Genomic DNA, 56546 nt, shown 5'->3' on the forward strand with positions numbered 1-56546 from the left:
ATGATGAGCACAGTGGTCGAGGCGAAGAACGAGACGGAGCTCATGAGATTGCCCGACAGGATCGCATCCATGGGCGTTTCACGGTGCACCGCATTCTCCACCCAGCGGCGGCGGTGCCTGCTCATGATCATCGAAAGCGAAGGCCGCACGGTCTCCAGCAGTCCTGCGAGGACCGTGTAGAGAAACCAGCAGGCGATTGGGAAAAGCGATCCAGCCAGGGTCACGCCGTGTCCTCGGATTGTTCGGTTCTCCTTGTTACTCCGAGCGCAGTGCTTCTTTCAACGCATGCCACGAAGCTTTCGGCGTGCGCTGCAGCGTATCGAAATCAACATGGACGAGGCCGAAGCTCTTTTCGTAGCCCAGCGCCCATTCGTAATTGTCGAGCAGCGACCAGATGAAATAGCCTTTCAGCGGCACCCCGGCATCGATGGCCTGACGAACCCTGGCCAGATGCTGGTTGAGAAAGTCGATGCGGGCGGGATCGCCGACCGCGCCGCCGGCAAGCCGATCCGCCGAGGCCATGCCGTTTTCCGTCACATAAATGGGCAGGCCCTTGGCATAGTCCCGATGCACCCGGTCAATGAAGAATGCGAGCCCGTCCGGATAGATCTCCCAGTCCATCAGCGTCTTTGGAAGCGGTCCCTCGACCTCCTTCAGCGCGGGGAACTGGCCGCTCCCGTCCGGGGCGATGAGCTTGCGCGTGTAGTAGTTGATGCCTACCCAGTCGACCGGTTCGGCGATGATGTCGAAATCACGCTCGTATCCTTCCGGCATATGCGGCCTGAGCCCCGCCAGAACCTCCTCCGGATAGGATTTCTTGAAGACGCCATCCAGGAACCAGCGGTTATAGATTCCGTCGTAGAGCCTGGCGGCTTCTGCCGCCTCCCTGCTGTCGTCGGCGGGCGCCGCATATTCGAAATTCGTCACGAGGCCCAGATTCTCCATGCCCAGCGCCCGCATCGCCTGGATCGAGCGCCCGTGCGCCAGGAGCACATGGTGCATGGCCCGGGCCGCCGCCCGTATGTCCCGCAGCCCGGGGGCATGATGCCCCAAGAAATGGCTGAGCCAGGCAACGCACCAGGGCTCGTTGATGGGCGCCGCCGCATGGATGCGGTCGCCCACGCGGCGCATGACCACATCCGTGTAGTCGGCGAACCATGCCGCGATGTCGCGGTTGCGCCAACCGCCAAGATCAGCCAGCGGCACCGGCAGATCCCAATGATAGAGGGTGGCGAAAGGCTTGATGCCGCGCTCCAGCATGCCGTCGACAAGCCGGTCGTAGAAGTCGAGCCCTTCCGCGTTCGCCTTTCCCCTGCCCTCCGGCAGCACGCGCGCCCACGACATGGAGAAGCGGTAGGCGTCCAGCCCTGCGTTGCGTATCAGGTCGAGGTCTTCGGGCCAACGATGATAGTGATCGCACGCCACCGACCCATTCTCGCCGCGCGCCGTGTTGCCCGGCGTGGCGGCGAAGGTGTCCCAGTGGGAAACGCCGCAGCCGCCGAAGCGTGAGCCCTCCATCTGGTAGCTCGACGCGGCGACGCCGAAGAGAAAATCTTTCGGGTAATCCGCCCTCCTGCAATCGATTACATCAGGTCCGCTATTCATCTGAAATCCTTTTTGAATGCTTCTGCCGTGCTGGAGGTCGGTTTGTTGGGAGGTCGCCTATACCCGGAATGCGCGGCGCCCGCCAGCGCTCTGTCTCAGCGGGCCGGTTGTTGTTCCGATCACCAGTTCGGCCTCCCACAACTCCTGCCTGGGCGCCGCATCGGCGGGCGCGTCGATCCGCTCCAGCAGAATTTCTGCCGCGCGGCGTCCCGCCTCGCGGATGGAGGAGCGCATGGCGGTGAAGAACGGGATGCCTCTGCCCCCGCCCTCGCTCGGTGCCTGGAGAAAGGAAAGGTCGTCGTCGAAGGCGATGATCGACACGTCCGTCCCCGCCTTCAGCCCCAGTTCCCCCATCGCCCGGATCACGCCCATCGCCGGCAGCACGCTCGCCACCAGGAATGCCGACGGCGGGTCGGCGCTCTCAAGCAGCTTCCTGGCGACGCGGTAGCCGTAAGGCTCCACCATGTCCGCCCCGAACATCAGGCCGGCGTCGAGCGGCACGCCCCGCGCCTGATGGGCGTCTTCATAGCCGCGCCGGCGCCTGCCGGCGAAGTTCATCGCTTCGATACCGTTGACGAGGGCGATGCGCCGGTGTCCGAGATCGAACAGGAACTCGGCCGCCCGGCAGAAGGCCCGCCGGTTGTTGACGTCCAGCCAGGAATAGTCGCTCGCCAGATCGTCGCACCGGCCATGGACGACGAATGGCAATCCGAGCGAGTTGAGCAGTGGAATGCGCGGATCGTTGGTCACCGGGCCGTGGACCACGACTCCGTCGACGCGGCTTCGGCTGGCGAAGTCGCGATAAACGTCGGCTTCATCCTCGCGGGCCACCACCTTGATCAGCATTTCATAGCCGAATTGGGCATACACCTCGCCGGCCCCCGCCATGAAGTCGGAAAAGTGCGGGTTGATCATCATGTGCTCGGCCAGCGGCACGACATGGCCGATGGCGCGGGCCTTTCCCGTGGCCAGGCTGGCTGCGCTGGCGCTCGGCCGATAGTTGAGCCGGTTGGCCGCCTCGACCACCCGGGCGCGCGTTTTCTCGTTGACTTCCGGAAAGCCGTTGAGCGCGCGCGAAACGGTGGTCGGGGAGAGTCCCAACACCTGCGAAAGCCGTTTCAGATTGACCGCTCCACGAGCCACCGACGCAATTCCCTGCCTTCAAACCGCTTTGGAACTATTTCTTATCATCTGAAACAAATCAAGGCCAGCAGCAGGATGGTGCTGGGGCTTTCACCGGCCTATCGCGAAAACTGCTGACAAATCCGTGAGTTCACTGCTGATTGCATCGACACGTCTTGACTCAACTGGCCGGAAGGTCAATGCTAGGATATCCAAAGCGCTTTGAAAGCTTTGGCAATATTGTCGACGGTGTCTCGCCGGTAAACGGCGCGGCCAGATTCGGATTTCTGGCTCTTATGCAGGAGCCGATTGTGGAGGAAACCAATGATCAGACCGAGGATTTCGGGCACGGCCGCTTGCGCGCTGACGCTGGCGCTTGCCTGCGGCGCGGCGGGAGCCCAGGAACTCAAATTCGCGCCTGGCGAGGACAATCGCTTCAACTGGGACAGTTATGAAGAGTTCAAGGCCGAGAACGATCTATCAGGGCAGGAGCTGACCATATTCGGTCCCTGGCTATCCGCCGACGAGGAACTGTTCGAGTCGATTGTGGCCTATTTCGAGGATGCGACCGGCGCGACCGTCAACTATTCCGGCTCGGATTCTTTCGAGCAGCAGATCGTCATCGACACGCAGTCTGGCAGCGCGCCCAACATAGCCATTTTCCCGCAGCCGGGCCTTGCCGCCAATCTCGCCGAAATGGGCCACCTGGCCTCGCTTGGCAGCGAGACGGCGGATTGGGTCAAGGAGAACTACGCCGCCGGCCAGTCCTGGGTCGATCTCGGTACCTATGCCGGCCAGGACGGGACAGAGAACTTCTACGCCTTCCCGTACAAGGCCGACGTCAAATCGCTGGTCTGGTACGTCCCCGAGAATTTCGAGGACGCGGGCTACGAGATCCCGGAGACCATGGAGGAGTTGAAGGCCCTCACCGAGCAGATCGCGGCGGACGGCGAGACGCCGTGGTGCATCGGCCTTGGCTCTGGCGGTGCCACCGGTTGGCCGGCGACCGACTGGGTCGAGGACATGCTGCTGCGGACGCAGCCGCCGGAGGTCTATGACCAATGGGTCGCCAACGAGATTCCTTTCGATGACGAGCGTATCGTCGCCGCGATCGAGGAATTCGGCTGGTTCGCCCGCAATGAAGACTTCGTCGACGGCGGCACCGAGGGCGTCGTTTCCACGGATTTCCGCGACAGCCCCAAGGGCCTCTTCTCCTCGCCGCCCAAATGCTACATGCATCACCAGGCATCTTTCATTCCGAGCTTCTTTCCCGAGGGTACGGAACTCGGCCTCGACGCCGACTTCTTCTATATGCCGGCTTATGAGGGCAAGGATCTCGGCAAGCCCGTGCTCGGCGCGGGGACGGTGTTCGCCATCACCGAGGATTCCGATGCCGCGCGCGCTTTCATCGAATTCCTGAAGACGCCCGTGGCTCATGAGTTGTGGATGGCGCAGTCCGGCTTCCTGACCCCCTACACCGCGGTCAATGCCGATGCTTATGCGAACGAGCCACTCAAGAAGCAGGGCGACATCCTGGCCAGCGCCACCACCTTCCGCTTCGACGGCTCGGACCTGATGCCAGGCCGCATCGGCGCCGGCGCCTTCTGGACAGGGATGATCGACTATGTCGGCGGCAAGTCGGCCGAAGATGTCGCGTCGGACATCCAGAAGGAATGGGAAGCGATCAAGTAGCAAGAGCAGATCGAAGGGGGCGGTGCGCCGCCCCCTTCGCCTCTGTTTCCGGCAGAACAAGAAGAACGCGTGAGCCGAGGGGAGAAACGTGGCTATTTCAGGAACAATGGCGCCTTCGCCGCCTACCGCCCTGTCGCGGCTGATCTCGCATCTCGTCACGGCGCTTCTGACACTCGTCATCATGATCGCCGGCATCGTGATCAGTGTCGCGATAGCCGTCGCCGCCTTCGCCGCCATCAGCCTCCTGCTCCCCGATATCAAGCTGTTGACCGCCACCTTGGTGATGATCCTCGGCGTCGCCGCCTGCTTCGGCTATTTCTGGGGCTCAAACAAGCTTCTCGACACCCTCTATCCTGCCCGCGGCGAGAATGTCGGCGCCAATCTGACCAAGGCAAACGCCATCCGGCCATGGCTCTTCCTGGGCCCCGCGATCGTCATTCTGGGCCTCTATCTGGTCTACCCGGTCGTCAACACGGTGATCCTCAGTTTCCACGGGCCGAGCGGTGAACACTGGATCGGTCTTTCGAACTATCGCTGGCTGGCTGGCGACCCCGCATTCCGCGAAAGCATGCGCAACAATATACTCTGGCTGCTCGTCGTGCCTGCCGCCGCCACCTTCTTCGGCCTCATATCGGCGGCGCTCACCGACCGCATTTCCTGGGGCAACGTGGCCAAGAGCCTCATCTTCATGCCGATGGCCATTTCCTTCATCGGCGCCAGCGTCATCTGGAAATTCATCTACGATTATCGCGCAGCCGGCTCGGAACAGATTGGCCTCCTCAACGCCATCGTAACATCGCTCGGCTTCGAGCCGCAGGCATGGATCACGATTCCCTTCTGGAACAATTTCTTCCTCATGGTCGTGCTGATCTGGATCCAGACGGGCTTCGCCATGGTCATCCTCTCCGCCGCCCTGCGCGGCATTCCCGAAGAGACCATCGAAGCCGCGATCATCGACGGCGCATCACCGTTCCAGATCTTCTACAAGATCAAGGTGCCGCAGATATGGGGCACTATCGCCGTCGTCTGGACCACCATCACCATTCTGGTGCTCAAGGTTTTCGACATCGTGCTTGCCATGACCAACGGACAATGGGGCAGCCAGGTGCTGGCCAACTACATGTTCGACTGGATGTTCCGCGGCCTCGACTTCGGCCGGGCCTCGACCATCGCTCTGGTCATCATGGCCATGGTCATACCGATCATGGCCTGGAACATCCGCGAAGCCCGGAAGGACATCAAATGAGCACGGCCGTCGGCACCCGTCCCGCCCTTTCCTGGGCCGTTAACCTTACCGTCCTGTTGCTCGTCGCGATCTGGACTCTGCCGACCTTCGGCATCCTCGTCTCCTCGCTGCGCGACAAGGACCAGCTTGCCGTCAGCGGCTGGTGGACGGCGCTCACGACGTCCGAGCAGAACGTCATCGCGCGCGCCGCACCTCCCGAAGAGGCGGTTGAGCAGAACGGGCAATGGGTGATATCCGGCAATCTGTTCGAAAGCGGTTCGGGCCGCGTCAGCGCCTTTGGCACCTCGTCGCGGGAACCGGCCGCCTATGAACCCGGTGAACAGGTCGAAATGCGCGGCGGCGGCACCGCGGTCGTCGAGGAGAACGGCGACTACCGCCTCGTCTATTCCGAAAAGCCGGAAGGCCGGCGCGGCGAGCGCCTCTTCCTCACCATCAGCGAGCCGCCGCGATTCACGACCGAGAACTATGAGCGGGTCCTCTTCTCCGAGGGCATCGGCCAGAGCTTCATCAACACGCTGACCGTTACCATACCGGCCACGGTAATCCCCATCCTGATCGCCGCCTATGCCGCCTACGCGCTCTCCTGGATGCAGTTTCCGGGCCGGGCAATCCTGCTTGCCACCATAGTGGGCCTGCTGGTCGTCCCGTTGCAGATGTCACTCATTCCGCTGCTGCGATTGTACAATGAAGTGGGTATCGGCAAATCCTTCATCGGCATCTGGATCGCGCATACCGGCTTTGGTCTGCCGCTCGCCGTCTACCTCCTGCGCAACTACATCTCCGGTCTGCCGCGTGAGATCATCGAGAGCGCCAAGGTAGACGGAGCGTCCGACTTCGAGATTTTCCGCAAGATCGTGCTGCCCCTGTCCTTCCCGGCGCTCGCCTCCTTCGCCATCTTCCAGTTCCTCTGGGTCTGGAACGACCTGCTGGTCGCCACCGTCTTCCTCGGCAATAATGAGGAACAGCTCGTGTTGACGGGAAGGCTGCGGGAACTTCTGGGCTCGCGCGGCGGTAACTGGGAAATCCTCACCGCCTCGGCATTCGTCGCCATCATAGTCCCCATCATCGTCTTCTTCGCACTTCAACGCTATCTCGTCCGGGGCCTGCTTGCCGGCTCCGTCAAAGGGGGCTGATCACTTCATGAACGTCACTGCGAGCGCTCCGTCGATGAACGCGCACATCCAAGCCGACAATCGGCCCGACCTGGACTGGTGGCGCGGCGCGGTGATCTATCAGATCTATCCGCGCTCCTTTCAGGACTCGGACGGCGATGGCATCGGCGATCTCCAGGGCATCACCCGCCGGCTGCCCTACGTGGCTTCGCTCGGCGTCGATGCGGTGTGGATATCGCCTTTCTTCAAATCGCCGCAGAAGGATTTCGGGTACGATATTTCCGACTACCGCGACGTCGACCCGATGTTCGGCACCCTGGCAGATTTCGACGCGCTGATTGCCGAGGCGCATAGGCTGGGCATCAAGATCATCATCGACCAGGTCTACTCCCATACATCCGATAAGCACCCATGGTTCGCCGAGAGCCGGGCGAGCCGCGACAATTCCAAAGCGGACTGGTATGTCTGGGCCGATCCCAAACCGGACGGCACGCCGCCGAACAACTGGCTCTCCGTCTTCGGCGGGTCGTCCTGGCATTGGGACACGACGCGCCGGCAGTATTATCTGCACCATTTCCTGGTCAGCCAGCCGGACCTGAACTTCCACAATCCCGAAGTCCAGGATGCGGTTCTCGATACCGCCCGCTTCTGGCTGGACCGCGGCGTCGACGGATTCCGCCTCGACACGCTCAATTTCTTCTTCCACAGCGCCGGACTGGAGGACAACCCGGCCCTGCCGCCCGAAGAGCGCAACGCCGTAAGCACGCCGGCGGTCAATCCCTACAGCTATCAGCGCCACGTCTACGATAAGAATCGGCCGGAGAACCTGGATTTCCTGAAGCGGTTCCGCACCCTCCTCAACGAGTATCCGGGCGCGGTCGCCGTCGGCGAAGTCGGCGAGAGCCATCGCGGGCTGGAGCTCATCGGCGCTTACACCTCGGGCGGCGATAAGGTGCATATGTGCTATTCTTTCGACTTCCTTGCGCCGGACCCGCTGACGCCGGCCCACATCCGCAAGACGTTGACCGACTTCGATGACAGCGCACCGGACGGCTGGTCGTGCTGGAGCTTCTCCAATCACGATGTGGTGCGCCATGCCTCGCGCTGGGCCGACCGGACCGAAGATCGCGACGCCTATCTGCGCATGGCCGCCACCTTGCTCCTGACGATCAAAGGCTCCGCCTGCCTCTATCAGGGCGAGGAGTTGGGGCTGACCGAGGCCATCCTCGATTTCGACGACTTGCAGGATCCCTACGGCATTCAATTCTGGCCCGAGTTCAAGGGCCGGGACGGCTGCCGCACACCGATGGTGTGGGAAAGCGGCAGCCCCAATGGCGGCTTCAGCGCCGGCCGGCCCTGGCTCCCCGTCCCGGCGGAGCACCTGCATCTTGCCGTATCGGAACAGGAGCATGGCCAGAGCCTGCTGCAGCACTACCGGATGCTGATCGCGCTGCGCAGCAGGAATATTGAGCTGACCAAGGGAGCGCTGCGCTTCATCGGCGACAGCGATGCCGTGCTGGCCTTCGAGCGCCGCTTCGGCGACCGCGCCATCGTGGTCGCCATCAACATGTCCGGCGCTACGGTGCATATGGATCTGCCGGGCGCCGGCCTTGGGGCCATCGCCGGTTTCGGTGACAAGGGGCGGCTGGAGGATGGGCGCTTGACGCTCGAGCCGCATGGATACTGGCTGGCCAGACAGCGCCAGGGGAGTGAGGTCGCATGACGGGCGTACTGCTGAAAAACATCAAGAAGAGCTACGGCGTCACCGAAGTGATCCATGGCATCGATCTTGAGATAGAGCCGGGGGAATTCGTCGTGTTCGTAGGCCCCTCGGGCTGCGGAAAATCCACGCTCCTGCGCATGATCGCCGGGCTGGAATCCATCACGGACGGAGACATGTATATCGACGAGCAGCGTGTCAACGACATCCCGCCCTCCCAGCGCGGCATCGCCATGGTCTTCCAGTCCTATGCGCTCTACCCTCATATGAGCGTCTACGACAACATGGCCTTCGGCATGAAGATCGCCAAGGCTCCCAAGGCCGAGATCGAACGGCGTGTAAAGGCGGCCGCCGAGATCCTGCAGCTCGAGCCCTATCTCGACCGCTTGCCCAAGGCGCTTTCCGGCGGGCAGCGCCAGCGTGTCGCCATCGGCCGCGCCATCGTGCGCGATCCGAAGGTCTTCCTCTTCGACGAGCCGCTGTCGAACCTCGATGCAGCGCTTCGCGTGGCCACCCGCATCGAGATCGCCAAGCTCAAGGAGTCCATGCCCGATTCCACCATGGTCTATGTGACGCACGACCAGGTGGAGGCGATGACGCTGGCTGACCGCATCGTGGTCCTGTCAGCCGGCCGTATCGAGCAGGTCGGCAACCCGATCGACCTTTACGAGCGTCCGGCTAATCTTTTCGTGGCCCAGTTCATCGGCTCGCCCGCGATGAACATCCAGCCGGCGAAGATCGAGAAGGCCGGCGAGAAGACCACCGTCACGCTAGGCAATGGAACGGCCGAGCTGCCGATCCCCTCAGAAGCCGGATCCGAGGGCCGCACCGTGAAGTTCGGCGTGCGGCCGGAAGATCTGAGCATCGCGTCGAACGGCAACGGCCTGTTCGACGGTCGGGTCAATATCGTGGAATCGCTTGGCGAGGTGACGAATGTCTATCTCGACGTGGAGAATGCACCCGAACCCGTCATCCTGAAACTGCAGGGCGTGCAGAAGCTCGGCCGCGGCGAGACCATTTCGCTCGCCGCCGACCCCGCCAAGATGCACCTCTTCAACGAGCAGGGCCGCTCGCTGCTCTACCTGTAGCCGGCGGCATATCCGCCGCGCCGCACCTATCTGCGGGCCGGGAGGTGACGCCCGGGCAAAGTCGTGCTATGTGCCCGGCAACTGACGGTATGGGCGGCGATGATATTCCCGCCGCCGCATTGATCCATTGCGTGACACCATGGCCCTGACACTTGATATGACCACGCCGCAAGCGCGCGACCGGCTGCGCCCCAGTGGGCTTGCGGAAAAGAAATCGCTCATCGGGCTGACCCGTGACGAGCTGGGCGCGGCGCTGGCCGAGATCGGTGTGCCGGAGCGCCAGGTTCGCATGCGCGTGCGCCAGCTCTGGCACTGGCTCTATGTACGCGGCGTCTCCGAATTCTCGCAGATGTTCAACATCTCCAAGGAGCTCCGCGCGGCCCTCGACGCCCATTTCACCATCGCCCGTCCCGAGATCGTCGAAGAGCAGATCTCGCAGGACGGCACCCGCAAATGGCTGCTGCGCTTTCCGCCGCGCGGCGCCGGCCGGCCGGTCGACGTCGAGACCGTCTACATCCCCGAGGAAGGGCGCGGCACGCTTTGCATCTCCAGCCAGGTCGGCTGCACGCTCACCTGCACCTTCTGCCATACCGGCACCCAGAAGATGGTGCGCAACCTGACGGCGGGCGAAATCCTCGACCAGTTGCTCATCGCCCGCGACCGGCTCGGCGATTTCCCCGACCACGACACGCCCGATGGTGCGATCGTGCCCGCCGAGGGGCGCAAGGTCACGAACATCGTCATGATGGGCATGGGCGAGCCGCTCTACAATTTCGAGAATGTGAAGCAGGCGCTGCTTGTCGCCTCCGACGGCGATGGCCTGTCGCTTTCAAAGCGCCGCATCACGCTGTCGACCTCGGGGGTCGTGCCGGAGATATACCGCACGGGCGAGGAGATCGGGGTGATGCTGGCCATCTCGCTGCATGCCGTCCGCGACGAGCTGCGCAACGAGCTGGTGCCGATCAACAAGAAGTACCCGCTCGAAAAGCTCCTGCAGGCCTGCCGCGACTATCCGGGCCTGTCCAATGCCCGGCGCATCACCTTCGAATATGTGATGCTGAAGGGCGTCAACGATTCCATGGACGATGCCCGCGAGCTTGTGAACCTCCTGCGCGGCATCCCGGCCAAGATCAACCTGATCCCTTTCAATCCGTGGCCCGGCAGCAACTACGAATGCTCCGACTGGGACCAGATCGAAAAATTCGCCGACTACGTCAACCGCGCCGGCTATGCCTCCCCCATCCGCACCCCGCGCGGCCGCGACATCTTCGCCGCCTGCGGCCAGCTCAAATCCGCCTCGGAGCGCATGAAGAAATCGGATCGGCTGGCGCTTGAAGCGATGATGATCGCCGGGCACGGAGAGTAGGCGCCTTCACGGGACCGCTGTGATAGCCTGAGGACGACGATCTATCGCATGAGAGCGGCGTTGGGCACTCTGCGTCGTCATCCCGGCCGACCGCAGGGAGAGCCGGGATCTATTGAGAGGCGCGGCCGGTCTCCATAGCAAGGGCTGCCGGTGCTGAAGTGCGCCCGGTCGAGAACTGGGCCACGCTCCACGATGCTCTTCCAATAGGTCCCGGATAGCCCTGACGGGCTTCCGGGATGACGATGGTGGATACTTCGCTCTCTCCAAAACGCATCAACAAACTTCGTCAGAGCCGATAGCGGCAGGCGTCCCTTCTTACCGCGCCTGTGCAGTCAATATCTTCACCGCGAAGGCTGAAAACACCCCGGCAAAAAGATAGTCCACCACCCGCGTTACTTTGGGACTTTTCCTGAGAAGCTTGGAGAAGCCGTCCGCGGCCAACACCATGGGTGCGGTGATCGGCAGCGCCAGCGGGATGAAAAGCAGCCCGAGGAAGAAAAGCTGGCCGGGCGCATTGGGGTCGCCCGGCGAGACGAACTGCGGAAGGAAGGTCATGAAGAACAGGATGATCTTCGGGTTCAGGAGATTGATGCCGAGGCCGGTCGCCCAGTTCTTGAAGAGCGACCTTCCCGGTCCGCCTTTCCCCTCCGGGGCGAAGGCCGAGCCGTTACGGATTGCCTGATAGGCGAGCCAGACCAGATAGCCCGCGCCGAAGATCTTCAGCGCCCAGAATGCCCCCGGCGAGGCCACGATCAGCGCCGAAAGCCCGAGCGCAACCAGGCTCGTATGCAGCAGGATGCCGGTCATCGCGCCGAACATGCAGGCAAAGCCCGCCATTTTCCCCTGACTCAATGCCCGGCCCACGAAAAGGGTCATGTCCGGTCCCGGCGTTAACGCGATGATGAAGGTAGCGACGGCGAACTGGAATATGACCGCACTCTCCGGCACGAAATCCATTTGAACCACCCAAATCCGTTGTGTTCAGCCGATGCTAGCCCATCGTCGTCGAAATCGAAATTGATTTCCGAAGGCACGCGGCGGAGGAGATTTGCCGCTGCATTGCCATCGGCAACGGCCGAAGTCTTGTACGACTTTCGTCTTAGACGGGGCTTTCGTGGCTTCCGCTCCGGCCCGGTTTTCTTGCATGATTGGCCCGGTGGGGTAATTTCTGCTGGCTCGATAACAAAAGCAATGGGCACCAATGGGAGGAAATCAACATGACAGACAAGGCACTTTCACGCCGGAAGTTCCTCGGTAAGGCGACCACGGCTGCCGGCGCAGCCGCGGCCGGAACGTTGGCCGCGCCGGCCGTCCTGGCGCAATCTCCGATAACCTTGAAGATGCAATCGTCCTGGCCGTCATCGGACGTGTTCCAGGACATGGCGAAGGAGTATGTCGAGCGCGTCGAAGCCATGTCGGGCGGGCGGCTGAAGATCGACCTGCTGCCGGCGGGCGCGGTGGTGGGCGCTTTCCAGGTGCAGGATGCCTGCCACGACGGCATCCTCGATGCCGCGCATACCGTGCCGGTCTACTGGTACGGCAAGAACAAGGCCGCATCGCTATTCGGCACGGGACCGGTCTTCGGCGCCGACGCCACGCAGATGATCGCCTGGATGTACCATGGCGGCGGCAACGAGTTCTATCGCGAGCTGACCCAGGATATTCTCGGCCTCAACATCGTCGGCTTCTTCGCCTTCGGCATGCCGGCCCAGCCCTTCGGCTGGTTCAAGGAACCGATTGAGAGCGCGGATCAGGTGCAAGGCCTGAAATACCGCACGGTGGGTCTGGCCGCCGATCTGTTCCAGGCCATGGGCGCCAGCGTGGCGCAGCTCCCCGGCGGCGAAATCGTGCCGGCGATGGAGCGCGGCGTCATCGACGCCTTCGAGTTCAATAACCCGACCTCGGACATGCGTTTCGGCGCGCAGGACGTGGCCAAGAACTACATGCTTTCCTCGTACCATCAGGCGAGCGAATCCTTCGAGTTCATCTTCAATCGCGACCGTTTCGAAAGCCTCGATCCGGATCTTCAGGCAATCCTGAGATATGCGGTCGAGGCGGTGCATCTGTCCAACACGGCACTGGCCATGGATCAGTATTCCTCCGACCTGCAGAAGCTTCAGGAAGAGTCCGGCGTCAATGTCCAGCGCACGCCGGAAGAGGTCCTCAAGGTTCAGCTCGACGCCTGGGATCAGATCCTGCCCGATCTCATGCAGGACGAGTTCTTCGCCAAGGTGGTCGACAGCCAGAAGGCCTGGTGCGAGCGCGTCGTGTTCTACACGCTCATGAACTCGCCGGACTACAAGCTCGCCTATCAACATTATTTCCCGGGCAAGATCGAATTCTGATCGATCGAACCGATCTGCGGGGCGCGCGAGCGCCCCGCTTTTCTCCGGGAACAGAGAACTCAGATGCACAGATATATCCACTTCGCCGATACCGTCTCCGCGTGGTTCGGCAAGGCTTTCGCGTGGTGCGTCGTCCTGATGACGCTCGCGGTCAGCTACGAGGTCGTCGTGCGCTATGCGTTCCGGGCGCCCACCGTCTGGGCGTTCGACCTCACCTACATCATGTATGGAACGCTGTTCATGATGGCTGGCGCCTACACGCTTTCGCGCGACGGCCATGTGCGCGGCGACTTCATCTACAGGCTCTGGTCCGCAAGGACCCAGGCCAAGGTGGAACTGGTACTGTATTTCATCTTCTTCTTTCCCGGGGTGCTGGCGCTCGTCTTCTCCGGCTGGAAATACGCCGGGCGCTCCTGGCGCTATCTGGAAGTGTCGAACATGAGCCCGGCCAATGTGCCGATCTACCAGTTCAAATCGGTCATAATCGCCGCCGGCATCCTGCTGTTCATCCAGGGCATCGCCCAGGTCTTCCGCTGCATCATCACCATCCGCACCGGCGAGTGGCCGCCCTACGCCGAAGATGTCGAGGAGCTTGAAACCATCCTGCAGAAGAAGGGCGCCGAGGCACTGCGTCACGGCAGCGAATCCATCGACATCGTGGATCGAAGGGAGCCACGGTCATGACCGACCCGCAAGTCGCCGTGGCGATGCTCGGCATTTTCATCTTCATCATTCTTCTGGGTTTCCCCATCGCCTTTACCCTCATGGCCATGGGCATCGGCTTCGGCTACTACGCCTATTACGATGCCGGCCGCATGTGGATGTCCTACACGAGGGCCCTGCAAGAGGACGCCGGCGCTTTCACCCTCGTCCAGAACTATATCGGCGGTTTCCTCAACAACCGAGTCTTCGATCTTTTCGTCAACCAGACCTATTCGGTCATGGCCAACGACGTGCTGACGGCGGTGCCGCTGTTCCTGTTCATGGGCTACGTCGTCGAGCGCGCCAACATCGTGGACCGCTTGTTCCAGACGCTGAGCGTAACCACGCGCCGGCTGCCCGGGTCGATGGCGGTGGCCGCGCTCATCACCTGCACGCTTTTCGCGACCGCAACAGGCATCGTGGGAGCCGTGGTAACGCTGATGGGGCTGCTCGCGTTTCCGGCCATGCTGAAGGCCCGCTACGACACGCGCTTCGCCTCCGGCGTCATCTGTGCCGGCGGCACTCTGGGCATTCTCATCCCGCCCTCGATCATGCTCATCGTCTATGCGGCGACATCCGGCGTATCGATCGTCAGGCTCTATGCAGGCGCCTTGCTGCCGGGCTTCCTGCTTGCCGGCATGTACCTGATCTACATCGTCATCCGCGCCATCATCCAGCCCGGCTTGGCGCCAAAGGCGGAAAAGCTCGGCGAAGACATCGGCTTGTTCCAGGTGGTCTGGATGCTTTTGACATCCTTCTTCCCGCTTGCTTTCCTCATCACGGCCGTGCTGGGCGCGATCCTTTTCGGCTTTGCCACGCCGTCCGAAGCTGCAGCGATCGGTGCGCTGGGCGGCCTGCTTCTAGCCATGGCCTATAGGGCACTGACATGGCGGCGGCTGCAGGAATCGGTCTACTTGACGGTCAAGACCACGGCGATGGTCTGCTGGCTCTTCGTCGGCTCCTGGGTCTTCGCCTCGGTCTTTTCCTATCTGGGGGGAGAGCAGCTTGTCCGCGAATTCGTGGAAGGCCTCAGCCTGACGCCGCTCCAGTTCCTGCTTCTGGCGCAGCTCATCATCTTCCTGCTCGGCTGGCCTCTGGAATGGTCGGAGATCATCATCATCTTTGTCCCGATCTTCCTGCCATTGCTGCCGATGTTCGACATCGACCCGTTGTTCTTCGGTATCCTCATCGCGCTCAACCTTCAGACGTCGTTTCTGACCCCGCCCATGGCCATGTCGGCCTATTATCTGAAGGGCATCGCGCCACCCGGCGTGCAACTCACCCAGATATTCTCTGGGTCCCTGCCCTATGTCGCCATGGTCTTCCTGACGATGATCCTGCTCTACAACGTGCCGGCCATCATCTACTGGCTTCCGCAACTGGTTTACGGGCGTTGAGGAGGCGCGAGCAATGTTGGATCGCATAATCGCAGCGGCGGCCCTGGCGACCCTGACGGGTTATCTCGGCATTTTCGTCTTTTCGGTGCCGAGGCCGGCGCTTTTCGTCGTCACCGGCTTCGTGCTGGTGCTTGTCTTCTACGATTTCTGGGACCAGCTCTTCCGAAACGGCAAGCGATAAAGCAGGGTCTCAGCCTTCGCCGCCGACCCAGCTCTGCCTGACGCGGATATGGTCGTCGAGCCATACGATGTCGGCGCGCGAACCCGACTTCAGGTAGCCATGGTCGCGGCCGATGCCGAGATAATCGGCGGGATAGGCGCTCGCCATCCGGAGCGATTCCTCGAGCGGCAACTCGAGCACCTCGACGCCGAAACGTACGGCCGAAGCCATGTCGAGATCGGAACCTGCCAGCGTTCCGTCATCGAGCACCAGCCTGGAACAAACCGCGCCGGCTTCACGGCGCACAGCCCGCCTGTTGATCTGGAAGCTGTGAGCTTCACTGCCCACCAGTGCCATGGCGTCGGTGACGTGGAAAAGCCGGCCGGGGCCTCGCTTCGCCCGCAGCGCGATTCTCAGCGCGATCGGATCGACATGATGCCCATCCGCTATGATCCCGCCCCAGGCCGGGCCGTGGTCGAGTGCAGCCCCCACCAGACCGGGCGCGCGGTGCGACAGGCCGCTCATGGCGTTAAACAGATGGGTGACGCCCCGAGCGCCGGCTTGGAACAGGCCGATTGCCGTCTCGCTGGTACAGTCCGTGTGCCCAAGGCTGACGATGACGCCTGCCTCGGTAAGCCGTCTCACCCGGGCGGGCGATGCCTGCTCACAGGCAAGCGTGATGTGCAGGACCGGCATCTTTCCGGCCGCGTCGCAAATCGCGTCCACATCATCGTCCCCGAGCGGCCGCATGAGTTCCGGCAGATGCGCGCCCCGGCGCGCCGGTGCCAGGTGGGGTCCTTCAAGGTGCAGCCCGATCACGCCCGGCTCGGACCTTGCCGCCTCGCAGGCCGCCGCGATCGCCTGGACTGTCACCTCCCGCGTATCGGTTATCAGCGTGGGCAGCAGCGCAGTGGTGCCATAGGCCCGATGCCCGCGGGCGATCACCCCCATCGTCTCTGCCGTCGGATCATTGTTGAGCATGCGGCCGCCGCCGCCATTGACCTGTACGTCGATGAAGCCGGGGGCGAGCAGCCCTCCGTCAAGAAGCCGCACATCCGCCCGTCCCGCGGCTTCTGCTTCCGGCACGATGGCCCTGATGCGTCCCTCTTCGACGACAAGCGCATGACCTGCGAGCGTGCGCTCACCGTCGAAGATGCGCGCACCGGTCAGAACCATGCTCCTCATTAAAGCGTCTCCGTTACCTTGCTCAGCTTGTCGGGCGCATCCGGGTCATATCCCCGTTCCCGCGCCACGCGCTCGATCATCCGGTAATAGGCGATCAGCGCGGGAAGGGGATCGAGATGGCCATTGCCGGTCGAAGGCGCCGTGATGGTCTCGGCGACCACCTGGCGCGAGGATATGGCAAAGACGCGCGCACCCATCCCCGCCAGCCGGTCCAGCACCTGTCTGCTGGATGCCAGCGCCTCGTCCTCCGGGACGAAGGCCAGCACCGGAAAGCCCTCGTCGATCAGTTGCATGGGACCGTGTATGAGCTCAGCCAGCGAAAAAGCCTCGGCGTGCAGCTTGGCGGTCTCCTTTGCCTTGAGCGCTGCCTCCAGAGCGATGGCAAAGCCGGGTCCGCGCCCCGTCGCATAGACCGATCGGGCGAGCACCAGCGTCGGCAGGGCAGGCTCATAGTCGGCCGAACAGGCCTTATCGAGCGCACCCGGCAAGCGCTGCAGGCCGGCAGCCAGCCCATCGCTGCCGGTGGCCGACTGCGCAAGGGCGGCGAGGGCGGCGGCCGATGCGATGAAGCTCTTGGTGGCCGCCACGCTGCGCTCCTTCCCCGCGTGTATGGGAATCACGATATCGGCGGAGCGGGCGAGCGGACTGTCGGCGACATTGACGATGGCGACGGTGGTGGCCCCGCCGCTCTTGGCCGCCTCCTGGACGGCGATGATGTCGGGGCTCGCTCCCGACTGCGATACCGTCAGGTGCAGCGCGCCAGGCAGATGAAGCCGCGCATGGTAGACCGATGCGACCGAGGGGCCGATGGAAGCGACCGGGATGCCGGCGCTGATCTCGAACAGATATTTGAAGAAGCTCACTGCGTGATCCGAGGAGCCGCGGGCGGCCACCGTCACGACGGGCGGCCGTCTCGCCGAAAGGATACGCCCCAGCTCGGCGAAGGTCTTCGCCTCGCTCGACAGAAGGCGCTCCACGGCGGCGGCGGCCTCGGCCGTCTCGGCATACATCAAGGACGTCTTGCCGGCTTCCGCCATGTCGATCTCTCCCGCTTAACTTTCGCCGCAGCTGAAGCCGCCGCAATCTCTGGATACCAATGTAATACCAGATATGAGTATAGCGGCTTTGACAATGGTTTCCACGCCCGCCCACGACAATTTTTCCGGCTGCCGAGCGGCCGGGAGGAAGCCTGGAAGAACCGGCCGCCGTGTTGGATAGGGGAGCGCTCAGCTTTCGAGCAGCAGGCGCCGGCGCAGTGTGTCGAGATCGCTCACTTTTGTTCCGGTGAATATCTCGAACGCATCCACACCCTGATGAAAAAACAGTTCATAGCCGCTGATGAAATCGAGGCCAGCAGCCTCCGCCTGCCGCTTGAAGAGCGTTTCCGCCGGCGTATACACTGCATCGAAGGCCCAGGACTGGCCGGCGAAATCAGCGTCCTTGGCGGGCGAGCCGGGATAACCCGTCATGCCGAGCGGCGTGCCGTTCACCGCCCCGTCGGCGCCAGCCATGGCGGTCTGCACGTCGGCTTCCGCGACGGCCCTTGCCGCGCCGGCTGCGCTCAGCGCGCGTGCCAGCGCCTCGGCCTTGGGCAGGTCGCGGTCGACCACGCGGATTTCGTCGGCCCCGAGCACGACGAGAGCGAATGCGATGGCCTTCCCCACGCCGCCGCCGCCGATCAGCGCGACGATGCCGGGTTTCCGCTCTCCGAAGGCCGCCCGGAACGCCGAGATGAAGCCGGAATAGTCGGTGTTGAATCCGCGGGCGCCCTCGGCCGTCGGCTTGACTGCGTTGACGGCGCCGATACGGGCGATGTTCGGATCCGCAACCTCGACCAGCCGCATGACGCGCTCCTTGTAGGGCAACGTCACATTGAACCCGGCCAGCCCGTCCGCCAGGCAGCGGGAAAAGGTCTCCTCGAATGTCAGGCCGAGATGGGGCGGAATATAGAGATCGTAGCTGACCTCCAGACCCGAAAGCGCGCCGCAGATGCGATGCAGCGCAGGCGAGCGCGAGGCCCGGATATTGTCGCCAACGAGCCCCAGCTTCACCCGTCCCGGCCTGGCTTCCCCGGCAAGCATGGCCAAGCTCATCCCTGATAGCCGAAGACGCGGGGCAGCCACAGCACCATGTCGGGCGAGAAGATGAGAACCAGCAGCGCCCCCACCAGCACGACGAAGAACGGCAGCACGTTGCGGATGATCTCGCCGAGCGGAATGCCCGTCACCGCATTGATGACGAAAAGCAGAATGCCATAGGGCGGCGTGATCAGGCCGATCATCATATTGACCACCGCCACGACCCCGAAATGGATGAGGTCGATGCCCAGAAGCCGGCAGGTCGGAATGAAGAGCGGCACGATGACCAGGATGATCGTGGTGGCGTCCAGAAAGCAGCCAAGCAGCAGGAACAGGAAGTTGATCAAAAGCAGGAAGATGATGGGGTCCATCTCCAGCCCCACCAGCGCCCCGGCCATCCGCCCCGGAATATTCTCGTTGGCAACGATATAGTTGAAGATCAGCGCCCCGCCGATCACCAGTCCGACGGCAGCCGACGACCGCGCGCTCTCCGCCAGCACGGCATAGAGCGACCGCCAGCTCAGCGCGCGATAGAACACGCTTGCCAGGAGAAGCGCATAGAAGGCGGCGACAGCCGCCGCTTCCGTCGGCGTGGTGATGCCGCCATAGATGCCATAGAGCAGGATGACGGGCATGAGGAGCGCCGGAAATGCCCGAACCGTCAGCTTCGGCAGCTCGGCAAACGGCACCACCTCATCGGTCTCGAAGCCCCTGCGATAGGCGATGATGACGTTCATCGCCATCAGCACCGCGCCCATCACGAGGCCCGGAACGATGCCGGCCAGGAAGAGATAGCCAATCGAACTGTCGGAGATCAGCGCATAGAGCACCATCGGGATCGACGGCGGGATGATCGGCCCGATGGTCGCCGAGGCAGCCGTGATCGCCGCCGCATAGCCGCGCGTATAGTGGCCGGATTTCACCATCATTTCGATGATGATCTTGCCGATCCCGGCGGCGTCGGCCACGGCGGAGCCGGACATGCCGGAGAAGATCAGCGACGCGACGACGTTCACATGGCCGAGCCCACCTTTGAAGCGGCCGACGAGCGCCACGCAGAATTTCAGCAGGCGCTCGGAGATCGTGCCGGCATTCATGATGTTGGCGGCGACGATGAAGAGCGGCACGGCCAGCAAAATGAAACTGTCGTAAAGGCCCTGGATGATCTGCTCGCCCGCCAGCGCCAGGTCCTGCCCGCCCACGGCCAGATAGGCGGTCGCCGCAAGGATCAGCGCATAGGCGACGGGCATTCCGATGCCCGCCAGAAGGAAAAGCACGAGAAGACACGCGCCAAGCGCCAAGCTCATTATTCAGCCTCCTGGCCGGGCGATGGATCGCCGCCGCTCAAATCCTCGACGCCGCGCCATATGCGGACGACACGCAAAGCATAGGCTGCGGTGACGGCGACGGCGAAAACCGCATAGATCGAGAAGACATAGTCCAGCCGAATGCGCAGGATGGCGCTCTTTTTTATCTTGTAGAAGGTGATGTAGTCGATCGTGTCCGGGAGGGCCGCGGCAAAACCGACGATTATGGCCAGCGCTGAAACGATGGCGAAAAGCTTCCGCATCCGCTTGCCCACCGCCAGGTAGATCACGTCGAACTTGACGTGGTCCCGGTCGTCCAGAACGAACGCGCTACCCCAGAACACCAGCCACAGCCACAGCGTCAGGCTCAGCTCGACCGTCCAGCCGAGCGGGCTGCGAAACACGTAGCGTGCAGTGATCTGAAGGATGAATATGAGAAACATGGCGGCGAGCATGCCCACCGCCACGTTCTCGGCCCGCGCCCGGAAAAACCGGATGACGGAAGCCATCGATAGAGCCCGCTACTCGATCGCGTTGATCTTGTCGATCATTCCCTCGGGCCAGTCCTTGGCGAACTCCGATTCCAGGTAGGCCTTCTGCACATGGGTGCGGAAGGCCTCGATATCGGGCTCATAGACTTCCAGACCCTGCTCGCGCATGAACGCCACAAGTTCCTCCTCAAGCTCCAACTGGCGCTGGCGCCCGAGATCTGCCGCCGCGTCCGCACCCTTCTGCACCGCTTCCTGCTGCTCCGGCGTCAGGCTGTCCCAAAGCTCCTTGGAGAAGGCGATGTAATTGAGATCGACGAGATGGCTCGTCAGCACGATCTGGCTCGTCACCTCATAGAACTTGGAGTCTTTGACGGTCGGCAGCGGATTGTCCTGCCCGTCGATGGCGCCGGTCTGCAACGCCGTATAGACCTCGGTAAAGGCCAGCGGCACCGGGTCCGCGCCGAGTGCCGAGCCGAGGAACAGCCATGCCTCGGTTCCCGGCATGCGAAGCTGGATGCCCGCCAGGTCGGCCGGCGTGCTGATCTTCTTCTCCGGCTTCAGATTGACGTGTCGGCGGCCCAGATAGACGACCGAAAGCAGCTTCACACCGAGCTCTTCCTCGACCTTCTTCTTCATCGGCTCCATGAAGTCGGCATTGAAGACCTTCACCTGATGCTCGGCATCGCGGTGCAGATAGCCCGCGGTGAAAATCGAGAACTCGGGGAAGATCGTCGCCAGCTCCTGCGCCGAGGTGATCGACATTTCCAGATTGCCGCGCGCGATGGCTTCGAGCTCCGTGCCCTGCTTGAACATCGTCGCATTGTAGTTCGGCTGATACTCGGCGAATTCGGACACGGCCGGCCCGAACGCCTCTTCGAGCGCAACGGAGCGCTGGTCGGTGGCCGTAGCCGGCGTCGACATGCGGATGACGATCTTGTCCTGCGCCATCGCGGCGCCGGCGAGCATCGAGCCCGCCACCGAAAAGGCGGCCGTCGCCAAGAGAGCGCGGCGAGTGATGGAATATTTCATTTGTTCCTCCCGGGAATGCTTTTTGAGTTGGCCTTGCCGGCCCCAGCCACCTCAACGTCGCACAGGCGGGCAGTGTTTTCAATACACGATCTATGTTTTGTAGGATGATAGACTTTTCGTCAGGCAGACCGGCGTTCAGCCATACGCGCCTGAACCGAGTGCTCGACACCGCTCAAGATGTGCCGGCGCAAAATGGCCTTACCCGCCTCGGCATCGCGCGACAGTGCCGCCTGCATCAGATCGCGGTGGTCCCTGGCCGCCTCTTCGCCCCGAAAGGTCAGCGTAAGCATCTGATAGCGAAGGTATTTATCAAAAACCTCCCCGTGCGTGGCCAGCAGCAGCCGCAACCCGCATGCCTGGATAAGCGCCCTGTGGAATTCCCAGTCGTAGCGCTTCCATGTCTCGCGCACCGACAGGTCGCCGCTGATCATTTTGCGCTCCATCACGTTCAGCTTGTGATGGGCGGCCACCACGGATGCCTCCCAGTCCACGTCGCCGTCGGCGAAGGACTGCTCCAGCGCATGGCTTTCCAGCAGAATGCGCAGTTTCGCGATATCCGTCAGGTCCTCGTCGGACACGGGCGCGACGGCGAATCCCTTCTGGCCCTCGGCTCTCACAAAGCCGTCCGCGGCAAGGCGTGCAAGGATTTCGCGAAGCGTGGTGATGCTCACCTTGTAGCGGTCGCGCAGCTTTTCCAGCCGCAGCCGCGCACCGGGTGCAAGCCGCCCGAAAATGATGTCGTTGCGGATCAAACGATATGCCTGCTCGCCGACAGACGGGATGGATTCTTGGTCTAGCATGAAGTGAAACTAGCAGAGCTTGTCGCTTTTGCCATAGGGCCTTTCTTGTGATATTCGGAAAATAATTGATTATTTCTCCAAACAGCCTGAAAGACGACATGAGCGCGCGCGCCGACACTCGAAAGGAAACGCTGTCCAGCCGCATCGCGGCACAATTGCGGGCGTCCATCCTGCGGGGCGACATCGCGCCCGACGAGAAGATCAACCTCGATCGCGTTCGCGAGCAGTTCGCCACCAGCGTGACGCCGCTTCGCGAGGCGATGTCGCGGCTGGCCGCCGACGGGCTCGTCGTCTTTGAGGACCAGCGAGGCTATCGCGTCACCTCGATCTCCCTGCAGGACCTGGACGAAATCGTCCGCCTGCGCACCGACCTGGAAACGCTTGCCTTGGGCTATGCCATCCAGTCGGGGGATTTGAACTGGGAGGGCCGCGTCGCGGGCGCGCTCTACAAGCTCACGCGCGGCGAACGGAATGGTGAGGCGGCAAGCGACGTCGAGACATGGCAACGCGCCCATGCCGATTTCCACCTGGCCCTGATCGATGGCTGCGGCATGCCCCATCTGATAGGGTTCTGCCGCATGCTTCACAATCTCAACGACCGTTACCGCCGCATCTTCCTCGAGCCGAATGTCGGCAACGCCTATCCTGACGAAGAACACCGCAGGATCGCCGAAGCTGCGATGGCCCGGCGTGCCGACGAAGCCACAGAGTTGTTGCGCGCCCATATCGGCCGCACGGGCGCCAGCCTGCGGGCGGCCCTTCTGGCGCGCTCGCCGAGGGAATCGTCAAAGTGACGCCCGCACGCCTTCCAGCCCAACATGGCATCATCGCCATCGACCCATTGTCCAACCGGAAAAGCTGACAGAATTATCATGCCAAAGAAAATCTACATATTGAACGGGCCCAACCTCAACCTCCTCGGCAAGCGTCAGCCGGAAATCTACGGGCATGAGACACTGGCCGACGTGGAAAGCGCCTGCCGCCAGGTGGCGTCGGATGCAGGGCTCGAGATCGCCTTCCACCAGTCCAACCACGAAGGCGCGATCATCGACCTGATCCACGAAGCGCGCGACAGCGGGGCGGGCATCGTCATAAATCCGGGAGCGTTCACCCACACCTCGGTCGCCATCCTCGACGCACTCAACGCGTTTGAGGGGCCGGTTCTCGAAGTGCATATCTCCAATGTGCACAAGCGCGAGAGCTTCCGGCACCACTCCTACGTCTCGCTGCGGGCAGACGGCGTCATCGCCGGCTTCGGCACCCAGGGGTATCAGCTTGCCGTGCAGCGCATGGCCCGGCTTCTGGGAGGGCAGTAATGGCGGTGCGCATTGCGGTGGCCGGCGCCGGGGTCATGGGGGTGCGCCACATCGAGGCCATCAGGTCGTGCCGCGAGGCCGAACTGGCCGGCATCGTCGACCCCTCGGGCAGCGCGGCCGCCTTTGCCGAGCGGGAGAATATCCCTTGCTTCGCCAGCCTGAAGGATGCCTTCTCGGCTGGAAGCCCGGACGCCGTGATACTGGCAACGCCCAATCAGCACCATGTGGAAGGCGGACTTCAATGCGTCGAGGCCGGCGTCCCGCTGCTGGTGGAAAAGCCGCTGGCCACCGATCTTGCCGGCGCGCTCCAGCTCGTCGAGCGCGCCGAGGCGCTGAACGTTCCCCTTCTCACCGGTCACCACCGCCGCCATAACCCGCTGGTCCAGGCTGCCAAGGCCCGGATCGAGGCCGGCGATCTGGGCCGGATCGTTGGTGCGCATGGCATGTTTTGGGCAATGAAGCCTGACGAATATTTCGACGTCTCCTGGCGTCGTCAGAAGGGCGCCGGTCCCGTCTATCTCAATTTCATCCACGACATCGACCTCATGCGCCACCTCGTCGGTGAGGTCGCGTCCGTCCAGGCCATCGAGACCAACGCGATCCGCGGCAACGAGGTCGAAGACGCGGCCGGCATGCTGATGACCTTCGACAATGGCGCGATCGGCACCTTCACCGTCTCGGACAGCATCGTGTCGCCGTGGAGCTGGGAGCTCTCCTCGCGCGAGAACCCCGCCTATCCGCCGACCGAGGCGACCTGCTACTGGATCGGCGGCACGCAAAGCTCGCTGGAGTTGCCGAACGCGGCGCTCTGGTCGCATACCGGCAAGCCAAGCTGGTGGGAGCCCATCGGCCGAACCCCGCTGACGCGCCAATCCGCCGACCCGCTGGTGTTGCAGGTGCAGAACCTAGCCGACGTCGTGGCCGGGCGCGCCAGCCCGGTCGTCTCCGGCCGGGAGGGGCTGAAGACGCTGGCCGTCATCGACGCCATCAAGGAGGCGGCAGCCTCGGGAGGGACCGTAAAACCGAGCCGCTTCTGAGAATTCCCAGCCGAAAAGCACCCTTAAATGGCGCTATTGCCCTCCATTCTCCCGCTTTTTGCGGTCATAATCGTCGGTTTCGTCGCCATTCGAAGCGGCTATGTGGCCGCCAAGCAGATAAAGCCGGTTAGCGATTTCGTCGTGAAGATCGCCCTTCCGGCCCTCATCTTCAACGCGCTGACGACGGTCCCGCTTGCCGAAGCGGTAAGCTGGTCGTTCATCCTCGCCTATGCCGGCGGCTCCTTGCTCGTCTTCGTGATCGGCATGCTCGCCGCCCGCCGCTTCCTGGGCATGGAAACCGGGCATTCCGCCATTGCCGGCCTCGGCATGGCAAATTCCAACAGCGCCTTCATGGGCTATCCGATTGCGCTGACGGTTGTCGGCGCTCCTGCCGGCGCTCTCCTTGCCCAGTGCATGCTCATCGAGAATCTCACGCTCATCCCTCTGGCCATGGCGATTGCCGACTCGGCACGCGCCGGCGGCGGCGATGGCTGGCGGCCGGCACTGGCGCAGTCCGGCCGCAACGCCCTTCGCAACCCCATTGTCCTGGCGATGTTCGCGGCGGTTCTGGTCACCGTCGTCGGGGTGCCGGTGCCCGACGTCGCCTCCTCGGCGATCGAGATGCTAGCGCGCATCGCAGCGCCGATCGCGCTGTTCGTGATCGGCGGCACCATCGCCTCGCTGCCGCTCGCCGGCGTCTATCGCAGGGTGAGCCTGGTCGTCGCCGGCAAGCTGCTGCTGCATCCCCTGATCATCTTCGCCGCGCTCAGCCTCGCGCCCGGCATCAGCCAAACGACGCTCATCGGCGGCGTGATCTTCGCCTCTGTGCCCATGCTCAGCATCTATCCCCTTCTTGGCCAGAGAAGCGGCATGGCGCTTGTCACGGCCACCGCGCTTCTTGTGGCCACCATCCTCTCCTTCGCCTCGGTTCCGGCGGCAATCACCATAGTCCAGTATCTGCAGACGCCTTGAGTGCGCGGGGATCTCCAGCCATTGCGAGCTGACCTGGAAGCGCTCACGCTCTTCGATCGAACGGATGAACGCCAGGATGGCGTCAAGCAGATGAACTTGGACCGCTGGCCTGGCCGGACGGTCGAACCGCTGACTGCATTGTAAGGCATTGTGACGATCGCGCCCCGCCCAGCTTGCTGCAGGAAACCCTCCTGCGCGCAGGCGCGGTGGTGAAGGTCGCCACCGCTAGCGATGGCCGCGCCTAGATCAGTTCTGGCGGCGCCCGGGCGGCAAATCGAGCAGATCGCCTATTGCAGCGTTCTGGCTGCTGTAGAGGCTGTTGATCTCGTCGTGCTTGGCTCGGATCGCGGCAGGCCAGGTCGACTTGATGTAGGATAGAATGTCCAGGATCTCCCTATCGGTCAGCGCCTGCTCGAATCTTGGCATGGCGTTCTCGTCCAGGGTCAGGCAAGCGGCCGTGGACACCCCGTCTTTTGTGAGCTGGACAAGCGCGAAGTCGGGATGCTGCCAGGTGTGTCCGCTGCCGTCGTGCGGCGGCGCAAGCGGGGCGCCGCTTGCTGCGGTCTGACCTTCACCATTGGCGCCGTGGCACCCGGCACAGTTCGTGGCATAAAGCGTTTTCCCCTGCGCCACGACCGCAGCGTCGTCCCATTCGAGCAGCCGGCTATGCTGGGGCACATCCTCATGCATCCACCGATAGGTGTAGGCGGCCGCCACCACCGAACCGATCAGCACGCAAACGAACGCGCCCAGTACTGAAGCGCCCAACGCTGTTGACCAAAGCCGGCCCATGCTATCCTCAAAGTCGATCAAAGAAACTATAGGGTTGCGATCGGCTGCGATCAATCAAGTCAGGTCAGCCAGCTTGCGCCCATTCCCGATCTCACTTCCTGCTTCCTTTCATGGTTCGAACTCGATGCCGCCTCGCTCGTGTGGCTGGATCACGCTGATGCAGACAATCCCGGTCTGGGCCAACCTACCGGCGGTCCAGTCCCAGGTTGAGCGCCAAAGTGACGGCTGCGATCGCCAACCCGGGCCAGATCATCAGCATGGGATCGTCGAACATGAACATGCGGTATTCATAGAGCATCGAACCCCAGTCCGGTTTCGACGGGTCGGAGCCAAGGCCGATGAAGGCGAGCGATGCATACGCCACCACCGATTGCCCCGCCTGGCTGCCGGTATGGGCCAAGATGATCGGCAGCGTGTTGGGTAGGACGTGACGCAGCATGAGACGCGGCGTCGATACGCCGAGCGCCCTTGCGGCGTGCACGAAGGATTGCCCTAGCACCCGGTGCGCCAGCGAATTTGAAAAGAGCGCGTAGGGGCCGACGCCGGCGAGGCCGAGCGCGATGCCGGCCGTCGCGGGCGACAGACCGAAAATCGCCGCAGCGGTCAGCGCCCAGATCATCGTTGGCACGACGATGAATAGCTCGGCGGCGCGCAGCGTGACCTGCTCGCGCCAGCCTCCCAGGATCGCAGCCGCGGTGCCGATCAGCGAGCCGCCGATGAAGCCGATCGCGCCGACGGCGAGCACGACCGAGGCCGTACGCCAGCCGGCGATCAGCATGCGCGAAGCGAGATCGCGGCCGAGATGGTCGGTCCCGAGCGGGTGCGTGAACGAGGGCGCCGCGTGCCGCAGAGTCAGATCCACCGCATCCGGATCGTGCGGCTGCCAGAAACCGCCGGCGAGAACGACGAGGCCGCAAAAGGCGCAGATGGCGAGCTTGCCCTTCATCGGGCCGAGCGCGGGTCGAGCCGCCGCAAGGCTAGCTCCACGCCACCATTCATCGCCAGCATCCAGGTCGCGATGACCATGATGTAGGCGAGGAGCACATAGTAGTCGCGCGCGCCGATGCTCTGGACGAGAAACTGGCTGATGCCGGGCAGCCCGAACAGGACTTCGAGAGCGGCGGTCGCGCCAATCGCCCAGCCGGCCTCGGAGCGGATCGCTGACAGCAGCGCGTAGACCGCGCTGCGGTGGCCATGGCGCCAAAGCGCCTGGCGGCGCGTCAGACCCTTGGCGAGCGCCGTGCGGAAATAGGGCTGGCCGGCCTGGCCGACGAGATCGCGGCGATAGACGCGGGCAAGCATGCCGGTGGAATGCAGCGCTACCAGCGAGGCGGTAAGGATCAACACGTCCGGCCCCCCGGAGAACGGGCTGATCAGGCGCAATTTGACGCCGAGAACCCAGATCAGCACAAGGCCGATCCAGAATGCCGGCACCGCCTGCACGGTCACGGCGAGCAGCCGGCTAAGCCGGTCGGCCAGCCCATCTGGTCTGATTGCTGCCGCAAAGCCAAGCGGCACGGCCGCAAGGGCGGCCAATATCAGGCCGCCCAACCCGATGCCGAGCGACAGCGGCAGCCGCGCGAGAAACTCCTCCAGCACCGGACTGCCGGTGCGGAACGAGCGCCCCCAGTCGCCAGTGACGAAATCCGACAGCCATATCGCGTAACGGACCGGCAACGGCCGATCGAGGCCCCATTCCACGCGCAACGCGTTCACGGTGGCTCCGTCGACCGGCAGGTTCCAGGCCTGGATCGCGATCATGACCGGGTCGGACGGCATGAAGGCGACGACCAGAAAAGCCAGCGCCGAGACCGCCAGCAGGCTGGCGGCCGAACGCAAGCCGATCCGGATGATGATGGCGCTCAAGAAGCCCGTTACCGCGTCTCGCCCATGTCGGGCCGGATAACATGATAGTCCGAACCCCACGGCTCATAGTCCGCCAGCCGCTCCGACACGCCTACATGCCAGGAGGGCGAGACCAGAAAGGTGACCGGCACATCTTCAAACAGCTTCTGCTGCGCGTCGAGCGCGATCTCGGCGCGCCGCTTCGCCTCGCCCGAGGACGAGAAGCGGGCGATGATGGCGTCGAATTCCTCACTGTCATAGCGGGCGTGGTTGAGCGGCCCATCGCTCCTCAGCATCGAATTGAGGAAGAAGGCCGGGTCACCGCTGGGCGCGGTGTGCTGCGCCCATAGGAAGATGTCGAACTCGCCGGAAGCGGCGACCTCGTTGAGATTCTCCACCACCTGCGTGCCAATCTCGATGCCGACCTTGGCCAGTGCTGCTTTCACCACCGGCAGCATGGTGACAAGATCCGGCCGCTGCGGATAGGCGAAGACTTGCAGATGAAGCCGCTCGCCGTCCTTGACGCGGATGCCGTCGGCGCCCACGGTCCAGCCTGCTTCATCGAGCAGGGCCGAGGCCTTGTCCAGATCGGTCGAGCGCGGCTCTCGCGGCGCAAACGCGAAGTAGGGTGCGAAGGCCCCGGTCGCAGGCTGGCCGCCATTGATCGCGGCCACGAGCTGCGCGCGATCGATGGCGAGATCGACCGCCTGCCTGACGAGCGGGTCTGAGAGCGCCGGTCGCTCGGTGTTGAGGAAGCCGAAATACTGGTAGCCGACCGGGAAGCTCTTGACCGTCAGGCCGGGATTGGCTTTCAGCCGCGACAGCACCTCCGACGGCAGGCCGAAGGCGAGGTCAAGCTCGCCCGTCTCGAAGGCGAGCGCCATGGTCTGCGCGTCGCCGAACTTGCGCAGCGTGATCGGCGAGCGCTCGCCGGCGCCTTCGAAATGTTGGTTGGGCACCAGGTCGAGATGCGAATCCGGCCGCAACTCCGCGATTGCGTAGGGGCCGGTATAGACGGCATCGCCAGCATCGTTCAGCGTATAGGCGACCAGCGGCCATTCGGCGAACAGCGCCTGGATGAGCGGCACCGGCTTTTCCGTAGTCACTTTCAGAGTGAGTTCGCCGGTCGACTCGAAGCTGAGCTTGCCGCCGGTCGCAGCCGCCGTCTTGCTCTTTGCGAAGGTGTTGGCGAAGCCGGCGGCGAAGGCGGCGGCCGTCACCGGCGTGCCGTCCGAGAAGCGGCGGTCAGGCTGCAGCGTGATTATCCATTCGAGATCGCCGGTGCGTTCCGCAGTGGCGGCCAGCTCCGGCACCAGCTTGCCGTCCTTATCGACCATGAACAGCTTTTCGCCGACCCCGTGGCTGACCAGCGCCCAGCCGGCCGAACCGGCGGTCGGGTCCTCGCTGCCGAGCAGGAAGGTGGCGCCGATCTTCAGCGCCTCCTGCGCCAGAACCGGCGCGGGCATGGCAGAAATGGCGGTTGCCGATATGGTCGCAGCCGCAAGGACAAGGCGTGAGAAATATCGCATGGAAGCATCTTCCTAGGTTTCGGATTGTTCAAGTGACGGGGGTGGCGCAGAACGCAGCCGCTGTTTGCGGCCCGTGGGCGCGTAGGCGAAATCGGAAACGACCTTTCCGCCGAGCAGATGCTGCTCGACGATGCGGTCGATGACGGCCTCGCTGACGCCGCCATAATAGGTGCCTTCGGGAAACACCTGCAGCACCGGCGCCAGACTGCAGGGGCCGAGGCAAGTCGACTTTGCGGTCATGGTGCCATCGCCGGTGATGCGGAGTTTGCGCTCCTGCTGGCGGTTGCGTAGGTGGCCCCAGATCACGTCCGCGCCGGCCGCATTGCAGGCGCCGCCCTCGCAAACCAGCACACGGCGCTTCTGCGAAGGGACCAGCGAGCCTTCCGTCGCCTCCCGATCCGCCGGCGGGATCGGCATCTCCGCCGACGCACCACCCACCAGAGCGGCCAGGAGCGGCTCGAAGTGAAGGCTTTGCGCGATATCGCGGGATATGTGGATCGGCGGCCAGCCGCCCGGAAACTCCCTCTGCCACCGCTTCAGGGAGCGCGTCATCCAGTTGCGGAAGCTCGGCTCCATCGGCAGCATCAGTGGCACGATCACGATCGTGCCATGGCCGCTGTCGCGCAGTGACAACAGCGCATCGCGCAGAGAAGGCTGCCCCTGTTCGCAATAGCAGGAGACCGCCTCGGCAACGCCCGGCAACATGGAGGCAATGGCGGCCAGCCGCCTCATCTCCGCGTGCGGCGCGGCTGCGAAGGCAGACTTGGTGAGCAGCACCACCGCCTTGCCGGCCGGCTTGGCCGGCGCTTCCGAGTGGCGCGAAGAGGGTTCTTGCATGAAAAATCCCCGACCTGACGTGAACGGGGATCGGGAAACGTGGCCGTGCAGACACGAGGCGTCTGCGACAACGCGCGCTCCCATGGCAGTCCCCGGCCATGGAACACTATGCGGTCAGGCAGGTCTCCTGGCTTGCGGGTCGTCGCTGCCTTGCCTGTCTTCCCGGCCAAAAGGCCAGTGACGTCTAGGGCAAAGCGGCTCGCCGCTCACAGTTGCGGGTCAGCTCCGGATTTCCCTGGATCGGGGCACCGGATTCCCTCTTAGCTCCTGACCGGACGAATCCGGCCCGAAGAACCTTAACCAACCCGAACGTCCCCAACCGCGGCTTCCCTGTCAATCCTCTTCGGCGACATTTCCACCGCGCCGGCGACGCGAGCGGCCGCCCGCGGTCAGTGCGCCATCATCTCGTCAACGATGTCCTCCGCGCTCAGGGAGGAAGGATAGTAGGTCGGCCAGTTCGTCACTTCCTCCAGCAAAGCGGCGCGATCGTCGCCCCAGTAGAGGTGATAGTGGTCGGCGTCCGCCGGCGCGATCTTGTGGTCGCTGAACTGGATGTACTGGGGCGCGGCCTCGTCGCCCTCGGTCTTTTCGAAGATGAAGCGCACGCCGCGATTGCCCTTCTTGTAGGTCAGGATCTCATAGCCGTCGCTCGCATAGCGGGCTCTGAGCGGCTGCCCGTTGTTGAAGAACGTGACGGTATCGCCATCGATCACGATACGCTCGACGTCGGTTTTGTAGCCGACCTCGTAATAGGCCTCATATTCCGCCGCGGTCTTATCGCCCGTTTGCGCCTTATGCTCCATGACCGGGTCGAGCGTCCCGTCCTGCAGGTAGGGGTAGACCGACTGCCAGTCGCCTTCCCAGTCTGACAGGGCACGTTCCCTGATCTGGTCATCCTCGAAATAGCCCTTGTAGATCTGGTCGGCATCGTGATCGTGAGCATGATCATGGTCATCATGGGCTTCCTCGCCTTCGTGCGCCTCGCCCGAGCCGCCGACTGCGACGATATTGTAAGGCTTGCCCTCAACCGCGATCTCACCGGCCTTCTGGAAGGAGGCGGCCGCCACGGAATGCACAACGCCGTTCAGCGGGTCGGTGACATAGATATTGTCGCCGGCGACTGCAATGCGCGGCCGCGGATCGCTCCAGTGCCCGTCCATCGAGTAGGGACCGGTGAGCCCGAGCGAATTGGCAATCCCGCCCTTGATCACGTCGACCTGGTGAAGCTGTCCGTCCTCGGTGAAGACATAGGCGAACCTTGCCCGGATCGGATCCACCGCAAAATGCACGCGGCGCGTCGGCAGCTCGATCAGCCGAAAGGCATCGCTTTCCATGGGATCGATCAGCACCACCTCGTCGGCGCCGTAATTGCCGAGGAAATATTGCAGGCCTCTGCCGCCGGCGAGCGTGGTGGATTTGCCGTCCGGCAGACTGTCGGCATAGGGCAGATGACGGATCTGCGGCATCCCCCCTTCGTGCGTGACTACGAGCAGCCCCGTTGCGCAGGCGAAAGCCAGGATGTCGCCGGAAGAGGCCTCTCCATGGAGGTCGGGGCAGGCATGGACGTCTCCCACCTGCGCGCCGGCTTCATCGACCACCCGGATGCCGACCGGAAGTTCGTCCGGGTTTTCCCGGTTCGGTTCCGACAGCAGCACATGGGAGCCATAGGCGACTGCGACGCCGTGATGCGGAACATCGGTCTTCACCTCCCTGAACTGGGAGCCTCCTTCCAGAACCGCCTTCTCGGAGACGATCCGCGCGACGCCTTCGCCGTCGAAGAAGGCGGCGAACACCCCGTCATGCTCGACGAAATGGGACGGCTTGTCGCCGGCGATCTCGGTGCCCGTCAACTTCGGGGCCTCGACATCGATGTCGCCGTGATCGCCGTGGTCGTCGAACGATATGCCGCTGGAAATGGCCGTGACCAGGCCGGCCTCTCCCTGGCGGGCGAATACGACGCGACCGCTCTCGCTGCGATACAGCGCCGCCGGACTCTCGACCTCGAATGTCTCGACGGGTTCACCAGCGATTGCATCCAGGACAATCACCCTGGCGGACTCCTGATCGGCGATGAACAGGCGCCAGGCGGTCATTTCCTCTGCAGAGGCGTTCGCCGATAATGCCAAGGCCAACGCAGCGGCAGCAGCCGGCATCCACACTGGTTTCATGAAGGCTTCTCCTTGATGTTATTACGGTTTTCGCGTTGAGAAGGTTGGATCGTTCAGCTTCGGCCGTCCGGCACCCCGCCCGCGCAGCCGGCTGCCTCAGCCTCCGCTCTTGACGACGGATTACGTTACGTTATTACATTCGTCAATGATAAATGTTATACCGTGACGGCTTAACCCGTCGTGCTCCAGTCCGCCGCGATTGCCAGGGAAGGCCGGAAACCCGGACGCAACAGGCAGCCGCCCATCGACGTGCTGACGCTGGAAGATCTGGCCGAGGCGCCTGCGATGCGAATCGAACGTCCCGTACCGAAGAGGGGCATGATCCATGCAATACGACGTCATTGTCATCGGCGGCAGCTATTCGGGTATGGCTGCCGCCCTGCAATTGCTTCGCGCGCGGCGCCAGGTGCTGGTGATCGACGCCGGCCAACGGCGCAACCGCTACGCCAGTCACTCGCACGGCTTCCTGTCGCAGGACGGCGTCGATCCGGCCGAAATCGCGGAACGCGCGCACGCGCAACTCTCGCGCTACCAGACACTCGCCTGGCACGACGGAACGGCCAGCCGGGTGGAGGGAAGCCGCGACGCCTTCGGCGTCGCGCTCGCCGATGGACGATGCGCGGAGGGCCGCCGCGTCCTGTTCGCAACCGGTGTTTCCGATATGCTGCCGGAGATTGACGGGCTGGCGGAACGATGCGGCAAAAGCGTTTTCCATTGCCCTTACTGCCACGGCTACGAACTGGATCGCGGCAGGATCGGCGTGATTGCGGCAGGGCCAAGCTCGCTGCACCAGGCGCTTCTCCTGCCGGAATGGGGTGAAGTGACCCTGCTGACGAACGGCGTGCTGGAGCTCGATGGGGAGGCGCGCAGGCAGCTTGGCGCGCGTGGCGTCGGCATCGAGGAAGAAACGGTCGCAAGACTGGAAGGCGGGGCGGACATCCGCTTGACGGGCGGACGGCTTCTGCCTTTCGCCGGGCTCTTCACGGCGCCGCGCAACCGGCCGGCGACCCCACTTGCGGAATCGCTCGGCTGCGAGCTGGAGGAAACGCCCTTCGGATCGCAGATCAAGACCGATGCGGCGAAAGAGACAAGCGTCTCCGGCGCCTTCGCCTGCGGCGATGTCGCGCGCGTGCCGCATTCCGTCTCGCTCGCGGTTGGCGATGGCGCCTGGGCCGGCGCCCAAATTCACCGCTCGCTGGTGTTCTGAAAGCCACAGGGCTCAGCGTTCCCGAGGCTATCCCCGTCCACCCATCAGCCGGTCTGGTTCATCGCGCACCCGCGACCGCCGCGAAACGATGGGCAGAACGTGCCGGCAATCGTGGCGCGCTGTTCCTATGCTATCGCGCTCAGTCCCGCGTCGAGCGCTTCGCCAATTTCGCGCACTTCGCCGGAAGTCAGTATCAGCGGAGGCGAAAGGATGATGTTGGAGCCGGAAACGCGCAGCATGACGCCCGCCTCGTAGGCAGCATCCGAGACGCGCTTCATTGTGCCCTTGTCGGCGGCCTTCTTGGTGCCGCGGTCCGAGACGAGCTCGATGGCGGCCATCAGGCCCTTGCAGCGTATGTCGCCGACGACCTCGTGCCGGGCCTTCAGTTCCTCCAGCACGGCGGCGAGTTCAAGCCCCCTGGCGGCGGCGTTTTCGTTCACCTTCAGCCGGCGGGTCTCGGCGAGCGCGGCGATGCCCGCAGCACAGCCGACCGGATGGCCGGAATAGGTGTAGCCGTGGCCGATGGCGCCGAAGCTGGTCTTGTCGGCCTCGAACACCTCGGCCACCGCGCCGCCGATCAGCGTCGCCCCGAGCGGGAAATAGCCCGACGTGATCGCCTTGGCGATGGTCATCATGTCGGGTTTGACGCCGACCGCCCGCGAGCCCGACCAGGCACCCGTGCGACCGAACCCGGTGACCACTTCGTCGGCGATCAGGAGGATCTCGTGTCGGTCGCAGATCGCGCGCACCAGCGGCATGAAGCTTTCATGCGGCACGATCACCCCGCCCGCGCCCAGCACCGGCTCCATGATGAAGGCGGCGATGGTGTCGGCGCCCTGGAAGGCGATCTCGTCCTCGAGCGCGCGGGCGCACAGACGGGCGAGCTTTTCGGGATCGGTCTCGTCGAATGGGTTGCGGTAGGTGCAGGGTGCGGGAATGTGGAAGACACCCGGCATGAGCGGCTCGTAATTGCGGCGGAAATTGGCGTTGCCATTGACCGAGGCGCCGCCGAAATGGGTGCCGTGATAGCCCTTCTTGAGCGCCAGGAACTTGGTGCGGTCCCCCTGCCCCCTGATCTTCCAGTATTGCCGCGCCAGCCTGAGCGCCGTCTCGACCGAATCCGATCCGCCGGAGGTGAAGAAGGCACGCGCCATGACCTCCGGCTCGAACCACTGGGTAAGCTCCCAGGCGAGTTCGATGGAGGGGCCCGTCGAGGTGCCGCGAAAGCCGGAATAATAGGGCAGCTCGTCGAGCTGCTCGGCGATGGCGCGCTTGATCGGCTCGCAGCTATAGCCGAGATTAACGTTCCACAGGCCGCCGACGGCATCGAGCACCGTGCGGCCTTCGAGATCGGTGACATGGGCGCCCTCGCCCTTCATGACGACGCGCGGCGGGTTGGCCTGCATGTCGGCCGGATGCGCCATGGGGTGCCAGATCTGCTTGGCGTTGTTGGCGGCGAGGAAGTTGGTGTCGCGCATGTCTGCTCCTGTCTGTCATGCCTGCAAGACGAGGCCGAAACGGTCCAGCGCCTCGGCATAGGATTTTTCCGGCTCACGGACGTCGAAACGGACGGCGCACATTCCTGCGGCAGCCGCGCCGTCGATATTGCGCTGCTGGTCGTCGACGAAGACGCAGGCCGCGGCCGGAAGACCCAGCGTCTCCGTCACGGCCGCATAGGCGCGCGGGTCGGGCTTCAATATGCCGGTGTAGGTGGCGTCGACGATGACCTCGAAGAGCGACAGCAGCGGCAGGCGTTTGCGGAAATCCGCGCCGTAGAAGAGGTCGAGCTCGTTGGACAGAACGGCCAGCCTTATGCCCGCCGAATGCGCGATGCGGATGGCGCGTTCCGCCTCCGGCCGCACCACGGCTTCCGGCTCGGCACCGCGGGCGCGCTGGACGAAGGTCTCCATGCGCTCCCAGTCCTCGCCCACGAGCTTTCCCACTTCGCGCGTGCGCGCGTGCCAGTAATCGCGCTCGCTGATCGCGTCGGCCTGCATGGATTGCCACAGCGGGTCCGTCTCCGGCGCGAAGGGCCCGCGCCAGGTCAGCGTGCCGGCGGGCAGGCCGAGGGCAGCTTCGGTCAATTCATGCGTTTCGAACAGGGTGCGCGTGACCACGCCGCCGAAATCGAGAACGAGGGCCTGAGGGCGGCTCATGCCGTGGCGCGCTCCTCTGTGGCGCCGAGCGGAACCACGCCTTGGGCAACCCATTCGTCGAAGATCGAAAGCGCCTTTTCGACAAAGGCCGGGCTGTTGATGTGGTCCGGAATCTCGTGGAATTCAACGTTGGCGGGCACGGCCCGCCGCATTTCGTCGACGAAGGCCGAAAGCGCCTCCGGCTCATGGAGCGGCTCGCCTTCCTGGTCCCACTCCTGGATGCCGCCCGCCGGCAGAATGAAGGCAGCCGCCGCCTCGGCCTTTTCCAGCTTGGCGCCGATGGCCCGCGCGATGCCGCGCCGCGCTTCTCCGTCGCTGGTGACGGAGGCAAGCAAGCGGTTGTGAGCGTGATAGGGCCGGTCGGAAAAACGCTCCGGCACCGGCTGCCAGGTGGGGAAATCCACCATATCGATGGCGCCGGGCGCCACGATCTGCGGCACGCCGGCGCGGCCGGCATTCTCCAGCCGGTCGGCGCCAGAGGTGACAACCGAATCGGCCAGGTGGTTCGCCAGCTCCTGCAGGCTGAAATCCATCACCGCGGCGAAGCCGCGCTGCGCGGCGATCGCCTCCAGCGCCCGGCCGCCCATGCCCGTGGTGTGGAAGATGACGACCTCGTAGCCGCGCCTTTCCAGTTCGGGTTTCAGCGCCACCATGTAATTGAGGCAGCTCTTGCCCAGCGAGCTGATGGCCACCACCGGCCGCTCCCGGCTTGGCCGGACGCCGACACGCGCGGCGCCCACCACCGCGCCGCAGGCCTGCGACAGCACCGCCTTACAGGTGGAGTTGAGTCCATAAAGCCCGCCGGCCCACAGGATCATCATCAAATCGGTGGCGATGCGCTCCGGCGGGATGAGATGCGAATAGGCGATGGTAGAGACCACGAACTTCGGCACGCCGAGCGGCAAGGCCAGCGCGACGTCGAGCGCCAGGTCAGTCCCCATCGTGCCGCCCAAAGCGATGACGCCGTCGATCTCATCCCGCTCGTAAAGCTCCTTCGCCAGGTGCGAAGCGCCCCTGGCCATCAGCGTCATGGCGCTGTTTTCATCGCCTGAATCGATGATCGCCTGGATCGTCGTGTCGGCGGCGGCAGCGACCGCGTGCTTGTCATGTTCCGGAGCATAGGGCGGATCTCCCAGCACGCTGACGTCAAGCATGATCGGCGCGCCGCCGGCCTCCCGCACCTTCTGGCGCATGAAAACGAGCTCGTCCGCCTTGGTGTCTCCGGTCCCGATGATCAGGATCCGTGGCTGCATGTCTCCCCTCTCCCTCGTCACGCTGATGCCCTGCTTTTGAGGGCGTTGAAAGCTTCGCCGTTGAGCCGTTCGGAAATTTCACGCGCGGCCGCCGCCACCGCCTTGCCGCGCTGCGCCGCCATCGCCTTGGAGGTACGGACAAGCGGTGCCGCGATCGCCAAGGTGCCGATGGCATAGCCGTCGGTGCCGAGAATGGCGGCGGCGACACTGAGGACGCCCTCCTCGTAGCCCTGGTCGCTGAGGGAAAACCCCTGGCGGCGGGCAACCCCGATCGACTGCTCTATAGCTTCCGGATCGGTCACGGTATGCCGGGTAAAGGCGGTGAGCGGCTCGGCCAGCGCCGCCTTCAGAACCGATTCTCGCACATGTGCGAGGTAGGCGATGCCCGAAGCGGTCGAATGCAGAGGAAGATATTCGCCCACATTGACATTGACCCGGTTCGCACGCGCCGGATGCTCGACATGGACCGTCAGCAGCGCGCCGTTGCTGGCCTCCGACAGATGCACGGTTTCCACCGTGGCGGCCGCGAGCTCGCGAATGAAGGGCAGTGCCGTCTGCAGGAACGGAAACCGTGCCTCGCGTATGCGCGCCAGCCGCGTAAGCCCTGCGCCCAGCCGGTAAAAACGCGATTCCATGTCCTGCTCGACAAAGCCGCTCTGCGCCAGCGAGACGAGGAGGCGCCGCGTGGTTGCCTTGTCGAATCCGGACCTGCGCGCGATCTCGGTGAGTCCGAATTCCGGCTCGTCCACGCTGAACAACTCAAGCAGCGATATCGCCTTGCCGACCGTGCTCATGAAACCTTCCGGCTGTTTAACATGAGAATTACGTTGACAGAGGGAAGGGTCATTTGCAAGTCTATAAACAAAATAGAGGTTCAAATAATGAACCCGAACGCCACATGCGCACGGCCGCAAGGTCGAAGACGCAGACAGAGAGGGAACTGTTATGAAGAAGTCAGCGCTACTTGCACTTGCCGCAACCGTCCTCACGGTAACGGCGCCCCTTCCGGCTTATGCAGAATACCCGGAAAAGCCGGTCAGTTTCGTGGTGCCGTTCCCGCCCGGCGATCTGGAGGACGTATTGACCCGCATGATCGCCGATAATTTCCAGCAGAAATACGGTGTGGCCGCGGCGGTCGTGAACAAGCCTAGCGACGGCGGCCCCTTCCCCGGCGCCGTTTCCGTGGCCACCGCGCCTGCCGATGGCTACACGATCGGCTCATTCGTGTTGGACATTCCCGTGGTCGGCCCCGATGTGGGCATTCCGGCGCTTCAGGCGGACACGTTCGAGCCCCTCGGCATCTTCCTGACCTATCCGTTCGTCATCGCCACGAAGAAGGACGCGCCCTATTCGACGATGCAGGAACTGGCCGAGTACGCCAAAGATCACGATGTTGCCCTCGGCCATTTCGGCTCCTTCCTGGTGCCGACCCAGGCCACCTTCGCGGCCGCCAAATCGCTTGGATTCGAGTGGGGCTCGGAAGCATCGAGCGACGCGCTCGACTGCAACACGCTGGCCTCCGGAGACTTCGACGTCATCAACACGACGATCCAGCAGATTTTCCCCTGTCTCGATCAGGTGAAGATCATTGCTTCCATTACCCAGGAACCGCTGACGGTCGTACCCGATGTGCCGATGCTGGCTACGGCGGCGCCGGACCTCGCGCTCGCCCTGTGGAACGGGCTGTTCGTGCGCAAGGAAACGCCGCAGGACGTACGCGAGAAAATAATTGCCGTCGCCCGGGAGACCATGGCGTCCGAGCGTGCGCAGAAGCTCGCCGCGGATACAGGGGCCCTGATCTATTGGAAGGACGCGGAAGCGGCCGCCGAGCAGATCAAAACCGATAAGGCGACGCTTGCCGAGATCAACAGGCTGATCGAAGCCAATTAGAGGGCCGTGCGTGCAGCCTCCAGGAGGCTGCACCCCTTCCCGACCCGGCCGACCCGCAACTGCCAGACTGACGCTGCAATGGAACACGAAGACGCCAAGCCGCACGTTTTCCCCAACGCCCGCAAGCCTGGCGAGCTTCTCTTCGCCATGCTCGTTCTGGCTTTGGCTCTGCTGCTCATAAGCCAGATCGGCCACCAGACAACCTGGCTTCCGGGAAAGGGCTTCGCAGCGCAGCCGCGCTTGTGGCCCCTGATCGGGCTGGGAACCATGACGATCTTCGGTGCGCTGCACCTTTGGTCGACAAGCCGCAACAACCGCACGCCGGGGCGATGGCGCGAGGCGCTGGTCTGGGTCTCCTCGCTCGAATATGTCTTCTGGTATCTGCTTTACGTCGCCTCGGTGCCCTATGCCGGCTATCTGTTGGCGACACTGGTCTTTTGTCTGTTCCTGACCTGGCGCGCTGGCTATCGCTCTGCGCGTCCCTTCCTCGTTGCCGCTCTGTTCGGGCTTGCGGTGGTCTTGTTCTTCAAGACGACGCTGAACGTGAAGATCCCGGGTGGCGCTGTCTACGAACACCTGCCCTCCGGCGCCCGCAATTTCATGCTTCGCTATTTCTGAGACGACGCGATGGATCTGCTTCTATCAAGCCTTCAAATCCTCGCCCGCTGGGACGTCATGCTGGCGCTGCTCATCGGCTCGGTGGGCGGCGTCATGGTCGGCTCGCTGCCCGGCGTCGGTGCCGCGGTTGCGATCGCCATCCTCCTGCCGGCGACTTTTTCCCTGGAGCCGATCGTCGGCATCACCGCGCTATTAGGCATCTATGGCTCCTCGATGTTCGGCGGCGCCATTCCGGCCATTCTCATCAACACGCCCGGCACGCCCGTCAACGCGCTGACGACCTATGACGGCTACCCGATGACGAAGCGCGGCGAGGGCCGGCGCGCGCTGAGCCTTGCCTATTCCTCCTCGTTTTTTGGTGGCGTTTTCTCCATCCTGTGCCTGATCCTTCTGGCGCCGATGCTCGCCTCGATCGCCCCCATGTTCGGCGCACGCGAGATATTCCTCGCCGCGCTGCTGGGCATCGTGCTGGTCGTCCTGACCCATCGCGGCCAGATCCTGCCGGCAGCGATGCTCGCGGGCTTCGGCATATTCCTGAGCACTGTGGGGCTGGAAGGCTCGGCCCTGACCCAGCGTTACACCTTCGGCCTCACCTTTCTCACCTCGGGCATCGATCTCATCGTGGTGGTGATCGGGCTTTTCGCGCTCAGCCAGGGCTTCCTGCTCCTGATCCAGAGCGATAGAGCCTACGAACTCCCCGCCGTCGGCGGGCGGTTTTTTCAGGGCCTGGCGGAGCTGTTCCATTTCAAGCGGATCGCGACCGTCGGCTCTTCCTTCGGCGTCGTCTGCGGCATGATCCCCGGCGTCGGCGAATTCATGTCGCAGTTTCTCTCCTATTCCTATGCACAGCGCACGTCGAAGACGCCGGAGAAGTTCGGCAAGGGCAATCCCGAAGGCATTGTTGCCTCCGAGGCGGCAAACAATTCGGTGCCTGCCGCCGCGATGATCCCGCTTCTGGCCCTCGGTATTCCAGGCGAGGAACTGACGGCGATGATGCTCGCCGTATTCTATGTCCACAACGTCATTCCGGGGCCTCAGCTCTTCCAGGGGCAGATGGATTTTGTCCTGGCGCTGTATATCGCTCTGCTGCTGCTTAACGTCATGGTCATCATCTTTTTGATGTTCTCGACCGACCTGCTCATGCAGGTGATGCGCATTCCAAGCCGCTTTCTGGGAATGATGGTCCTCACTTTCAGCCTGATCGGAGTCTACAGCCTGCGCAACTCGCTGACGGACTGCGCGGTCGCCGCCGCCTTCGGCGTGTTCGGCTTCATCCTCAAGCGCATGGACCTTCCGACCTCGCCGATCATTCTCGGCATCGTGCTGGGCGCATTGATGGAAGACAAGCTGCGTACGGCCATGGCACGGGTGAAGACACCCTGGGATTTCATCGACCGTCCCATCGCCTTCATCCTCTTCTCCTTGATCGTGCTGGTGATCGGCCTGCATTTCTGGACGGAGATAAGGGTGCGGCGGGCGGCGGAGAACGAGAGCGGGAGAGCCCCGCCGATACCTGAGCAGACGGGGGGATCGTAATGAGATTTGCGGAAGAAATCACCATCGAGGCGCTGGAACGGGACCTACCCGCGGCCTGACCGAAAGAGACAGCAATGGACCAGTCAGCGATCGACAGCCTGCGCCATGCAGCTGTGCCACCACAGGCACTATTCATCAACGGCCAACGACAGGCGGCACAAGCCGGCGGCACGCTCGACGTCGTCTCCCCCATCGACGGCAGCCGGCTCACCACCATCGCCGACGCCGATGCTGCCGACGTGGACCGCGCGGTCGGAGCCGCACGCAAGGCCTTCGACAAGGGCGCCTGGTCGCGCGCGGCCCCCGCCGAGCGCAAGAAGGTGCTGCTCCGCATCGCCGATCTTATCGAGAAGCACGCGCTGGAACTCGCCGTTCTGGGCGTGCGCGACAACGGCACCGAGATCGCCATGGCGCTGAAGGCGGAGCCGGGAAGCTGCGCCGGTACCTTCCGCTATTACGCCGAGGCGGTAGACAAGGTTTACGGAGAAATCGCGCCGACGGCGCAGAACGTGCTCGGTCTCGTCCATCGCGAGCCGGTGGGCGTGGTGGGCGCCATCGTGCCGTGGAATTTCCCGCTGATGATCGGCGCCTGGAAGGTCGCCCCCGCCCTTGCGGCCGGCAATTCGGTGGTGCTGAAACCGGCGGAGACCGCCTCGCTGACGCTTTTGCGCCTTGCCGAGCTCTGCACCGAGGCGGGACTGCCCGACGGCGTCTTCAACGTTGTCACCGGCCGCGGCGCGGTCGCCGGCGAGGCGCTGGGGCTTTCCATGGATGTCGACGTGCTCGCCTTCACCGGTTCCGGCGGCGTCGGACGCCGGCTGCTCGAATATTCGGCCAGATCGAACCTGAAGCGCGTCTATCTGGAGCTCGGCGGCAAGTCGCCCAACATCGTCTTCGCCGACGCGCCGGACCTGGACCAGGCGGCCAAGACCGCCGCCTACGGCATCTTCCGCAATTCAGGCCAGGTCTGCGTGGCCGGCTCGCGCCTGCTGGTGGAGTGCTCCATCCACGAGGCCTTCGCCGAGAAGGTGGCCGCCATCGCCGCGAAGATGAAAGTCGGCGATCCCCTCGACACGGCCACCGAGGCGGGTGCGATCAACAGTGCCGATCAACTGTCGAAGAATCTCTCGCACATCGAGAAAGCCGCATCGGAAGGCGCCGTCCTGAAAACAGGAGGCCGGCGCATCCTTCAAGAGACCGGTGGTTTCTACATGGCGCCTGCCGTGTTCGACGCGGTAAAACCCGAGATGACGCTGGCGCGCGAGGAGGTGTTTGGCCCGGTGCTGGCGGTCATGCCGTTCGACGACGAGGCCGACGCCGTATGCATCGCCAACGCCACGCCCTACGGCCTGGCCTCCGCCGTGTGGACGGCCGACCTTTCCCGTGCCCACCGCATGGTGCGAGCCGTCAAGGCGGGCCTGGTGCACGTCAACACCTATGGCGGCGCCGACGTCACCGTGCCGCTCGGCGGCGTCAGGCAGTCCGGCAACGGCCACGACAAGTCGCTGCACGCGCTCGACAAATACACGGATCTCAAGACCGCGTGGATATCGCTGACATGAATGCGCCCGCCGGCACCGTTTCACAGACAATCGACAAGCTCATCGACGCCGAGCAGGCGCGCTTTGCCGAAACCCATCCGCGCTCGGCAAGAGCCTGGGCGCAGGGCCGCCGGCATTTCCTCTATGGCGGGCCGTCGCACTGGATGCGGCGCTGGGCCGGCGGTTTCCCCGTCTATGTCGAGGAGGCGCGCGGCTGCCATGTCCGCGACATCGACGGCAACGATTACGTCGATTTCTGCCTCGGCGACACGGGCGGCATGTGCGGCCATGCGTCCGAGGCGGTGACGCGCGCCGCGATCCGTCAGCTTGAACGCGGCACCACGCATATGATGCCCACCGAAGACGGCCTGTGGGTCGGCGAGGAACTTACCCGGCGCTTCGGACTGCCCTACTGGACGCTGACCACTTCCGCCACCGACGCCAATCGCGGCGCCATCCGCATCGCGCGCATGATCACCGGACGCGACAAGGTGCTGGTGTTTTCGGGCTGCTATCATGGCGGTGTCGAGGAAGCGCATGTCGAGCTGCGGGACGGGCGCATGCAGATGCGCAACATGATCCACCCGAACGGCGTCGATCATGCGCGCGTGTCGAAGGTCGTCGAGTTCAACGATGCAGCGGCGCTGGAAGCCGCGCTGGCCCCGCGAGACGTCGCCTGCGTCCTGATGGAACCGCTGATGACCAATTTCGGCATGATTCCGGCGGCCGACGGCTTCCATGAGGCGGTGCGGGAGGCGGCGCGGCGCACCGGTACCGTGCTCATCATCGACGAGACGCATACGCTGTCCTGCGGGCCGGGCGGCTACACCAGGCTTCATGGGCTCGAGCCCGATGTCTTCGTCGCCGGCAAGGCGATCGCCGGCGGCATTCCGGCAGGCATCTTCGGCGTCAGCGAGGAGATCGCGACCCGGCTGTGGGATAAGATCCCGCACCTCAATCCGCGCCGGCGCCAATCCGCCCATTTCGGCATCGGCGGGACGCTGGCCGGCAACGCCCTCACCGTCGCCACGATGCGCGCGGTCCTGGCGGACGTGCTGACGCCGGCCAATTACGAGAAAATGATAGGACGCGCCGACCGCCTGTTGGCTGGCGCGCGCGATATCATTGCAAGCCGGGGCCTGCCCTGGCACGTCACCCAGATCGGCGCCCGGGTGGAGATCATGTTTTCGCCGACGCCGCCGCGCAACGGTGCCGACGTGATCGCCACGCGGCGCGGCGACCTTGAGACGCTGCTGCGCACCTTTTACATGAACGAGGGCATTCTCGTTACACCCTTCCACACCATGCTTTTGATGTGTCCGGCCACGGAGGATGCCGACGTGGACAAGCACGGCGCCGTCTTCGAGCGCTTCACCGATATGGTGCTGAAATCGGGAGTGGCCTGAGACGATGGCTTTCGACCTTTCGGGCTGGATCGCGCTCGTCACGGGCGGCGGACGCGGCATAGGCGCGGCGATCGCCACATGCTTCGCCGAGGCCGGCGCGCGTGTCGTCATCGCCAACCGCACGCCCGAGCCGGCGGAGGAACTGGCGGACGCGCTGCGCGAGCGCGGCCTTTCGGCGCGAACGGCCGCATGGCCCGGCACGGCGCGTTCCGCCGTCCGCGAGATGGTCGACGGCATCGCGGTCGAAGAAGGCGGGCTCAACATCCTCGTCCACAATGCCGGCGGCTGTCCGTGGGCTTCCGTCGAGGAACTCGACGAGGCGAAGCTTGCCGAGGCGCTGGACATCAATCTCCAGGCCTTCGTCTGGCTCACCCAGGCCGCGATCCCGCACATGAAGCACAATGGCTTCGGCCGCCTTCTGGTCACCTCCTCCGTCTCCTCGCGCGTGGCGATGGGCGGCGGGGCGCACTATTCGGCGGCCAAGGCCGGCGTGAACGCCTTCGTGCGCGGTGCCGCCTTCGAGCTTGCCCGCGACGGCATCACCGTCAACGGCGTCGAGCCCGGCTTCATCGCCAAGCCGGGCCGCGGCACGCTTTCGACACCCGAGAAGCAGGCGGCCATCAGCCGTTACATCCCCATGGGCCATATGGGCGAAGCCGACGACATCGCCCACGCCATGCTCTATCTGGCCTCGCCCGAAGCCAAGTATATTACGGGCCAGACCATCGTGGTCGACGGCGGCTCGACGCTGCCCGAGACCGGCTATGCAATCGAAGATATCTGGGGGCTTTCATGAGCGGACGGCTAGCCGGCCGGACGGCGCTGATCACGGGCGCCGCCAGCGGCATAGGCCGGGCGACGGCGGAGCGTTTTGCCAGGGAAGGCGCCAGTCTCGTGCTGTTCGGCTTGGGCGGCGGGGCGCTGGATGAGGCTGCCGTCGCAACAGGTGGCATTGCCGTTCATGGCGATGTTACCGACGGTGGCGATGTCGCCCGCGCCATCGATGCCTGCGGCGGCAGGCTCGATATCCTCGTCAACGCCGCCGGCATCATCATGCTGGACGAGCCCGAGACGCTTACCGACCAGATCTGGGAAAAGAGCTTCGCCGTCAATGTCACCGGCGCCATGAAGGTCTGCCGCGCATCCCTGCCCCTGCTCAGGGAGCGCGGCGGGGCCGTTGTCAACATCGCCTCGGTCGGCGCCTTCAATGCCAGCCCGGTCAATGCCGCCTATTCGGCCAGCAAGGCGGCGCTCGTCTCCTACACGCGCTCGCTCGCCTCCGCTCATGGCCCGGACGGCATAAGGGCAAACGCCGTCGCGCCGGGCTGGGTGCGCACGCCGATGAGCCAGTACGAGATGGAGGTGGCCGCCCGGCAGAACGGCACCACGGCCGAAGACGAATTCGTGGCGCTGACCGGCCGCATTGCCCTGCGCCGCGTTGCTGATCCGGACGAGATCGCCTCCTGCTGCCTCTTCCTCGCCTCCGACGAAGCCTCCTTCGTCACCGGCGCCGTGCTCGTCGCCGACGGCGGCGGCCGCGCGCCGACGCATAATCGGGCAGTTTAAGCAGGCTTCCACTTCTTCCCGAATTGCTCGGTGAACCCTTCATCCTGTTCGAGGTGGCGCCGCAACACGTTCGAGGTGTTTGCGCAGGCAGGCTTCCAGCCGAACATCGCCTATCGCACATCCAATTTCGAGCTCGCGCACACGCTGGCCACGCGCGGCTTTGGCTGCACAACGCTCGTCCAGAAACCATCGCTGGAGGTCAGCTACGACGGCAGCCGGGGTCGTGACGCGGTAGCGGACGTGGGAAGCCGCTACCCGGTCGTGCTGGCCTGGAACCGATCGACCCGCTTCACCCGCCGCGCAGATCTTCCGCGCCTTCTGCCGGAAGGCCCTGGCGAAGGCCAAGCCCGAAGAAAACAGTTAACAGGTGACCTATCACCGTGTCATGAAGTATGGCACCGCAATCCGGAGAGAGTCCATGGAGCAGAGCAATAGCAAGGAAGAGCGCAAGGGTCCGGGCGTTGCGACGCCGAAGGGAGGATCGCGCGCGCGGCTGCGCGACTTCTCGCGCTCCCTGCCGATGTCGCTGCTGAAGGCACGGGAGGCGGTGATGCGCCATTTCCGCCCGCACCTGCAAGCTTACGGGATTACCGAGCAGCAATGGCGCGTTCTGCGCGCCCTGATGAGCGTGGAGAGCATTGAGGTGATGGCCCTTGCGGAAGCGACCTTCCTGCTGCCGCCGTCCCTGTCGCGCATCCTGAAAGACCTTGAGGAACGGGGACTTATCCACCGCCGCACCTCGGAGCAGGACATGCGTCGCGGCATCATCTCCATCAGCGGGGAAGGCCGCCGGGTCATAGAGATGGCCGGAAGCCACTCGGAAGCGGTCTACGCCGAAATCACCCGCCGCTACGGCGCGCAGAAGCTGGCAGATCTGCAAAAGATGCTGCGCGAGCTCGAAGCGGTTCTCGCCGAGCCGATCGAAGTGGGCGCGTTGCCGAAACCTGCCGAGCGCAAGGCCCCGTCCGATTGACAATCCGTACGATGGCTGAGTTCCGGTCGGCGTCGTTGCGAAACTAAAATGAACATGTTAATTACTATGCTCCGTGGAATGCCCGCTCCCCAAGCCTTTCGAAAGCGTCAAAGCCTCTGGTCGGGGACGCGAGGGATCGCGCTACGCCATCGAGGAATTCATTGAAACCAAACATTATCTGCCTCCGGGAATTGCCTGATGACCGAAATTGACTGGGGATGACTCCGCCCGCTGGGGAAGCCGGATCGCCGAATGGCGCGCGGACTATCACCGGGCGCTGAAGATCTGGTTCCTCATCCGCTCCTATTGTCTGGAGAGGCTGCGCGCACGTCTGCGCAACCATGTGCGATGGGCCCGGGAATTGGCTGAACGGCTGCGGGCCGGCCCGGGCTTCGAGATCGTTACGAAACCGGTGCTCTCGCTCTTTACCTTCCGGCTGAAGGACGCGGACGACTCAGCGCAGATCGAGTTCGTGAACCGCATCAACGATGACGGGCGCATCTACCTCACCCAGACCCGCGTCGCCTCGGGCATCGCGATCCGCTTTCAGGTGGGTCAGTTCGACACGACCGAGGAGGACGTGAATTGCGCGTTCGACGTGATTACCGAACTCGCGAGAGATCCGGCATAAGGCCGGCAACCTACACCGTTGGAAGAGACCAACACTGGGGCTTGGCCGCGCCACGGCAGCCGATCACCGGCTGTCGTGGCGATCGGCTCGGACCTCCACCCGTTGCCTTCCGGTCATCGAGATAAAGCGCCTCACTGACATCACGATCCGCAGCGCCTGTCAGTTGTACCAGACGCTATTTGGAACCATTCCGGCCGCTCCAACCGTTTCCGGTCTCCAGGCAATGCGCATTTCCATCGCCATCTCCGCGCCTGGCTCCAATATGCGCAGCCCCGGCATGCCCTGCTGGTTGAACGCATCCACGGCGTGCGTGACAGGCTCGAAGCAGAAGAAGTCCGCGTCCCCATCAGGCGAGAAGACGATGGCAACGCCCATGTCCGGCGCGGTGATCTTAACGGACAGGCCCAGATCCGGCTGGAGGACGGTCGCACTGCCCCGCCAGCCGGTATAGGCGTTGTTGATCCAGCGTCGCGGAAGCGCGCGCAGGCGCCGGAAGTCGAAATCCGCCGCCACCTCGATCGGCCGTTGTTCGGTGGGCAAATGACGCGCGTCCTCCAGCCACACATGCGTCGCGTCGAATGCAAGACCCGTCCCCTCGCGGCGCGGAAACCACGGGTGAAATCCACCGCCGAAGGGCAGGCGCGGGCCGGTGTTGATCACCCTTGCCCGTGCCAGCAAAGTTCCATTCTCGAGAGCGTAGGTCAGCTCGGCGGCGTAGCGAAAGGGACCGATACCGCCATCGGGCAAGGAAAGCGTGGCGGAGGTGCGTGTGGCGGCCAGAACTTTCCATTCGCGCAGGAACGCGTCGCCGTGAATGGGGAACTCCTGCCCGTCGATATTGCAAGGAACGGCGTGAAACGCCTGGTCGAAGATAAACCCGCCCCCGGATATGCGGTTCGAGAACGGAACGAGAATGTTGCTGGCAAGCCCGAAGACCTCTGCGCCCGGCTTTGCATTCCGCAGCACCGGAACGAGGCAAACCGAAAGCTTCGCGTCGAAACTGGTCAGGCCACCGCCCAGAGCCGGCGCAACCGTCACTCGGCTGTGCGTATCACTCAGTTCCAGGAGCCTTGCCACCCTGCCGTCCCCACCGATGCCCATGCTCTGCCGCGTCGACCAGAGTCATGCAGGCATCTCACCGCCCCTTTCCGCGCCGCGCAATGACCTTCGACAGGTCGTCGCTGGCAACAGCGATCAGCCCCGTCATCAGCCGCCGCGCCTCCTCGGGCCGGCGCATGCGGATCGCCTCCAGAACCTCGCCATGCATGTCGAGCGTTGCGGCATAGTTTTCCGACGCCGAGGTGGTAAGGCGAAAGGCGTGGCGTAGCGCAGAGCCTATGACCGACCCGAAATTCATGAAAACCGCGTTGCGGCTGGCTGTCAGCACCGCAAGGTGGAAAGCCTCGTCCGCCTTGACGCTGGCATCGATGTCGCTGGGTGACGCACGCCGCATCTCGTCATAGGCGGCTTCGATCCTGCCGAGATCTTGGCCCGTGGCCCGCTCTGCCGCCAGGCCCGCCGCCGCCGGTTCGATCACCTGCCGCGCCTCGTTGAGGCCGCGGATGAAGTCGAAATCCGGCTCCAGCTCCTCGCGCCACGCCAGTAGCTCCGGGTCAAGCTGGTTCCAGTGCTCGGCCGGCAGGACGACGGTTCCCGTGCGCGTGCGGCTTTCGATCAGCCCCTTGCCCGCCAGCGTGCGGATGGACTCCCTCAACGCGGTGCGGCTGACGGCCAGGGATTCGCCCAGTAGGGACTCGGCCGGCAATTTCTGGCCCGGCTGTAGCTCGCCCGACAGTATCCGCTTGGCCAGCGTACTGGTGACATGGTTGCGCGGGCGCGCCCGATCCTGCCCATTGCCCGAAAGCCTCGTCATCGCTCAGCTCCGGTTCAAACGGTATTCGGCCAGAAGAACGGCCAGGATCAGCAGGCTGCCCTTGGCAAGCATCTGGTAGAAGGTGGGAACGCCGGTCAGAATCATGCCGTTGTTTAGAATCCCGATAATGGCGACGCCCAAAAGCGCCCCGATAACCGTGCCCTTGCCCCCTGCATCGCGCAACCGCCCAGGAAGGCCGCGGTGATCGCCTCCAGTTCCAGCCCCTCCGAACCCGAGATCGGCTGACCTGAGCCGGTGCGCGCCGCAAGCAGTATGCCGCCGATGCCGGCGACCATGCCGCTGAGGACGTACATGCCGACACGATAGCGCTTAATATCCATTCCCGACAGGCGCGCAACCACCGGATTGCCGCCGATGGCGTAGATGTTGCGCCCGACGATGCTCTTGTGAAGGAACACATAGAACAGGACCGCGACCCCGATCAGCACCCAGATGGGCGCCGGAAGGCCGAGAAAGCGGCCTACGCCGAGAAGGCGGAAGGTGTCATTGAAGATCGAGATGGATTGCCCGTTGGAAATGATGAAGGCAATGCCGCGGAAGATCGCCATGGTGCCGAGCGTGACGATGATCGCGTTCACCCTGCCGTAGGTGATCACCAGCCCATTGAACAGACCGGCCGCCGCCCCTATCGCCACGCCGGCCAGCGGGCCGGCAGCCGCCAGGCCCGTCGCGTCGATCGCCATGGCGGTGGAAACGGTCGTCAGGCCGACGATGGCACCAACCGAGATATCGAGCCCGCCCGACACGATCACCGCCGTCTGCGAGATTGCCAGCACGCCAAGAATGGCCACGCCCATGCCGATGTTGAGAATGTTGCGACTGGAGAAGAAGACGTCGCCGCGCAGGATGCCGAACAGGATCAATAGCGCAATCAGCGCCAGGATGAGGCTCGCATTGTGGATACCAATCCGCTCGACCAGATCCGCCAGACGGGCTCCTGCTCTTGTCCGGGGCGTTTCCGCGTGTGCACTCATGCCGTTCTTACCTCTTCGTCGTGGGCGCCGCGCTCGGCGCTCATGGCTGCTTTCAGGATGGCGCTCTCGTTCATTTCGGCGCCCTTCAGTTCGGCGGTAATGCGCCCACCCGCCATCACGAGGATGCGGTCCGACAAGCCCAGAAGCTCCGGCATTTCGGACGATATGACGATGACGCCCAGGCCGTTGCGCGCAAGGTCGGCTATGAGGCGGTAGATCTCGCTCTTGGTGCCGACGTCGATGCCGCGCGTGGGCTCATCGAGGATGAGCGCTTTCGGCGCGCGCGCCAGCCAACGGGCGAGGACGACCTTCTGCTGGTTGCCGCCCGAAAGATGGGAGACGGGCGTGTTGAGGCTGGGCGCCTTGATCGACAGCCGCTCGGCGATACCGTCAACGATCTCGGTGGCCTTGCGCCGGTCGAAGAGACCGAAGCGCGATACCCGGTCAGGAATGCACAACGTCGCATTGTCGAGGATCGAGCGCAGCAGAAGCAGCGCCTCCTCCTTGCGGTCCTCCGGCGCGAAGCCGAGACCGGCAAGAATGGCATCGCCCGGACGGCCGGAGGGGATGGCTTTGCCGTCCACCTCCACCGTGCCCGCAAACCTCGCGTGGAATCCGAAGACGCCCTTGGCAAGCTCCGAGCGCCCGGCGCCCACCAGCCCGCCGATTCCCAGAACCTCGCCCGCGTGAAGCTCGAACGAGATATCGCTGACATGCTCGGTCGACATGCCCCGCACGGACAGGACGCACCGTTCCGTCGGCGGCGTCCGTTCGGGAAACATCTCCGTCAGGTCGCGGCCGACCATCTTGCGCGCGATGCTTTCCTCGCTCGCTTCGGCCGCGGGCACGACATCGATCATCCACCCATCGCGCAAGACGGCGATCCTGTCTGCCAGATCGATGATCTCGCGCAGGCGATGCGAGATGTAGATGATCGACACGCCCTCGCCGCGCAGCCGGTGGATCACCTCGAACAGCCGCTGGCTCTCCTCGCCGGTGAGCGAGGAGGTCGGCTCGTCGAACGCGATGATGCGGCCGCCGGCGTGCACCGCACGCATCACCTCGATCATCTGCCGTTGGGCGGGACCCAACCCGGCGCAGTGCTGCTGGGGGGAGAGTTCGCGCTCCATGCCGAAGAGCTTCAGCATCTCGCCGGCACGGGCGTAGAGTGTCTTCCTGTCCAGAAATATGCCGTTCCGGTGCGGCAGCGCGCCGGGATAGATGTTTTCGGCGACGCTGACGTGGGGGATGATCTCCGGTTCCTGGTGGATCACGCGCACGCCGGCGGCATGGCCGTCGCGCGGGCCGGAGAAGGCGACTGGCTGGCCGTCGAGCAAAAGGCTGCCGCTATCCGGCGGAAACACACCTTCGATGATGCGCGTCAGTGTTGACTTGCCGGCACCGTTCTCGCCGACCAGCGCCAGCACCTCGCCCGCCCGCAGCGTCAGCGATACGTTCGACAGCGCCTGCACGCTGCCGAAGTGCTTGCTGACATTGTCCAGTTGCATGATGTCTTTGTCAGGCATGGCGTTCTCTATGCTGGTGCGGGGCAGGACATTGCATTCCTGCCCCGATCCCGAAGTCAGCCGCACAGACGCTCTTCATAGAGGTCGAAATTATCGGCGGAGATATATTCAGGTTGCGTGTAGGTGGTGGTCGGCAGTTCCTCGCCGTCGCGGATGTTCTTGACCAGCAGCTCCACCGCCTGGGCGCCATGGTTCTCCGAGTTCAGCCACATGGTGCCGCGGAAAGCCGTCGGTTTTCCCGAGCCGAAAGCATCGCAGGCGCGGCTTCCGTCGATGCCGACGCCGATGCCCTGCTCCGGCCCGTAGCCCGCATTCTCCAGCGCACGCGCCGCGCCCAAAACGCCGTCATCGTTGCAGGAATAGAAGATCCAGTGCGTGACCTGGGGGTTGGCCGTCAGCGTCGTGGTCATCGCGTCGATGGAGCTGACCATCGTGTTGTCGTAGGGCACGCGGACGATGTTGTCGGGATCGAAATCCGGGACCGCCTCGAGGAAGGCTTCCTCGGCGCCGCGATTGCGCTGCATGCAGGTGTCGGCCTTGCGGTCCTCGATGGAGGCGATGCGAACCTCGCCCTCCTCGGCCCAGTTCTCCTGCTTGTAGAGCTCGGCCAGTTTCTCACCGACGCTGAGCCCGATATTGTGGGCGTTCATGCCCACATAGGGCACCTGCGTCTCGTCCTCGAAATAGATGTCGTCGTCGACGGCGACCAGCGGCACGCCGGCCTCCTTCGCCCTTGCGGCGACGACCGGCCCGAGCGCGCGGTCGGGAACCACGATGGCGATGCCGTCCACACCGTCACCGATCATCGTGTCGAGCGTGGTGATCGTCAGGTCGGCGTTGAACTGGACGTCCTGGGCGACGAAGTCGGCGCCCATCTCGGCCGCCTTCTGGCGGGCGCCGTCCACCTCCGCGACGAACCACGGATGGTCGCCCATCTTGTTGATGTAGCCGATCTTGATGTCCTCGGCCTGCGCGGGAACCGCGATGGCGGCGCCCATCATGGCGATGCCGGTCAAGACTTTAAGCGATTTCATGTCTTCCTCCCTGGTTGCTTTTCAGTCATGGTAGAGCGCGGAGCGGCCTCCATCGATGACAATGGTCTCCGCGTTGATGAAGGGGGCCTCGTCGGAGGCGAGGAACACGCAGGTCATGGCCACCTCCTCCGGCTTTCCGATCCTGCGCGGGGGATGCAGTGCCTCGGCCTTCGCGCGTTCGGCATCCGGGTCGGCAAAACCGGCCCAGTAGTCGCGCGCGATCTGGGTATCGATGTAGCCGGGCGCTATCGCGTTCACCCGGATGCCCTCGTCCGCGTATTCGATCGCGAGCGCCCGCGTCAGGCCCACCAGCCCGTGCTTGGCGACCGGATAGGGAAAGGTGTGGGGAATGATCCTGAAGGAGTGTGAGCTGGCGATGTTGACGATGGCGCCGTTCCGCCGCGCGCGCATGCCCGGCAGCACGGCCTCCGCCATGGCCCAGCAGGCCTCGAGGTCGAGCGCCATGCAGCGCGCCCACTCGCTGCGCGGCATCTCATGTGGGCGATGAAAGACATTGGCGCCGGCGTTGTTCACCAGCACGTCGACCCGCCCGTAGCGCTCTTCCGCGGCCTTCACGGCAGCTTCCACCTGCGCCTGGACCGTCACGTCCGCCTCTACGAACAGCCCGCCGATCTCCTGCGCCACGCGCGCGCCGGTGGCCGCGTCGCGCTCGGCCACGACGATTGACGCGCCCTCCCGCGCAAAGGCGCGCGCGATCGCTTCGCCAATGCCGCGGCCGGCGCCCGTCACCAGTGCGATTTTGCCTGCAAGACGATCCACCATGGCGCTCACCAGTCCACGACCGTGCCGTCGGCCAGCACGGCATTGGCGGCATGCAGGATCTCAGGAGCGAAGGGATGGCGCTCGATCTCGGCCTCGTCGACCTCGATGCCCAGCCCCGGCTTCTCCGGCAGATCCCAGCGGCCGGGGCGGCGTTCGATGGGCCATTCAACGACGCTGTCGTACCAGGGTACGGCGCCGGACATTTCCTCCTGGATGATGAAATTGGGCGTGGAGATACCGAAGTGCAGCGCAGCAACACCGGCGATCGGCCCCAGCGGGTTGTGCGGCGCCATGCCGATGCCGGCGCTTTCACACAGGGCGGCGATCTTCTTGGCTTCCGAAAGCCCGCCCACATGGCAGATATCCGGCTGCGCAATGTGGAAGGCCCGGCGCTCGACCGCATCAATGAAATTCTGACGACCGATAAGGCGTTCGCCGGCGGCGATATGAACCGGCATCGATGCCGTCAACTGCGCGATACCGGCCATATTCTCCGGCGGCAGCGGCTCCTCGATGAAAAGCGGACGGCACGGCGCGACGGCCTGGATAAAATCGCGCGCCAGCGCGACCGATGCCGGACGCCCGTGGAAATCGATCATGATATCCACATCGGGACCGACCGCCTCACGCAGCGCCATCGCCATCCTACCGGTAGAGTCCAGCGCACGGTTCGAGGCGGTGTAGTGGGAATAGGGAATGGAGACGACCTTCACCGCATCGTAGCCCGCGTCAACCACGGCGCGCCCACGCTCGACCAAGCGCGCTTCCTCAGTCGTCTCGTAGACGGAGCTCATGTCGCCCATGCCCAGATGCGTGTAGGTGCGGATGTGATCGCGGCATTTGCCGCCCAGAAGACGCCACACCGGCACGTTCAGCGACTTTCCGAGGATGTCCCACAGCGCGATCTCGATGCCGCTGACGGCGGACATGCCGATGACGCCGAGACGCCAGAAGCCGTGGCGGGTGAGCACCTGATAGCACTGTTCGATATCTCGCGGATCGCGCCCGATGATCAGCGGCGCCAGGTCCTCGATGGCGCCGACGACGGCGCGCGTCTTCCACTCGAGCGTCGCCTCGCCCCAGCCGACAAGCCCCGGCACGTCGGTCTCGACCCGCACAAAGACCCAGTTCCGCATCTCCGCGTTGCAGATCTGAGCCTTAATTCCGGTAATTCGCACTATGTTTCTCCCCAATAAATAGTATTTAAATGAGGATTGATCATCCTGTCAACATAGCGAGAGACCAGCCTTGACCGAATGGTCCGATCCAGGCCGTCCAACCGATGAACAATAGGTGCGGCTCGCGCCGTTGATGCAGCGCGACTGCGGATTCCACCTGGCGCGCCAGCGCGCGATCAAACGCGGCCCGATCGGTCACCTCATTTGCCGACGTCAAGCGGAGCAAGTTCGGCTGATGTTTCCGCCATGCGCGAGCATGCGATGGAAGCGGACTATGGGCCTTCTGCCTTTGGGTGGATGCGGGAAGCCGATACCTTCGGCGCTTTCCAGCCGGATCAGTTTAGCGCCGCCCTCAGGCGCGGAACGTTTCGCCGCTGTGCCCACAACGCAAACGATAAATACACCACCACAGACCGATCGCGCCGCCCAGAAAACGCCGGCGAACCAGCGCGATGCCAATGGAGTTCATCTATGAGAATTCGCGATCTCCAGTGTGAGTTCACGCGTCTTTCGCCGGAGCTCGGGCGGAGCGACGACTTCAAAATTGGTGCCGAACCACAGGAAGAGTTCGGCGGCGTTGTCGATGCTTTCGATCGGCACCTCGGCGGTCCGCCAGCCATCACAATCGGGTTCGGCCGCGCGCACGGCATCCTCAATGGCGCTACCGAGCATGTCGAGGCGACGTATTCCCGCCGGCGCCACACGGATCGTGGCCGAGAGCCTGTTCAAACTGCGCTCGAACGCCTCGCGGTTGGCATTCCAGAAATCGGCCAGCACGAAGCCGGCTGGCCTTCGCGCCGGCTCTTCGAGGGCCGTAGCCTCCGAAATGCCCGAAACACGATAGGTGCGCGGATGGCCGTTTGCCCCGGCCACCAGATACCAGACGCCGGCCTTGAGCACGAGGCCAAGCGGATCGACGATGCGCGTCACCGCATTCTTCCAGCTTTCGTAGCGGATATGCAGCGTTTGCCCTTCGAGCGTAGCCCTCGCAACAGTGTCTAGGTGACGAGGCCGCGGCGGCTGCCGATACCAGACGGTCGGGTCCAGATGAATCCGATCGGCCAGACCGTCCGCCGGGCCCCGCGACATGGTGGCAGCCTGCAGCTTCAGCTTGGCCATGGCCGCCACCTCGCCCAGGCCCGCAAGATCGGTCGCCTGCGGAAAGCCGGCCAGAAAGAGCGCCTGGGCCTCCTCGGACGTCAGCCCCGTCAGTCCAGCCCGATAGCCTTCCAGAAGCGAGAAACCGCCGCCCGGTCCGCTGTCGCCGTAAATCGGAATGCCGGCTGCACTCAACTCATCCACGTCGCGATAAATCGTGCGGACCGAAACCTCGAGCTCGTCGGCCAGCGCCTGTGCGCTCAGGCGTCCGCGCACCTGCAGCAGGAGGAGAATGGAGAGGAGACGATGGGCTCGCATGAAAAGAACGCTAGCAGAAAATC

The 56546-nt window shown here is 64.0% G+C and carries 53 protein-coding genes and 1 riboswitch (1 of these 54 running past the window's edge); of the genes, 24 read left to right on the plus strand and 29 right to left on the minus strand.

Annotated elements, in window-relative coordinates:
• The 3 genes in view from NTH_RS07045 to NTH_RS07055 are tightly spaced (at most 57 nt apart) and all read right to left on the minus strand, a layout consistent with a single transcriptional unit that may run on beyond the window.
• Window positions 1-224: the 5' portion of a DUF599 domain-containing protein gene (locus tag NTH_RS07045; protein ID WP_338529356.1), read on the minus strand. It extends 469 nt beyond the left edge of the window; 224 of the gene's 693 nt are visible here — the first part of the coding sequence; it begins with the start codon at window positions 222-224; its stop codon lies off the left edge, out of view.
• 31 nt (window positions 225-255) lie between these two features.
• Window positions 256-1605 carry a GH1 family beta-glucosidase gene (locus NTH_RS07050; RefSeq protein ID WP_338529357.1) on the minus strand — a complete coding sequence of 450 codons (1350 nt, stop codon included), beginning with the start codon at window positions 1603-1605 and terminating at the stop codon, window positions 256-258.
• Window positions 1606-1662: 57 nt separating this feature from the next.
• Window positions 1663-2748, minus strand: coding sequence for a substrate-binding domain-containing protein (locus NTH_RS07055; protein ID WP_338529358.1), 1086 nt, complete (start codon window positions 2746-2748; stop codon window positions 1663-1665).
• Window positions 2749-3051: 303 nt separating this feature from the next.
• Between NTH_RS07055 and NTH_RS07060 the strand changes: the two genes are divergently transcribed.
• The 6 genes from NTH_RS07060 (at window position 3052) to rlmN (ending at window position 10951) form a co-directional block, all read left to right on the plus strand.
• Window positions 3052-4419, plus strand: coding sequence for an ABC transporter substrate-binding protein (locus NTH_RS07060; RefSeq protein WP_338529359.1), 1368 nt, complete (start codon window positions 3052-3054; stop codon window positions 4417-4419).
• A 283-nt stretch (window positions 4420-4702) separates the two neighbouring features.
• Complete coding sequence (locus NTH_RS07065) at window positions 4703-5665, plus strand: sugar ABC transporter permease (RefSeq protein ID WP_338531829.1); 963 nt, start codon at window positions 4703-4705, stop codon at window positions 5663-5665.
• Window positions 5662-6798, plus strand: coding sequence for a carbohydrate ABC transporter permease (locus tag NTH_RS07070; protein ID WP_338529360.1), 1137 nt, complete (start codon window positions 5662-5664; stop codon window positions 6796-6798). Before NTH_RS07065 ends, NTH_RS07070 begins: the two co-directional genes overlap by 4 nt.
• Window positions 6799-6832: 34 nt before the next feature.
• A complete protein-coding gene (locus NTH_RS07075; protein WP_338529361.1) occupies window positions 6833-8500 on the plus strand; it encodes an alpha-glucosidase in 1668 nt (555 codons plus the stop codon).
• On the plus strand, window positions 8497-9585 hold the full coding sequence (locus NTH_RS07080) for an ABC transporter ATP-binding protein (RefSeq protein WP_338529362.1): 1089 nt from the start codon (window positions 8497-8499) through the stop codon (window positions 9583-9585). The genes NTH_RS07075 and NTH_RS07080 overlap by 4 nt, the downstream gene beginning before the upstream one ends.
• A 139-nt stretch (window positions 9586-9724) precedes the next feature.
• A complete protein-coding gene (gene rlmN / locus NTH_RS07085; RefSeq protein WP_338529363.1) occupies window positions 9725-10951 on the plus strand; it encodes a 23S rRNA (adenine(2503)-C(2))-methyltransferase RlmN in 1227 nt (408 codons plus the stop codon).
• 315 nt (window positions 10952-11266) lie between these two features.
• On the opposite strand, the gene NTH_RS07090 is transcribed toward rlmN, so the two are convergent.
• Window positions 11267-11908, minus strand: a complete 642-nt coding sequence (locus NTH_RS07090; protein ID WP_338529364.1) for a LysE family translocator — start codon at window positions 11906-11908, stop codon at window positions 11267-11269.
• Between the two features lie 260 nt (window positions 11909-12168).
• Here NTH_RS07090 and NTH_RS07095 point away from each other — a divergent pair, with 260 nt between their 5' ends.
• The 4 genes from NTH_RS07095 (at window position 12169) to NTH_RS07110 (ending at window position 15576) form a co-directional block, all read left to right on the plus strand.
• Entirely contained in the window at window positions 12169-13296 is a 1128-nt protein-coding gene (locus NTH_RS07095) for a TRAP transporter substrate-binding protein (RefSeq protein WP_338529365.1), read from the plus strand.
• Window positions 13297-13359: 63 nt separating this feature from the next.
• Window positions 13360-13980, plus strand: a complete 621-nt coding sequence (locus NTH_RS07100) for a TRAP transporter small permease subunit (protein ID WP_338529366.1) — start codon at window positions 13360-13362, stop codon at window positions 13978-13980.
• The gene (locus NTH_RS07105; protein ID WP_338529367.1) at window positions 13977-15395 is read left to right on the plus strand and encodes a TRAP transporter large permease; all 1419 of its coding nucleotides are present in this window, start codon (window positions 13977-13979) and stop codon (window positions 15393-15395) included. Before NTH_RS07100 ends, NTH_RS07105 begins: the two co-directional genes overlap by 4 nt.
• A 13-nt stretch (window positions 15396-15408) precedes the next feature.
• Entirely contained in the window at window positions 15409-15576 is a 168-nt protein-coding gene (locus tag NTH_RS07110; RefSeq protein WP_338529368.1) for a hypothetical protein, read from the plus strand.
• 9 nt (window positions 15577-15585) lie between these two features.
• On the opposite strand, the gene nagA is transcribed toward NTH_RS07110, so the two are convergent.
• The 7 genes from nagA to NTH_RS07145 all read right to left on the minus strand — a co-directional run bounded on the left by nagA (window position 15586) and on the right by NTH_RS07145 (window position 22445).
• Complete coding sequence (gene nagA, locus NTH_RS07115) at window positions 15586-16740, minus strand: N-acetylglucosamine-6-phosphate deacetylase (RefSeq protein ID WP_338529369.1); 1155 nt, start codon at window positions 16738-16740, stop codon at window positions 15586-15588.
• The gene (locus NTH_RS07120) at window positions 16740-17777 is read right to left on the minus strand and encodes an SIS domain-containing protein (RefSeq protein ID WP_338529370.1); all 1038 of its coding nucleotides are present in this window, start codon (window positions 17775-17777) and stop codon (window positions 16740-16742) included. The genes nagA and NTH_RS07120 overlap by 1 nt, the downstream gene beginning before the upstream one ends.
• 189 nt (window positions 17778-17966) lie before the next feature.
• A complete protein-coding gene (locus tag NTH_RS07125; protein ID WP_338529371.1) occupies window positions 17967-18833 on the minus strand; it encodes a shikimate dehydrogenase in 867 nt (288 codons plus the stop codon).
• Entirely contained in the window at window positions 18830-20125 is a 1296-nt protein-coding gene (locus tag NTH_RS07130) for a TRAP transporter large permease (protein WP_338529372.1), read from the minus strand. Before NTH_RS07130 ends, NTH_RS07125 begins: the two co-directional genes overlap by 4 nt.
• Window positions 20125-20634: a TRAP transporter small permease gene (locus tag NTH_RS07135; protein ID WP_338529373.1), complete on the minus strand. Its 510-nt coding sequence runs from the start codon at window positions 20632-20634 to the stop codon at window positions 20125-20127. The genes NTH_RS07130 and NTH_RS07135 overlap by 1 nt, the downstream gene beginning before the upstream one ends.
• Before the next feature lie 12 nt (window positions 20635-20646).
• Window positions 20647-21645 carry a TRAP transporter substrate-binding protein DctP gene (gene dctP / locus NTH_RS07140; RefSeq protein WP_338529374.1) on the minus strand — a complete coding sequence of 333 codons (999 nt, stop codon included), beginning with the start codon at window positions 21643-21645 and terminating at the stop codon, window positions 20647-20649.
• A gap of 119 nt (window positions 21646-21764) precedes the next feature.
• Window positions 21765-22445, minus strand: a complete 681-nt coding sequence (locus NTH_RS07145; RefSeq protein WP_338529375.1) for a GntR family transcriptional regulator — start codon at window positions 22443-22445, stop codon at window positions 21765-21767.
• Window positions 22446-22543: 98 nt separating this feature from the next.
• Here NTH_RS07145 and NTH_RS07150 point away from each other — a divergent pair, with 98 nt between their 5' ends.
• The 4 genes from NTH_RS07150 to NTH_RS07165 all read left to right on the plus strand — a co-directional run bounded on the left by NTH_RS07150 (window position 22544) and on the right by NTH_RS07165 (window position 25770).
• Window positions 22544-23239, plus strand: coding sequence for a GntR family transcriptional regulator (locus NTH_RS07150; protein ID WP_338529376.1), 696 nt, complete (start codon window positions 22544-22546; stop codon window positions 23237-23239).
• A 78-nt stretch (window positions 23240-23317) separates the two neighbouring features.
• Entirely contained in the window at window positions 23318-23761 is a 444-nt protein-coding gene (aroQ, locus tag NTH_RS07155) for a type II 3-dehydroquinate dehydratase (RefSeq protein WP_338529377.1), read from the plus strand.
• Window positions 23761-24798 (plus strand): Gfo/Idh/MocA family protein, encoded by a 1038-nt coding sequence (locus NTH_RS07160; protein ID WP_338529378.1) that lies wholly within the window; start codon window positions 23761-23763, stop codon window positions 24796-24798. Before aroQ ends, NTH_RS07160 begins: the two co-directional genes overlap by 1 nt.
• Before the next feature lie 27 nt (window positions 24799-24825).
• Window positions 24826-25770, plus strand: coding sequence for an AEC family transporter (locus NTH_RS07165; RefSeq protein WP_338529379.1), 945 nt, complete (start codon window positions 24826-24828; stop codon window positions 25768-25770).
• A gap of 246 nt (window positions 25771-26016) precedes the next feature.
• On the opposite strand, the gene NTH_RS07170 is transcribed toward NTH_RS07165, so the two are convergent.
• From NTH_RS07170 to aztD, 6 genes are all read right to left on the minus strand, one after another.
• Window positions 26017-26562, minus strand: coding sequence for a c-type cytochrome (locus NTH_RS07170; protein WP_338529380.1), 546 nt, complete (start codon window positions 26560-26562; stop codon window positions 26017-26019).
• Between the two features lie 184 nt (window positions 26563-26746).
• Window positions 26747-27508, minus strand: coding sequence for an ABC transporter permease (locus NTH_RS07175; RefSeq protein WP_338529381.1), 762 nt, complete (start codon window positions 27506-27508; stop codon window positions 26747-26749).
• The gene (locus NTH_RS07180) at window positions 27505-28428 is read right to left on the minus strand and encodes an ABC transporter permease (protein ID WP_338529382.1); all 924 of its coding nucleotides are present in this window, start codon (window positions 28426-28428) and stop codon (window positions 27505-27507) included. The genes NTH_RS07175 and NTH_RS07180 overlap by 4 nt, the downstream gene beginning before the upstream one ends.
• An 8-nt stretch (window positions 28429-28436) precedes the next feature.
• Window positions 28437-29936: an ABC transporter substrate-binding protein gene (locus NTH_RS07185; RefSeq protein ID WP_338529383.1), complete on the minus strand. Its 1500-nt coding sequence runs from the start codon at window positions 29934-29936 to the stop codon at window positions 28437-28439.
• A 12-nt stretch (window positions 29937-29948) separates the two neighbouring features.
• Window positions 29949-30773, minus strand: a complete 825-nt coding sequence (locus NTH_RS07190; protein WP_338529384.1) for a (2Fe-2S) ferredoxin domain-containing protein — start codon at window positions 30771-30773, stop codon at window positions 29949-29951.
• Between the two features lie 100 nt (window positions 30774-30873).
• Window positions 30874-31087, minus strand: a riboswitch (cobalamin riboswitch).
• A 75-nt stretch (window positions 31088-31162) separates the two neighbouring features.
• Window positions 31163-32941: a zinc metallochaperone AztD gene (gene aztD, locus NTH_RS07200; RefSeq protein WP_422392362.1), complete on the minus strand. Its 1779-nt coding sequence runs from the start codon at window positions 32939-32941 to the stop codon at window positions 31163-31165.
• A gap of 325 nt (window positions 32942-33266) precedes the next feature.
• Between aztD and NTH_RS07205 the strand changes: the two genes are divergently transcribed.
• The gene (locus NTH_RS07205; RefSeq protein ID WP_338529385.1) at window positions 33267-34148 is read left to right on the plus strand and encodes an NAD(P)/FAD-dependent oxidoreductase; all 882 of its coding nucleotides are present in this window, start codon (window positions 33267-33269) and stop codon (window positions 34146-34148) included.
• A 125-nt stretch (window positions 34149-34273) separates the two neighbouring features.
• Here NTH_RS07205 and NTH_RS07210 read toward each other — a convergent pair whose 3' ends face one another.
• The 4 genes from NTH_RS07210 to NTH_RS07225 are packed head-to-tail and all read right to left on the minus strand — an operon-like array spanning window position 34274 to window position 38351.
• Window positions 34274-35626, minus strand: a complete 1353-nt coding sequence (locus NTH_RS07210) for an aminotransferase class III-fold pyridoxal phosphate-dependent enzyme (RefSeq protein ID WP_338529386.1) — start codon at window positions 35624-35626, stop codon at window positions 34274-34276.
• 15 nt (window positions 35627-35641) lie between these two features.
• Window positions 35642-36304 (minus strand): HAD family hydrolase, encoded by a 663-nt coding sequence (locus tag NTH_RS07215; RefSeq protein WP_338529387.1) that lies wholly within the window; start codon window positions 36302-36304, stop codon window positions 35642-35644.
• Window positions 36301-37557 carry a Tm-1-like ATP-binding domain-containing protein gene (locus NTH_RS07220; RefSeq protein WP_338529388.1) on the minus strand — a complete coding sequence of 419 codons (1257 nt, stop codon included), beginning with the start codon at window positions 37555-37557 and terminating at the stop codon, window positions 36301-36303. Before NTH_RS07220 ends, NTH_RS07215 begins: the two co-directional genes overlap by 4 nt.
• A 17-nt stretch (window positions 37558-37574) precedes the next feature.
• A complete protein-coding gene (locus NTH_RS07225) occupies window positions 37575-38351 on the minus strand; it encodes an IclR family transcriptional regulator (protein ID WP_338529389.1) in 777 nt (258 codons plus the stop codon).
• Window positions 38352-38502: 151 nt separating this feature from the next.
• On the opposite strand from NTH_RS07225, the gene NTH_RS07230 reads away from it, so the two are divergent.
• The 9 genes from NTH_RS07230 (at window position 38503) to NTH_RS07270 (ending at window position 47718) form a co-directional block, all read left to right on the plus strand.
• Window positions 38503-39447, plus strand: coding sequence for a tripartite tricarboxylate transporter substrate binding protein (locus NTH_RS07230; RefSeq protein ID WP_338529390.1), 945 nt, complete (start codon window positions 38503-38505; stop codon window positions 39445-39447).
• Between the two features lie 78 nt (window positions 39448-39525).
• Window positions 39526-40065, plus strand: a complete 540-nt coding sequence (locus NTH_RS07235) for a tripartite tricarboxylate transporter TctB family protein (RefSeq protein WP_338529391.1) — start codon at window positions 39526-39528, stop codon at window positions 40063-40065.
• 9 nt (window positions 40066-40074) lie between these two features.
• A complete protein-coding gene (locus NTH_RS07240) occupies window positions 40075-41601 on the plus strand; it encodes a tripartite tricarboxylate transporter permease (protein ID WP_338529392.1) in 1527 nt (508 codons plus the stop codon).
• Window positions 41602-41675: 74 nt separating this feature from the next.
• Complete coding sequence (locus tag NTH_RS07245; protein WP_338529393.1) at window positions 41676-43163, plus strand: aldehyde dehydrogenase; 1488 nt, start codon at window positions 41676-41678, stop codon at window positions 43161-43163.
• A complete protein-coding gene (locus tag NTH_RS07250; RefSeq protein ID WP_338529394.1) occupies window positions 43160-44548 on the plus strand; it encodes a transaminase in 1389 nt (462 codons plus the stop codon). Before NTH_RS07245 ends, NTH_RS07250 begins: the two co-directional genes overlap by 4 nt.
• A 4-nt stretch (window positions 44549-44552) precedes the next feature.
• A complete protein-coding gene (locus NTH_RS07255) occupies window positions 44553-45344 on the plus strand; it encodes an SDR family oxidoreductase (RefSeq protein ID WP_338529395.1) in 792 nt (263 codons plus the stop codon).
• Window positions 45341-46114, plus strand: a complete 774-nt coding sequence (locus tag NTH_RS07260) for an SDR family NAD(P)-dependent oxidoreductase (protein WP_338529396.1) — start codon at window positions 45341-45343, stop codon at window positions 46112-46114. Before NTH_RS07255 ends, NTH_RS07260 begins: the two co-directional genes overlap by 4 nt.
• Before the next feature lie 418 nt (window positions 46115-46532).
• On the plus strand, window positions 46533-47087 hold the full coding sequence (hpaR, locus tag NTH_RS07265; RefSeq protein ID WP_338529397.1) for a homoprotocatechuate degradation operon regulator HpaR: 555 nt from the start codon (window positions 46533-46535) through the stop codon (window positions 47085-47087).
• Between the two features lie 208 nt (window positions 47088-47295).
• Window positions 47296-47718 carry a pyridoxal-dependent decarboxylase gene (locus NTH_RS07270; RefSeq protein ID WP_338529398.1) on the plus strand — a complete coding sequence of 141 codons (423 nt, stop codon included), beginning with the start codon at window positions 47296-47298 and terminating at the stop codon, window positions 47716-47718.
• 159 nt (window positions 47719-47877) lie between these two features.
• Here the strand turns inward: NTH_RS07270 and NTH_RS07275 are convergent, their stop codons facing one another.
• The 8 genes from NTH_RS07275 to NTH_RS07310 all read right to left on the minus strand — a co-directional run bounded on the left by NTH_RS07275 (window position 47878) and on the right by NTH_RS07310 (window position 56523).
• The gene (locus NTH_RS07275) at window positions 47878-48819 is read right to left on the minus strand and encodes an aldose 1-epimerase (RefSeq protein ID WP_338529399.1); all 942 of its coding nucleotides are present in this window, start codon (window positions 48817-48819) and stop codon (window positions 47878-47880) included.
• A 34-nt stretch (window positions 48820-48853) separates the two neighbouring features.
• On the minus strand, window positions 48854-49591 hold the full coding sequence (locus tag NTH_RS07280) for a FadR/GntR family transcriptional regulator (protein ID WP_338529400.1): 738 nt from the start codon (window positions 49589-49591) through the stop codon (window positions 48854-48856).
• 113 nt (window positions 49592-49704) lie between these two features.
• On the minus strand, window positions 49705-50586 hold the full coding sequence (locus tag NTH_RS07285; RefSeq protein ID WP_338529401.1) for an ABC transporter permease: 882 nt from the start codon (window positions 50584-50586) through the stop codon (window positions 49705-49707).
• A complete protein-coding gene (locus NTH_RS07290) occupies window positions 50583-52112 on the minus strand; it encodes a sugar ABC transporter ATP-binding protein (protein WP_338529402.1) in 1530 nt (509 codons plus the stop codon). The genes NTH_RS07285 and NTH_RS07290 overlap by 4 nt, the downstream gene beginning before the upstream one ends.
• Before the next feature lie 56 nt (window positions 52113-52168).
• The gene (locus tag NTH_RS07295; RefSeq protein ID WP_338529403.1) at window positions 52169-53146 is read right to left on the minus strand and encodes a substrate-binding domain-containing protein; all 978 of its coding nucleotides are present in this window, start codon (window positions 53144-53146) and stop codon (window positions 52169-52171) included.
• A gap of 21 nt (window positions 53147-53167) precedes the next feature.
• Window positions 53168-53929, minus strand: a complete 762-nt coding sequence (locus NTH_RS07300) for an SDR family oxidoreductase (RefSeq protein ID WP_338529404.1) — start codon at window positions 53927-53929, stop codon at window positions 53168-53170.
• Between the two features lie 5 nt (window positions 53930-53934).
• Window positions 53935-55107 (minus strand): galactonate dehydratase, encoded by a 1173-nt coding sequence (dgoD, locus tag NTH_RS07305; RefSeq protein WP_338529405.1) that lies wholly within the window; start codon window positions 55105-55107, stop codon window positions 53935-53937.
• 465 nt (window positions 55108-55572) lie between these two features.
• Window positions 55573-56523 carry a helix-turn-helix transcriptional regulator gene (locus NTH_RS07310; protein ID WP_338529406.1) on the minus strand — a complete coding sequence of 317 codons (951 nt, stop codon included), beginning with the start codon at window positions 56521-56523 and terminating at the stop codon, window positions 55573-55575.
• Window positions 56524-56546: the final 23 nt, after the last annotated feature.

The organism is Nitratireductor thuwali, from assembly GCF_036621415.1.
GTDB classification, from domain to species: Bacteria; Pseudomonadota; Alphaproteobacteria; order Rhizobiales; family Rhizobiaceae; genus Chelativorans; species Chelativorans thuwali.

Bases quoted from the DNA above. Each gene is read 5' to 3' on its own strand.
- NTH_RS07080 (WP_338529362.1), top strand. From the start codon at position 8,497: ATGACGGGCGTACTGCTGAAAAACATCAAGAAGAGCTACGGCGTCACC.
- NTH_RS07275 (WP_338529399.1), bottom strand. From the start codon at position 48,819: ATGGGCATCGGTGGGGACGGCAGGGTGGCAAGGCTCCTGGAACTGAGT.
- aztD (WP_422392362.1), bottom strand. From the start codon at position 32,941: ATGAAACCAGTGTGGATGCCGGCTGCTGCCGCTGCGTTGGCCTTGGCA.
- NTH_RS07120 (WP_338529370.1), bottom strand. From the start codon at position 17,777: ATGGCGGAAGCCGGCAAGACGTCCTTGATGTATGCCGAGACGGCCGAG.
- NTH_RS07290 (WP_338529402.1), bottom strand. From the start codon at position 52,112: ATGCCTGACAAAGACATCATGCAACTGGACAATGTCAGCAAGCACTTC.
- NTH_RS07065 (WP_338531829.1), top strand. From the start codon at position 4,703: ATGATCCTCGGCGTCGCCGCCTGCTTCGGCTATTTCTGGGGCTCAAAC.
- NTH_RS07105 (WP_338529367.1), top strand. From the start codon at position 13,977: ATGACCGACCCGCAAGTCGCCGTGGCGATGCTCGGCATTTTCATCTTC.
- NTH_RS07160 (WP_338529378.1), top strand. From the start codon at position 23,761: ATGGCGGTGCGCATTGCGGTGGCCGGCGCCGGGGTCATGGGGGTGCGC.
- NTH_RS07295 (WP_338529403.1), bottom strand. From the start codon at position 53,146: ATGAAATCGCTTAAAGTCTTGACCGGCATCGCCATGATGGGCGCCGCC.
- NTH_RS07220 (WP_338529388.1), bottom strand. From the start codon at position 37,557: ATGCAGCCACGGATCCTGATCATCGGGACCGGAGACACCAAGGCGGAC.
- NTH_RS07075 (WP_338529361.1), top strand. From the start codon at position 6,833: ATGAACGCGCACATCCAAGCCGACAATCGGCCCGACCTGGACTGGTGG.
- NTH_RS07135 (WP_338529373.1), bottom strand. From the start codon at position 20,634: ATGGCTTCCGTCATCCGGTTTTTCCGGGCGCGGGCCGAGAACGTGGCG.
- NTH_RS07215 (WP_338529387.1), bottom strand. From the start codon at position 36,304: ATGAGCCGCCCTCAGGCCCTCGTTCTCGATTTCGGCGGCGTGGTCACG.
- NTH_RS07245 (WP_338529393.1), top strand. From the start codon at position 41,676: ATGGACCAGTCAGCGATCGACAGCCTGCGCCATGCAGCTGTGCCACCA.
- NTH_RS07230 (WP_338529390.1), top strand. From the start codon at position 38,503: ATGAAGAAGTCAGCGCTACTTGCACTTGCCGCAACCGTCCTCACGGTA.
- NTH_RS07205 (WP_338529385.1), top strand. From the start codon at position 33,267: ATGCAATACGACGTCATTGTCATCGGCGGCAGCTATTCGGGTATGGCT.
- NTH_RS07190 (WP_338529384.1), bottom strand. From the start codon at position 30,773: ATGCAAGAACCCTCTTCGCGCCACTCGGAAGCGCCGGCCAAGCCGGCC.
- nagA (WP_338529369.1), bottom strand. From the start codon at position 16,740: ATGAGGAGCATGGTTCTGACCGGTGCGCGCATCTTCGACGGTGAGCGC.
- NTH_RS07145 (WP_338529375.1), bottom strand. From the start codon at position 22,445: ATGCTAGACCAAGAATCCATCCCGTCTGTCGGCGAGCAGGCATATCGT.
- NTH_RS07260 (WP_338529396.1), top strand. From the start codon at position 45,341: ATGAGCGGACGGCTAGCCGGCCGGACGGCGCTGATCACGGGCGCCGCC.
- NTH_RS07210 (WP_338529386.1), bottom strand. From the start codon at position 35,626: ATGCGCGACACCAACTTCCTCGCCGCCAACAACGCCAAGCAGATCTGG.
- NTH_RS07225 (WP_338529389.1), bottom strand. From the start codon at position 38,351: ATGAGCACGGTCGGCAAGGCGATATCGCTGCTTGAGTTGTTCAGCGTG.
- NTH_RS07095 (WP_338529365.1), top strand. From the start codon at position 12,169: ATGACAGACAAGGCACTTTCACGCCGGAAGTTCCTCGGTAAGGCGACC.
- NTH_RS07150 (WP_338529376.1), top strand. From the start codon at position 22,544: ATGAGCGCGCGCGCCGACACTCGAAAGGAAACGCTGTCCAGCCGCATC.
- NTH_RS07090 (WP_338529364.1), bottom strand. From the start codon at position 11,908: ATGGATTTCGTGCCGGAGAGTGCGGTCATATTCCAGTTCGCCGTCGCT.
- NTH_RS07110 (WP_338529368.1), top strand. From the start codon at position 15,409: ATGTTGGATCGCATAATCGCAGCGGCGGCCCTGGCGACCCTGACGGGT.
- dctP (WP_338529374.1), bottom strand. From the start codon at position 21,645: ATGAAATATTCCATCACTCGCCGCGCTCTCTTGGCGACGGCCGCCTTT.
- NTH_RS07125 (WP_338529371.1), bottom strand. From the start codon at position 18,833: ATGAGCTTGGCCATGCTTGCCGGGGAAGCCAGGCCGGGACGGGTGAAG.
- NTH_RS07240 (WP_338529392.1), top strand. From the start codon at position 40,075: ATGGATCTGCTTCTATCAAGCCTTCAAATCCTCGCCCGCTGGGACGTC.
- NTH_RS07170 (WP_338529380.1), bottom strand. From the start codon at position 26,562: ATGGGCCGGCTTTGGTCAACAGCGTTGGGCGCTTCAGTACTGGGCGCG.
- NTH_RS07175 (WP_338529381.1), bottom strand. From the start codon at position 27,508: ATGAAGGGCAAGCTCGCCATCTGCGCCTTTTGCGGCCTCGTCGTTCTC.
- NTH_RS07255 (WP_338529395.1), top strand. From the start codon at position 44,553: ATGGCTTTCGACCTTTCGGGCTGGATCGCGCTCGTCACGGGCGGCGGA.
- NTH_RS07300 (WP_338529404.1), bottom strand. From the start codon at position 53,929: ATGGTGGATCGTCTTGCAGGCAAAATCGCACTGGTGACGGGCGCCGGC.
- NTH_RS07050 (WP_338529357.1), bottom strand. From the start codon at position 1,605: ATGAATAGCGGACCTGATGTAATCGATTGCAGGAGGGCGGATTACCCG.
- NTH_RS07060 (WP_338529359.1), top strand. From the start codon at position 3,052: ATGATCAGACCGAGGATTTCGGGCACGGCCGCTTGCGCGCTGACGCTG.
- NTH_RS07165 (WP_338529379.1), top strand. From the start codon at position 24,826: ATGGCGCTATTGCCCTCCATTCTCCCGCTTTTTGCGGTCATAATCGTC.
- NTH_RS07310 (WP_338529406.1), bottom strand. From the start codon at position 56,523: ATGCGAGCCCATCGTCTCCTCTCCATTCTCCTCCTGCTGCAGGTGCGC.
- NTH_RS07285 (WP_338529401.1), bottom strand. From the start codon at position 50,586: ATGAGTGCACACGCGGAAACGCCCCGGACAAGAGCAGGAGCCCGTCTG.
- NTH_RS07100 (WP_338529366.1), top strand. From the start codon at position 13,360: ATGCACAGATATATCCACTTCGCCGATACCGTCTCCGCGTGGTTCGGC.
- NTH_RS07235 (WP_338529391.1), top strand. From the start codon at position 39,526: ATGGAACACGAAGACGCCAAGCCGCACGTTTTCCCCAACGCCCGCAAG.
- NTH_RS07130 (WP_338529372.1), bottom strand. From the start codon at position 20,125: ATGAGCTTGGCGCTTGGCGCGTGTCTTCTCGTGCTTTTCCTTCTGGCG.
- aroQ (WP_338529377.1), top strand. From the start codon at position 23,318: ATGCCAAAGAAAATCTACATATTGAACGGGCCCAACCTCAACCTCCTC.
- NTH_RS07070 (WP_338529360.1), top strand. From the start codon at position 5,662: ATGAGCACGGCCGTCGGCACCCGTCCCGCCCTTTCCTGGGCCGTTAAC.
- rlmN (WP_338529363.1), top strand. From the start codon at position 9,725: ATGGCCCTGACACTTGATATGACCACGCCGCAAGCGCGCGACCGGCTG.
- NTH_RS07185 (WP_338529383.1), bottom strand. From the start codon at position 29,936: ATGCGATATTTCTCACGCCTTGTCCTTGCGGCTGCGACCATATCGGCA.
- NTH_RS07280 (WP_338529400.1), bottom strand. From the start codon at position 49,591: ATGACGAGGCTTTCGGGCAATGGGCAGGATCGGGCGCGCCCGCGCAAC.
- hpaR (WP_338529397.1), top strand. From the start codon at position 46,533: ATGGAGCAGAGCAATAGCAAGGAAGAGCGCAAGGGTCCGGGCGTTGCG.
- NTH_RS07250 (WP_338529394.1), top strand. From the start codon at position 43,160: ATGAATGCGCCCGCCGGCACCGTTTCACAGACAATCGACAAGCTCATC.